General features: G+C 72.5%; 57 protein-coding genes (1 of these 57 running past the window's edge). 27 read left to right on the forward strand and 30 right to left on the reverse strand.

The genetic code is table 11. From position 1 onward, the window contains the following. Window positions 1–363 precede the first annotated feature (363 nt). Window positions 364–1284, reverse strand: coding sequence for an ADP-ribosylglycohydrolase family protein (locus MED15_RS24645; protein ID WP_112737076.1), 921 nt, complete (start codon window positions 1282–1284; stop codon window positions 364–366). Window positions 1285–1357: 73 nt separating this feature from the next. On the opposite strand from MED15_RS24645, the gene MED15_RS24650 reads away from it, so the two are divergent. Both MED15_RS24650 and MED15_RS24655 read left to right on the forward strand, forming a co-directional pair. After that, window positions 1358–2047, forward strand: coding sequence for a response regulator transcription factor (locus tag MED15_RS24650; protein WP_091401712.1), 690 nt, complete (start codon window positions 1358–1360; stop codon window positions 2045–2047). A gap of 29 nt (window positions 2048–2076) precedes the next feature. After that, entirely contained in the window at window positions 2077–3480 is a 1404-nt protein-coding gene (locus MED15_RS24655; protein WP_181539338.1) for a HAMP domain-containing sensor histidine kinase, read from the forward strand. Between the two features lie 239 nt (window positions 3481–3719). On the opposite strand, the gene MED15_RS24660 is transcribed toward MED15_RS24655, so the two are convergent. Beyond that, on the reverse strand, window positions 3720–4742 hold the full coding sequence (locus tag MED15_RS24660) for an adenosine deaminase (RefSeq protein WP_112726632.1): 1023 nt from the start codon (window positions 4740–4742) through the stop codon (window positions 3720–3722). Then, window positions 4739–5533, reverse strand: coding sequence for a trans-aconitate 2-methyltransferase (locus tag MED15_RS24665; protein ID WP_112737077.1), 795 nt, complete (start codon window positions 5531–5533; stop codon window positions 4739–4741). The genes MED15_RS24660 and MED15_RS24665 overlap by 4 nt, the downstream gene beginning before the upstream one ends. Window positions 5534–5616: 83 nt before the next feature. Between MED15_RS24665 and MED15_RS24670 the strand changes: the two genes are divergently transcribed. Together MED15_RS24670 and MED15_RS24675 are read left to right on the forward strand one after the other, a co-directional pair. Further along, window positions 5617–6600 carry an aldo/keto reductase gene (locus MED15_RS24670; protein ID WP_112737079.1) on the forward strand — a complete coding sequence of 328 codons (984 nt, stop codon included), beginning with the start codon at window positions 5617–5619 and terminating at the stop codon, window positions 6598–6600. Between the two features lie 88 nt (window positions 6601–6688). Further along, window positions 6689–6880 (forward strand): hypothetical protein, encoded by a 192-nt coding sequence (locus MED15_RS24675; RefSeq protein ID WP_091401705.1) that lies wholly within the window; start codon window positions 6689–6691, stop codon window positions 6878–6880. Window positions 6881–7001: 121 nt separating this feature from the next. Here the strand turns inward: MED15_RS24675 and MED15_RS24680 are convergent, their stop codons facing one another. From MED15_RS24680 to MED15_RS24710, 7 genes are all read right to left on the reverse strand, one after another. Next, the gene (locus MED15_RS24680; RefSeq protein ID WP_030338233.1) at window positions 7002–7205 is read right to left on the reverse strand and encodes a cold-shock protein; all 204 of its coding nucleotides are present in this window, start codon (window positions 7203–7205) and stop codon (window positions 7002–7004) included. 287 nt (window positions 7206–7492) lie between these two features. Further along, window positions 7493–7765, reverse strand: a complete 273-nt coding sequence (locus MED15_RS24685) for a DUF4235 domain-containing protein (protein WP_030338235.1) — start codon at window positions 7763–7765, stop codon at window positions 7493–7495. Continuing rightward, window positions 7762–8136, reverse strand: a complete 375-nt coding sequence (locus MED15_RS24690) for a DUF3618 domain-containing protein (protein WP_112583391.1) — start codon at window positions 8134–8136, stop codon at window positions 7762–7764. The genes MED15_RS24685 and MED15_RS24690 overlap by 4 nt, the downstream gene beginning before the upstream one ends. Next, a complete protein-coding gene (locus tag MED15_RS24695) occupies window positions 8133–8567 on the reverse strand; it encodes a phage holin family protein (RefSeq protein ID WP_030338239.1) in 435 nt (144 codons plus the stop codon). The genes MED15_RS24690 and MED15_RS24695 overlap by 4 nt, the downstream gene beginning before the upstream one ends. A 336-nt stretch (window positions 8568–8903) precedes the next feature. Further along, window positions 8904–10094, reverse strand: a complete 1191-nt coding sequence (locus MED15_RS24700; protein ID WP_112737081.1) for a mechanosensitive ion channel family protein — start codon at window positions 10092–10094, stop codon at window positions 8904–8906. Window positions 10095–10176: 82 nt separating this feature from the next. Further along, on the reverse strand, window positions 10177–10998 hold the full coding sequence (locus tag MED15_RS24705) for a DUF1206 domain-containing protein (protein ID WP_112583392.1): 822 nt from the start codon (window positions 10996–10998) through the stop codon (window positions 10177–10179). A 59-nt stretch (window positions 10999–11057) separates the two neighbouring features. Continuing rightward, window positions 11058–11423 carry a hypothetical protein gene (locus tag MED15_RS24710; RefSeq protein WP_112583393.1) on the reverse strand — a complete coding sequence of 122 codons (366 nt, stop codon included), beginning with the start codon at window positions 11421–11423 and terminating at the stop codon, window positions 11058–11060. 96 nt (window positions 11424–11519) lie between these two features. On the opposite strand from MED15_RS24710, the gene MED15_RS24715 reads away from it, so the two are divergent. Next, window positions 11520–12746 carry a cysteine desulfurase-like protein gene (locus MED15_RS24715; protein WP_112737083.1) on the forward strand — a complete coding sequence of 409 codons (1227 nt, stop codon included), beginning with the start codon at window positions 11520–11522 and terminating at the stop codon, window positions 12744–12746. Further along, window positions 12743–13030 (forward strand): GNAT family N-acetyltransferase, encoded by a 288-nt coding sequence (locus MED15_RS24720; protein ID WP_112583395.1) that lies wholly within the window; start codon window positions 12743–12745, stop codon window positions 13028–13030. Before MED15_RS24715 ends, MED15_RS24720 begins: the two co-directional genes overlap by 4 nt. 9 nt (window positions 13031–13039) lie before the next feature. Here the strand turns inward: MED15_RS24720 and MED15_RS24725 are convergent, their stop codons facing one another. Next, window positions 13040–14530 carry a glycoside hydrolase family 3 protein gene (locus MED15_RS24725; protein ID WP_112737085.1) on the reverse strand — a complete coding sequence of 497 codons (1491 nt, stop codon included), beginning with the start codon at window positions 14528–14530 and terminating at the stop codon, window positions 13040–13042. A 217-nt stretch (window positions 14531–14747) separates the two neighbouring features. Between MED15_RS24725 and MED15_RS34570 the strand changes: the two genes are divergently transcribed. The 4 genes from MED15_RS34570 (at window position 14748) to MED15_RS24740 (ending at window position 18251) form a co-directional block, all read left to right on the forward strand. Beyond that, window positions 14748–14873 carry a hypothetical protein gene (locus tag MED15_RS34570; protein WP_255750123.1) on the forward strand — a complete coding sequence of 42 codons (126 nt, stop codon included), beginning with the start codon at window positions 14748–14750 and terminating at the stop codon, window positions 14871–14873. 100 nt (window positions 14874–14973) lie between these two features. Beyond that, window positions 14974–15924, forward strand: coding sequence for a TIGR03557 family F420-dependent LLM class oxidoreductase (locus tag MED15_RS24730; RefSeq protein ID WP_112602196.1), 951 nt, complete (start codon window positions 14974–14976; stop codon window positions 15922–15924). A 103-nt stretch (window positions 15925–16027) separates the two neighbouring features. Continuing rightward, a complete protein-coding gene (locus tag MED15_RS24735; RefSeq protein ID WP_112737205.1) occupies window positions 16028–17659 on the forward strand; it encodes a RecQ family ATP-dependent DNA helicase in 1632 nt (543 codons plus the stop codon). Between the two features lie 88 nt (window positions 17660–17747). Beyond that, the gene (locus tag MED15_RS24740; RefSeq protein ID WP_091401689.1) at window positions 17748–18251 is read left to right on the forward strand and encodes a hypothetical protein; all 504 of its coding nucleotides are present in this window, start codon (window positions 17748–17750) and stop codon (window positions 18249–18251) included. On the opposite strand, the gene MED15_RS24745 is transcribed toward MED15_RS24740, so the two are convergent. Then, a complete protein-coding gene (locus MED15_RS24745; protein WP_112583398.1) occupies window positions 18241–19830 on the reverse strand; it encodes an MFS transporter in 1590 nt (529 codons plus the stop codon). The two genes, MED15_RS24740 and MED15_RS24745, sit on opposite strands and share 11 nt — an antisense overlap. Window positions 19831–19912: 82 nt before the next feature. On the opposite strand from MED15_RS24745, the gene MED15_RS24750 reads away from it, so the two are divergent. Both MED15_RS24750 and MED15_RS24755 read left to right on the forward strand, forming a co-directional pair. Continuing rightward, on the forward strand, window positions 19913–20674 hold the full coding sequence (locus tag MED15_RS24750) for a TetR/AcrR family transcriptional regulator (protein ID WP_112737087.1): 762 nt from the start codon (window positions 19913–19915) through the stop codon (window positions 20672–20674). A gap of 9 nt (window positions 20675–20683) precedes the next feature. Further along, window positions 20684–21718, forward strand: a complete 1035-nt coding sequence (locus tag MED15_RS24755) for an AraC-like ligand-binding domain-containing protein (RefSeq protein WP_112699745.1) — start codon at window positions 20684–20686, stop codon at window positions 21716–21718. Window positions 21719–21873: 155 nt separating this feature from the next. Here MED15_RS24755 and MED15_RS24760 read toward each other — a convergent pair whose 3' ends face one another. Genes MED15_RS24760 through MED15_RS24795 form a run of 8 tightly spaced genes read right to left on the reverse strand, consistent with a single transcriptional unit; the run spans window position 21874 to window position 30552 of the window. After that, window positions 21874–22857, reverse strand: coding sequence for a DNA topoisomerase IB (locus tag MED15_RS24760; RefSeq protein WP_112583401.1), 984 nt, complete (start codon window positions 22855–22857; stop codon window positions 21874–21876). Further along, a complete protein-coding gene (locus tag MED15_RS24765) occupies window positions 22841–23794 on the reverse strand; it encodes a glycosyltransferase family 9 protein (RefSeq protein WP_112737089.1) in 954 nt (317 codons plus the stop codon). The genes MED15_RS24760 and MED15_RS24765 overlap by 17 nt, the downstream gene beginning before the upstream one ends. Further along, a complete protein-coding gene (locus MED15_RS24770) occupies window positions 23791–24492 on the reverse strand; it encodes an SDR family oxidoreductase (RefSeq protein ID WP_112583403.1) in 702 nt (233 codons plus the stop codon). Before MED15_RS24770 ends, MED15_RS24765 begins: the two co-directional genes overlap by 4 nt. Beyond that, window positions 24489–25949 carry a PfkB family carbohydrate kinase gene (locus MED15_RS24775; protein ID WP_112737091.1) on the reverse strand — a complete coding sequence of 487 codons (1461 nt, stop codon included), beginning with the start codon at window positions 25947–25949 and terminating at the stop codon, window positions 24489–24491. Before MED15_RS24775 ends, MED15_RS24770 begins: the two co-directional genes overlap by 4 nt. A gap of 40 nt (window positions 25950–25989) precedes the next feature. Beyond that, entirely contained in the window at window positions 25990–26706 is a 717-nt protein-coding gene (locus tag MED15_RS24780) for a D-sedoheptulose-7-phosphate isomerase (RefSeq protein WP_112737207.1), read from the reverse strand. Beyond that, window positions 26703–27920, reverse strand: coding sequence for a glycosyltransferase (locus MED15_RS24785; RefSeq protein WP_112602193.1), 1218 nt, complete (start codon window positions 27918–27920; stop codon window positions 26703–26705). The genes MED15_RS24780 and MED15_RS24785 overlap by 4 nt, the downstream gene beginning before the upstream one ends. Further along, entirely contained in the window at window positions 27905–28879 is a 975-nt protein-coding gene (locus MED15_RS24790; RefSeq protein ID WP_112737093.1) for a glycosyltransferase, read from the reverse strand. Before MED15_RS24790 ends, MED15_RS24785 begins: the two co-directional genes overlap by 16 nt. After that, window positions 28876–30552: an HAD-IIIA family hydrolase gene (locus tag MED15_RS24795; protein WP_112737095.1), complete on the reverse strand. Its 1677-nt coding sequence runs from the start codon at window positions 30550–30552 to the stop codon at window positions 28876–28878. Before MED15_RS24795 ends, MED15_RS24790 begins: the two co-directional genes overlap by 4 nt. Window positions 30553–30726: 174 nt before the next feature. Between MED15_RS24795 and MED15_RS24800 the strand changes: the two genes are divergently transcribed. The 3 genes from MED15_RS24800 to MED15_RS24810 all read left to right on the forward strand — a co-directional run bounded on the left by MED15_RS24800 (window position 30727) and on the right by MED15_RS24810 (window position 33068). After that, on the forward strand, window positions 30727–31155 hold the full coding sequence (locus tag MED15_RS24800; RefSeq protein WP_341866358.1) for an SRPBCC family protein: 429 nt from the start codon (window positions 30727–30729) through the stop codon (window positions 31153–31155). Continuing rightward, complete coding sequence (locus MED15_RS24805; RefSeq protein WP_112583409.1) at window positions 31152–32153, forward strand: SDR family oxidoreductase; 1002 nt, start codon at window positions 31152–31154, stop codon at window positions 32151–32153. The genes MED15_RS24800 and MED15_RS24805 overlap by 4 nt, the downstream gene beginning before the upstream one ends. Window positions 32154–32300: 147 nt before the next feature. Continuing rightward, window positions 32301–33068, forward strand: coding sequence for a polyprenol monophosphomannose synthase (locus MED15_RS24810; protein ID WP_091402208.1), 768 nt, complete (start codon window positions 32301–32303; stop codon window positions 33066–33068). A 125-nt stretch (window positions 33069–33193) separates the two neighbouring features. Here the strand turns inward: MED15_RS24810 and MED15_RS24815 are convergent, their stop codons facing one another. Next, a complete protein-coding gene (locus tag MED15_RS24815) occupies window positions 33194–34801 on the reverse strand; it encodes a phytoene desaturase family protein (protein WP_112583410.1) in 1608 nt (535 codons plus the stop codon). Window positions 34802–34873: 72 nt separating this feature from the next. Between MED15_RS24815 and MED15_RS24820 the strand changes: the two genes are divergently transcribed. Continuing rightward, on the forward strand, window positions 34874–36307 hold the full coding sequence (locus MED15_RS24820; RefSeq protein WP_112583411.1) for an aldehyde dehydrogenase family protein: 1434 nt from the start codon (window positions 34874–34876) through the stop codon (window positions 36305–36307). Window positions 36308–36379: 72 nt separating this feature from the next. Here MED15_RS24820 and MED15_RS24825 read toward each other — a convergent pair whose 3' ends face one another. Next, window positions 36380–36781 carry a ChaB family protein gene (locus tag MED15_RS24825; protein ID WP_112583412.1) on the reverse strand — a complete coding sequence of 134 codons (402 nt, stop codon included), beginning with the start codon at window positions 36779–36781 and terminating at the stop codon, window positions 36380–36382. A gap of 175 nt (window positions 36782–36956) precedes the next feature. Here MED15_RS24825 and MED15_RS24830 point away from each other — a divergent pair, with 175 nt between their 5' ends. The 4 genes from MED15_RS24830 (at window position 36957) to MED15_RS24845 (ending at window position 39346) form a co-directional block, all read left to right on the forward strand. Then, window positions 36957–37943, forward strand: coding sequence for a YihY/virulence factor BrkB family protein (locus MED15_RS24830; protein ID WP_112726622.1), 987 nt, complete (start codon window positions 36957–36959; stop codon window positions 37941–37943). Between the two features lie 100 nt (window positions 37944–38043). Further along, entirely contained in the window at window positions 38044–38460 is a 417-nt protein-coding gene (locus MED15_RS24835; RefSeq protein ID WP_091401660.1) for a DUF2795 domain-containing protein, read from the forward strand. 52 nt (window positions 38461–38512) lie between these two features. Further along, on the forward strand, window positions 38513–38974 hold the full coding sequence (locus MED15_RS24840; protein WP_112583414.1) for an SRPBCC family protein: 462 nt from the start codon (window positions 38513–38515) through the stop codon (window positions 38972–38974). Between the two features lie 108 nt (window positions 38975–39082). Next, window positions 39083–39346: a hypothetical protein gene (locus tag MED15_RS24845; protein ID WP_112731412.1), complete on the forward strand. Its 264-nt coding sequence runs from the start codon at window positions 39083–39085 to the stop codon at window positions 39344–39346. Here the strand turns inward: MED15_RS24845 and MED15_RS24850 are convergent. Further along, window positions 39301–40614, reverse strand: coding sequence for an MFS transporter (locus MED15_RS24850; RefSeq protein ID WP_112583416.1), 1314 nt, complete (start codon window positions 40612–40614; stop codon window positions 39301–39303). The two genes, MED15_RS24845 and MED15_RS24850, sit on opposite strands and share 46 nt — an antisense overlap. A 158-nt stretch (window positions 40615–40772) precedes the next feature. Here MED15_RS24850 and MED15_RS24855 point away from each other — a divergent pair, with 158 nt between their 5' ends. Next, a complete protein-coding gene (locus tag MED15_RS24855; protein ID WP_091401653.1) occupies window positions 40773–40982 on the forward strand; it encodes a hypothetical protein in 210 nt (69 codons plus the stop codon). Here the strand turns inward: MED15_RS24855 and MED15_RS24860 are convergent. After that, entirely contained in the window at window positions 40979–41428 is a 450-nt protein-coding gene (locus MED15_RS24860) for a hypothetical protein (protein WP_112583417.1), read from the reverse strand. The two genes, MED15_RS24855 and MED15_RS24860, sit on opposite strands and share 4 nt — an antisense overlap. 162 nt (window positions 41429–41590) lie before the next feature. Here MED15_RS24860 and MED15_RS24865 point away from each other — a divergent pair, with 162 nt between their 5' ends. Beyond that, a complete protein-coding gene (locus tag MED15_RS24865; RefSeq protein WP_112583451.1) occupies window positions 41591–41944 on the forward strand; it encodes a DUF6401 family natural product biosynthesis protein in 354 nt (117 codons plus the stop codon). 67 nt (window positions 41945–42011) lie between these two features. Here MED15_RS24865 and MED15_RS24870 read toward each other — a convergent pair whose 3' ends face one another. Beyond that, window positions 42012–42821, reverse strand: coding sequence for a mechanosensitive ion channel family protein (locus MED15_RS24870; protein WP_091401646.1), 810 nt, complete (start codon window positions 42819–42821; stop codon window positions 42012–42014). A gap of 198 nt (window positions 42822–43019) precedes the next feature. Between MED15_RS24870 and MED15_RS24875 the strand changes: the two genes are divergently transcribed. The 3 genes from MED15_RS24875 (at window position 43020) to MED15_RS24885 (ending at window position 47264) form a co-directional block, all read left to right on the forward strand. After that, entirely contained in the window at window positions 43020–45158 is a 2139-nt protein-coding gene (locus MED15_RS24875) for an ATP-binding SpoIIE family protein phosphatase (protein ID WP_112737097.1), read from the forward strand. A gap of 25 nt (window positions 45159–45183) precedes the next feature. Continuing rightward, complete coding sequence (locus MED15_RS24880; protein WP_112583419.1) at window positions 45184–45861, forward strand: HAD family hydrolase; 678 nt, start codon at window positions 45184–45186, stop codon at window positions 45859–45861. Between the two features lie 107 nt (window positions 45862–45968). Further along, the gene (locus MED15_RS24885) at window positions 45969–47264 is read left to right on the forward strand and encodes a cation:proton antiporter (RefSeq protein WP_112737099.1); all 1296 of its coding nucleotides are present in this window, start codon (window positions 45969–45971) and stop codon (window positions 47262–47264) included. 9 nt (window positions 47265–47273) lie between these two features. Here MED15_RS24885 and MED15_RS24890 read toward each other — a convergent pair whose 3' ends face one another. Beyond that, on the reverse strand, window positions 47274–48212 hold the full coding sequence (locus tag MED15_RS24890; RefSeq protein WP_167457732.1) for an NAD(P)/FAD-dependent oxidoreductase: 939 nt from the start codon (window positions 48210–48212) through the stop codon (window positions 47274–47276). Between the two features lie 104 nt (window positions 48213–48316). Between MED15_RS24890 and MED15_RS24895 the strand changes: the two genes are divergently transcribed. After that, window positions 48317–48535 (forward strand): DUF3072 domain-containing protein, encoded by a 219-nt coding sequence (locus MED15_RS24895; protein ID WP_091402204.1) that lies wholly within the window; start codon window positions 48317–48319, stop codon window positions 48533–48535. A 108-nt stretch (window positions 48536–48643) separates the two neighbouring features. Here the strand turns inward: MED15_RS24895 and MED15_RS24900 are convergent, their stop codons facing one another. The 3 genes from MED15_RS24900 to MED15_RS24910 form a co-directional block, all read right to left on the reverse strand. Further along, window positions 48644–49144, reverse strand: a complete 501-nt coding sequence (locus MED15_RS24900) for a metallophosphoesterase family protein (RefSeq protein WP_112602185.1) — start codon at window positions 49142–49144, stop codon at window positions 48644–48646. Between the two features lie 131 nt (window positions 49145–49275). Continuing rightward, complete coding sequence (locus tag MED15_RS24905; RefSeq protein WP_208646721.1) at window positions 49276–52152, reverse strand: ricin-type beta-trefoil lectin domain protein; 2877 nt, start codon at window positions 52150–52152, stop codon at window positions 49276–49278. A 153-nt stretch (window positions 52153–52305) separates the two neighbouring features. Further along, on the reverse strand, window positions 52306–54138 hold the full coding sequence (locus tag MED15_RS24910) for a glycoside hydrolase family 15 protein (protein WP_112583424.1): 1833 nt from the start codon (window positions 54136–54138) through the stop codon (window positions 52306–52308). A gap of 111 nt (window positions 54139–54249) precedes the next feature. Here MED15_RS24910 and MED15_RS24915 point away from each other — a divergent pair, with 111 nt between their 5' ends. After that, entirely contained in the window at window positions 54250–54837 is a 588-nt protein-coding gene (locus MED15_RS24915; protein ID WP_112583425.1) for a YflT domain-containing protein, read from the forward strand. A 47-nt stretch (window positions 54838–54884) separates the two neighbouring features. Here MED15_RS24915 and MED15_RS24920 read toward each other — a convergent pair whose 3' ends face one another. Further along, on the reverse strand, window positions 54885–55166 hold the 3' portion of the coding sequence (locus tag MED15_RS24920; protein ID WP_112602183.1) for a DUF1684 domain-containing protein. It continues 306 nt past the right edge of the window; only the last 282 of its 588 coding nucleotides appear in the window; the start codon falls outside the window, past its right edge; the stop codon is at window positions 54885–54887.

A 55166-nucleotide genomic window follows, 5' to 3' on the forward strand; every position in this document is an offset into this window, starting at 1 on the left:
GGTGACCGGCGGCCCGGACGAGGCCGCGACGCTGGCCGAGATAACCGGCCGCGGCGACGACACCCCAACGCCGGACCCGACGCCAGCCAACCCGCAGCCCGCCGACCCCCAGGCCGCTGTTCCCGCAGCATCGCGGTGATCCACTCGGGTTCCCGGAAACCGTGGCATCTCCGCCGCCCCGACAGCCCGATTTAGCGGTGATCGACTCGGCTTTCAGGAAACCGCGGCATCCTCGCCTCCCGGACGACCCGATTTTCAGGAAGCCGAGTTGATCGCGAGCAGGGCAGCGCAGGCGCAAGGCCAGCGCAGGGCCAGCGCAGGCGCAGGCGCGGCAGGGCGCTTGGGCAGGGCATCCCCCGGGGGTCAGGGGAGCCAGGCGGGTAGCGGCTCGCGAGCGGCCAACCATTTTTCGGGCACCCCGCCCGGGGTGCCGACACCGGTGTGCGCCGCCACCACCGCTCCGGCGATGGCGGCCGTGGTGTCCACGTCCCCACCGGCCCGTACGCACGTCTCGATGGCCGCCGGATAGTCGTCAAGGTGGGTGGCGGCCACCCAGAGGGTGAACGCGACGGTGTCCTGGGCGGTCACCCGGGAGCCGTTGCCGAGCGCCGCCACCACCCGGGGCAACGGCCGGCCGAGCAACCCGGCGGCCCGGTGTACGCCCCGGTGCACCTCGGTGCCCGGGTCGAGCACGGCTGCGATCCCGGCGAGCAGCCGCTCCGGGGCCGGCCGGTGCCCGTCGAGGCGGGCTCGGGCGGCCAGCGCGGCGGCGACGGCGACGGCGACCGCGCCGGCGATCCCCTCCGGGTGCGCGTGCGTCACCTCGGCGGAGGCGCGGGCCTGTGCCGCGGCGCGCGCTGTCGAGTCGGCGAAGTACGCGCCCAGCGGGCCGACCCGCATCGCCGCGCCGTTGCCGCAGGAGCCCTGCCCGTCGAAGGCGGAGGCGGCGGCCAGCGGCCACGGGGTGCCGGTGCGGACCAGCCCCAGGATCAGCATCGCGCCCGCGCCGTAGCCTCGTCGCTCGGTACATCGCTCGGCGAAGGAGAGGGCCAACCGGTCCCGGTCGATGCCGCCGGAGTCGGCCAACTGGGCGAGGACCGAGCAGGCCATCTCGGTGTCGTCGGTCCATTCCCAGGGCGCTGGCGGCAGCGCGTCGGCGGCGAGATCCACGGGCGCGGGCACCGGCAGGAAGTACTGCGCGCCGAGCGCGTCGCCGGTGGAGAGACCGGCGAGGCTGTCCCGGGCGAGCGCCAGGCGGGCATCGGCGAACAGGGTGAACGACATCGTCGTACCAGCTTGCCCGGTCGCCAGGCACGCCGCAACGCGATCAACTTGCCAGGCCAAGTACGGTCTTGTCGTGGCCTCCGTGCTCCTGGTCGAAGACGATCACGTCGTACGCGGCGCGATGCTGCGGTCCCTCACCGACCGGGGGCATGCCGTGCACGCCGTGGGTACGGCGTTGGACGCCCTGCGTCGGGTCGCCGCGGAGACACCCGATCTGGTGGTGCTCGACCTCGGCCTGCCCGACCTGGACGGCTCGGACGCGCTGCGGATGCTGCGCGGCATCACCGACGTTCCGATCATCATCGCCACCGCCCGCGACGACGAGCAGTCGGTGGTCAAGCTGCTGCGCGCCGGCGCCGACGACTACATGGTCAAGCCGTTCACCGGGGCGCACCTGGACGCCCGGATCACCACGGTGCTGCGCCGGGCCGGCCGGGCCAGTCGGTCCGTGCAGCCCGCTGTGCACAGCGTCGGCGGGCTGCGGGTGGACGTGGGCGAGCGCAGCGCCCAGCTCGACGGGGAGCCGCTGGCGCTGACCCGCAAGGAATTCGACCTGTTGGCGTATCTCGCCGCACGACCTGGGCGGGTAGTGTCCCGCCGGGAACTCTTGGAGGAGGTATGGCGGCAGCCATCGGTCGGCGAGGATCAGACCATCGACGTTCACCTGTACTGGCTCCGCAGAAAGATGGGCGAGTCCGCGGCGAAGCCGCGCTACCTGCGCACCGTGCGGGGGGTCGGATTCCGGCTGGTGGCACCGGACTGAGAACGGCGCTGGCCCTGCTCACGGCCGGCATGTGCAGTCTCGTGGCGCTCGCGTTCCTGATCCCGCTCGGGCTCAGCCTGCGGGAGCAGAGCCGGGACGAGGCGATCGCCGACGCGGCGCGGCGCAGCGCGCTGGTGACCGGCGCGCTGGCGGTGAGCACCGACCCGGCGGTCGTCGAGCGTGCCGTGGTGGCCAGCGCCGAGGGCGCACCCACCCGGCCCGTGGTGCACGGGCTGGGGCTGGACGAGTCCGCTGGTCGGGCCAGCGGTAGCGATCTGGACCGGGCCCGCTCCGAGCGCCAGTCCTTGGTCGTCGACGTCGACGGGGGTGTGGCCCGGCTCGACCCGGTCGTCCTCGGTGACCGGACGGCCGTGGTCGAGGTGTTCCTTCCGGAGTCGACGCTGGGCGAGGGCGCCGGCGGTACGTGGTTACTGCTGTTCGCGGTCGGCGCGGCGATGGCCGGCGCGGCGGTGCTCGTGGTCGACCGGGTCGCTGCCCGCGCGGTGGACTCCACCCGCGGTCTGGTCAAGGCCGCGCTCTCCGTCGGCGACGGCGACCTCGGCGTACGCGTCGAGCCGACCGGTCCGCGCGAGCTGGCCGAGGCCGGCTACGCCTTCAACCGGATGGCGGACCGCTTGGACGCCGCCCGCACCGACGAGCGGGAATTGGTGGCCGACCTGTCGCATCGTCTGCGTACCCCGTTGACGGTGCTGCGGTTGGACGCGGAGGCGTTGGAGTCCGACGACACCAGCGTGGGATCGTTCAGCCCGGCGGAGTTGGACCGGCTGCGCGGGATCCGGCGGATCCGGCAGGCGATCGTCACCCTGGAGGGTGAGATCGACGTGCTGATCAAGACCACCCGTAAGACGGTCGCGCTCGAGGCCGGGCCGGCGATGTGCGACGTCAGCGAGGTGGTCCGCGACCGGATGGTGTTCTGGGCGGCGTTGGCCGGCGACCAGAACCGGCCGCACCGGGTCAACGGCGCCCAGCTGCGCATCCCGGCGCCGGTGCCCCGGGCCGAACTCGCCGCCGCGCTTGACGCGGTCATCGGCAACGTCTTCCGCTACACCCCGCAGGGCACCGCGTTCGAGGTGGCGGTGTCCCGGCGCGACGGTTACGTGGCGATCCGGATCGACGACGCCGGCCCCGGCATCGCCAACCCGGACCGGGCGCTGCGCCGGGGCGCCAGCGACCAGGGCTCAACCGGGCTCGGGCTGGACATCGCCAAGCGGGTCGCGTTGCAGGCCAACGGCTCGGTGAGCATCGACCGCGCCCGGCTGGGCGGGGCCAGCGTGGTGATGCTGCTCGCCGACCCGGAGGCGACGCCCCGGCAGGTCAGCCGCTTCGGTCTGGTCGGTCGGATGGCCCGCGACGCCCGGGACACGAAGGCCACCGGACGTCGCTGGCCCCGCCAGCGCCCCACCGACGACTGACCCGGCCGAACCCCGGGCTGTGCGCCGGCGCAAGTCTTCCTTAGATCGCGGTTAACGACCGCGTTGGATCGGCCTCGGGCTGACAGGATCAGAGCACGAACCCACCAGTTCCACCGGCCGAGCGCACCACGCACCCACGGCCGGTGGAGCCGCGCGCGCGGCGGGAGTCACAGGTCCCCCCACACCCACGCTCCCGCCGCGCGCCCTGCTCAACCAACCGGCCCAGCCGGAAGACCAGCTCAGCCGGCGGTGGCGAGGTACGCGTCGATCTCGGCGAGGATCCGCTGCTGGCCAGCGGCGTCCAGGAAGGACGCGGTCACCGCGTTGCGGGCCAGCCCGGCCAGGCCCTCGGCTCCGACGCCGAGCAGGCGGGCGGCCACCGCGTACTCGTCGTTGAGGGTGGTGCCGAACATCGGCGGGTCGTCGGAGTTGATGGTGACCAGCAGCCCGGCCTCGACCAGCAGGGGCAGCGGATGCTCGTCGAGGGTGGCCACCGCCCGGGTACGGACGTTGGACGTCGGGCAGATCTCCATCCCGATCTGCCGCTCGGCCAGGTACGCGAGCAGCTGCGGGTCCTGTGCGGCGGAGATGCCGTGCCCGATCCGCTCGGCGCCCAACTCGTTCAGCGCGTCCCAGACGGTCTGCGGCCCGGTGGTCTCCCCGGCGTGCGGGACCGAGCGCAGCCCGGCGGCGCGGGCCTGGTCGAAGTACTGCCGGAACTGCGGTCGGGGTACCCCGATCTCCGGGCCGCCCAGACCGAAACTGACCAGCCCGTCCGGGCGCTCGTCCAGCGCGATGCGCAGCGTCTCCTCGGCCGCGGGCAGGCCGGCCTCGCCCGGGATGTCGAAGCACCAGCGCAGCTCGATGCCAAAGTCGGCCAGGGCACGCTTGCGGGCGTCCTCGATGGCCTCGCAGAACGCCGGCGCGGGAATGCCCCGTCGGACGTGCGAGTACGGGGTGATGGTCAGCTCCGCGTACCGGACCTGTTGGCGGGCCAGCTCGCGGGCCACCTCATGGGTGAGGATCCAGACGTCCTCCGGGTCACGGATGAGATCCACGACGCTCAGGTAGACCTCGATGAAGTGCGCGAAGTCGCGGAACTCGAAGTAGCTGGCGAGGGCGTCCGGGTCGGCCGGCACGGGCGTGCGCCCCTCGTGGCGCGCGGCCAACTCGGCGACGATCCGGGGCAGGGCGGAGCCGACGTGGTGCACGTGCAGCTCCACCTTGGGCAGGCCGGCGATGAAGGTGGACAGGTCGGTCACGGGTTCTCCTGGGCATGGTCGCCGGTGCGGGCGACGACGAAGACGCGGCGGAACGGGAAGTACACCTGACCCTGCCGCACCGGGTACGCCGCGGTGAGCCGTACTCCCAGCTCGGCCCGGAAGGCGGACCAGCCGGCGGCGTCCAGTGCGGCCCGGACCGGGCGCAGCGCGGTGCCCTCCATCCAGGCCAGCACCGGGTGCTCGGCGGCGGGTCGAGCCGGCAGCAGGTGCACGTAGGTAGTCTCCCAGGCGTCCACCGCGCAGCCGGCGGCGGTCAGCAGCGCCGCGTAGTCGGCCGGGTCGTCGACCGGGTCCGCGCGCAGCAGCGGGGCAACCTCGGCCCGCCAGGTCGGTCGGTCGGCGACCTCCCGCAGGGCGCGGTGCGAGTCGGCGGCGAAGTTGCCGGGGACCTGCATGGCGAGCCAGGCGCCGGCGGGCAGCTCGGCGGCCCAGCGGCGCAGCAGCTCCTGGTGGCCGGGGACCCACTGCAACGCCGCGTTGCTGACCACCACGTCCTCATCGCCGGCCGGAACCCAGTCGCGCAGGTCGGCGACAGCGAAGTCGACAGGCGCGCCGAGGGCCTCGGCCCGCTCGATCATCTCGGGTGAGGAGTCGAGGCCGCGCAGCCGGCTGGTCGGCCAGCGCTCGGCGAGGACGGCGGTGAGCTGGCCGGGGCCGCAGCCGAGGTCGACCACCGCCCGGGGTCGCTCGGCCGGGATCCGGGCGAGGAGGTCGTAAAACGGCCGGGATCGCTCGTCGCCGAAGCGCAGGTAGGTCGTCGGGTCCCACATGGTCGCCTCCCAAACCGTACGTCCGTACTGCTAACGGTACGGCTCGCGTGGCAGGGTGGCAACCCGATCACTAGGCTCGGGGCATGGAACAGCGCAGCTTCAACCGGCTCGGCCGGACCGTTGGCGCGGTCGGCCTGGGCGCGTGGCAACTCGGCGCCGACTGGGGCACCGTCAGCGAGGACGACGCGATGGCGGTGCTCGCCGCCGCCGTGGACGCCGGGGTCACCTTCCTCGACACCGCCGACGTGTACGGCGACGGCCGCAGCGAGCAGCTGATCGGCCGCTTCCTGCGCACCCGACCCGACGCCGGGCTGACCGTCGCGACCAAGATGGGCCGCCGCGTCGAGCAGCGGCCGGAGGCGTACACCCTGGCCAACTTCCGGCAGTGGACCGACCGCTCCCGGGCCAACCTGGGCATGGACACCCTGGACCTGGTCCAGTTGCACTGCCCGCCCACCGAGGTCTTCTCCTCCGACGAGGTCTTCGACGGCCTGGACACCCTCGTCGCCGAGAAGGCCATCGCCGGGTACGGAGTCAGCGTCGAGACCTGCGACCAGGCCCTCACCGCGATCGCCCGACCGGGGGTGGCGAGCGTCCAGATCATCCTCAACGCGGTCCGCCACAAGCCCCTGGAGCGGGTGCTGCCGGCCGCGGCCGCAGCGGGTGTGGGCATCATCGCCCGCGTGCCGCTCGCCAGTGGCCTGCTCTCCGGCCGCTACGACGAGCACACCGAGTTTCCCGCCGACGACCACCGCAACTACAACCGGCACGGCGCGGCCTTCGACGTCGGGGAGACGTTCTCCGGAGTCGACTTCGACCGAGGTCTGGCCGCCGTACGCCGGCTGGCCCCGCTCGTCGACGCGGACCGCACGATGGCGCAGTTCGCCCTGCGTTGGGTGTTGGACCAGGCGGGCGTCACAGTGGTCATCCCCGGTGCCCGCGACGCCGACCAGGCCCGACGCAACGCCGCCTCGGCGGCCCTGTCCCCGCTCACCGACGAGCAGTTGACAGCCGTCCGCAAGACCTACGACGAGTTGATCCGCCCGCAGGTGCACGACCGGTGGTGACCCGCGCGCCCGGGGTGCTCGCGTCGCGCCACCCGGCCGGCGATGCTGGACGGCGGCGCGCCGCCCCGGGCGGCGGAGAGGGGACGCGATGAGGGGTTGGCTTCCACTCACCCTCGGCCTGCTGGCCGTGGTGATCGGTGCGGTGTGGACGGTCCAGGGCCTCGGCTACGTCAGCGGCAGCGTGATGACCGACGAGAAGATCTGGGCGGTGATCGGCCCGCTCGTGACGGCGGCCGGGCTGGTGGTGATCTGGCTCGGCCTGCGCTCGCGTCGACGCTGACTGCTCGCCCCACCGGCGAGCCTGAACAGGCGAAAGCCCCGCATCCCAACCGGGATGCGGGGCTTTCGCGTGACCCTTGAGCCGGATCGTCCCACTGGCCGGCGGGGGCCGGCCGTCCTACTCAGATGGGACGGACCTGCTCAGCCTGCGGGCCCTTCTGACCCTGAGCAATCTCGAACTCCACCCGCTGGTTCTCCTCCAGCGAGCGGTAGCCGCTGGTCTGGATGGCCGAGAAGTGGACGAACACGTCAGCACCCCCACCATCGACGGTGATGAAGCCGAAGCCCTTGTCAGCGTTGAACCACTTCACGGTTCCCTGAGCCATGTGTTTCTCCCTCTAAAAACTGGCGGCCGTGCACGCCGTCCGGCCGATTGGCCGTTTTTGAGCAGCGGCGCCTGAGGCGGCCCCACGAAGGAGACTTCTCTCAACCCACGCCATCTCGCAACAGCGGGGACCAGCAAATCACGGAGGTAAAAAGTCTGTCACGACCTCTCCGACGAATTTCTCCGACATGTGACCTGACGGATGCCTCAGGTGCGCTGGGCGGCGTGCGATGCCATGCGAAAGCCCCCTTCCCATCGATGCGGGAAGGGGGCTGAAGTCGCTGCCTGTCAATCCGGCCAGCTGCCGGTCATCCGGCGTACGCCGACCGCGCCGCCCCGGTCCACAGCGGCCCGGACGACCGCGAAGATGGCGCCCTGCAACGCCGCGGCGGCCAGGATCTCGCCCCAGCCGCGATCCTCGTCGGTCGCGTTGGGCGCCTCACCGTCGCCCGCGGTGACCTTCCAGACCTGCCGGAAGATCGCCCCGGCCACCGCGCCCGCGGCGATACCCATCAGGACGCCGACCGGCCGGTACGCGACCCTGCCGATGCTCTTACTCACCTACGCCTCCCCCGCACGATCATCAGCACCACCACGGTGGCCACCGCGCCGGCCGCGATGGCCGCCCACGGCACCGGGTTGCGGCGCACCAACTCGCCCTTGTCGTACGCCTGTGCGCGTACCTTCTCGCCCTTTTCGTACGCCTGCGCCCGCGCCATTCCGGCGCCACGCGCGGCCTGACCGCGGACCCGAGCGACGGTCTGCGCCGCCTGCTCCCGCATCCGCGCCTTGGCCTGCTCAGCGGACTCTTTCAGACGCGCCTTGACGTCGGCCTTGGCGGCCAACGCCTCCATCGTCTCGCCCAACTCGACCCGGGTGCGACGGATCTCCTCGCGGAGGGCCTCCGTGTCGCCGGTCCCGTTACCGGTCATTGCCGCCCCCTGTCCTTCACCGCGGCGGTGACGGTGTCCATGTCTGCCCGGAGGCTGCGGACCGTGGCCGCCGGCACCGGCGGGACAGCACGGCTGACCTGCTTCTTGCCCACCAGGGCGAGGATGCCGGCCACCAGGAAGCAGGCCACCGCCACGATCAGCGCCGCGGCCCAGGCGGGCAACACCAGGTCGAGCAGCAGGATCGCCGTGGCGACCAGCGCACCCAGACCGAAGAACGCGAGCGCGCCGCCGCCGCCGAACAGGCCGATCCCGATGCCCGCGTGCTTACCCTTCTGGGTCAACTCCGCTCGGGCCAGCGTCAGTTCGTCCCGCACGAGGCGGGAGATCTGCTCCGTGGCCCGCTGCACCAACTCGGCGGTGGAGGGCTCGCTCCCGTTCTGGGATGTGCGGGCTTTCGCCACGTCAGCCATGCTGTCCTCCTTTCCTCATCACCGCGCTGTATGCCCGAAGTCGCCGCTCGTCAATCCTAAAGCGCGCCAAGCAGCTCACCGTCCCCGTTGTCCGGACGCCGCGCCGCCAATACGCGGCCAGCCGCCGCGATCACGCCAGAGACGTCCGGCAGCACATCCCCCACCCAAGCCCGACCAAACCTCCCGCAACCGACCCCCGCTCCCCGACCCCTCCCCTCCTCGCCCCTGCAACGGTGATCATGAGGTTGGCGGGGACAAACCAGGCGCACCCACCCGTCAACTCCATGATCGTCGGGGTCTGCCGGCGCGGCGGGCAAGGGTGACGCGGGACGAGGGCTACTGGGGGCGGGTTTCTTCGGGGCCCACGAAGGCTTCGCTGCGGGCGTCGCCGTCGTCGCTGCCGCCGAAGACACGGGCGTCGTCGGGTGCCTCGGTGTCGGACTGGCGGCGGGCCGGTCGCCTCGGCTGCACCCACTGCCAGGACAGGTTGCTGTTGGAGTCGCCCAGCTCGGTACGTAGCCGGGGCATCGCGGTCGGGCGGTTGTCCCGGATCCAGGCGACCAGGTGCTCCCGGACGAGGCAGCGCAGGTCCCACAGGCTGCCCGCGTCGGCGGCGCTGACCAGCGCGCGCAACCGCACCGTCCCGCCGGTGGCGTCGGTGACCTGGAGGACGCAGACCCGCCCGTCCCACAGCTCGGTGCCCTCGACGAGGCGGCGCAGCTCCTCGCGCATGGTCTGCACGGGTACCGCCCAGTCGACGTCGAATTCGGCGGTGCCGAGCACCGCCGCCTCCGTCCGGGTCCAGTTCTGGAACGGCTTGCTGGTGAAGTACGAGGTGGGCAGGATCAACCGGCGGTCGTCCCAGATCTGCACCACGACGTAGCTGAGGGTCAGCTCCTCGATGCGACCCCACTCCCCCTCGACGACGACGACGTCGTCGAGCCGGACGGCGTCGCTGAAGGCGAGCTGGAGGCCGGCGAAGACGTTGCCGAGCAGGCTCTGCGCGGCGAGCGCGGCCACCACACCGGCCACACCGGCCGAGGTCAGCACACCGGCGCCGATGCCCCGCACGCTGGGGAACGTCATCAGCATCACGCCCACGGTCAGGATGACGATCACCGCGATGGTCAGTCGGCGCAGCATCACCACCTGGGTCCGTACCCGCCGGGCGTGCCGGTTGTCCGGTACGTCGACCCGGAACCGGGCCAGCGCGGTGTCCTCCACGACGACAAGCAGGCAGGCGACCAGCCAGGCCACTGTGGCGATGACGCCGAGGATGAGCAGGTGCAGCAGCAGCCGCCGCCAGCTGTCGCCGACCGCGTACCCGGTGGTGAAGCGGACGGCGAACTGCACGGCCAGGACCGTTCCGGCGACCTGGAACGGGCGGTGCGCGTGGTCGGTCAACTCGGTCAACAGCAGTGACCGGCGGCCGAACCGCCGGGTCAACCGGTGGACGATCTCGACCAGGAACAGGGCGACCGCCGCCGCGACGAGCGCGGCGACGGCCGTTTCGAGATAGTTCTGCACGATTTCGTAGCTTCCCTTCGACCAAGCGTCGGGCACTTCGGGCAAAAGCCCAAGAGTGCCCGTCCACCCGGGAATCGACCAGTCAGACCTTGCGGTACCGGGACTGGAGGAAGCAGTAGACGCCGAAGGCGGCGATGCCGAGGGCGACCAGGGTCAGCAGGAACGTGCCATACGACTGCTCCTGCAGCAGGTGCAGCGCGGCGTCCAGACCACGGGCCTTCTCCGGGTCGTAGTTCACCGCCGCCACGATGACCAGCAGACCGGCGATGCCGTACGCGACACCCTTGGCGATGTATCCGGCCATGCCCAGCCGGCGGGCGAGCTGGCGGGTCTTCGGGCTCATCTCGCCGGTCTTGAGGTGCTTCTCGAACTTCTTCCGGGCTCCGTAGATGATCAGGCCGATGCCGATCGCGGCGACGACCAGCCCGGCCAGGCCGACCAGCCAGCGGCCACCGCTGGAGGTCATCAGCTTGCCGGTCAACGCCTCCTGCTGGTCGGCGCTGTTCGACCCGGCGTCCTTGAAGACCTTGAAGGCGGTCCAGGCGAAGTAGAGGTAGACGATGGTCCGGCCGGCCGAGGCGAGCCGTTCCATGAGCCGCTCCTTGTCGCGCTCGGCGCGGTGCCCGACCGCCGCCTCCAGCGCCTGCCAGATCGCCATCGCGAGCAGGCCGACCGCGACGGCGATGACCAGGAACTTGCCGAGGGGCTGTGCGGAGAGGGTACGCAGCGCGCCGGACTGGTCGCCGTCGTCGGACGACGTGCCGAACGCGATCTGCAACGCCAACCAGGCGAAGAGGAGGTGGACGATGCCGTAGCCGATGAAGCCGGCCCGGGCGAGGAGTTCCAGCCACCGGCTGTCCGCCGTACGGGAGGCGGTGGCTTCGGCGCTACGGGTGAGTGACATGGCGTCACAATCTCCGATTCGGAAGATTCCCAAACGTCGGCCACCGCCGCCCGCCCAGGTCAGCTGCCCGGGTTGCGTGAAACGCGAATCTTGACCTGCTGGTCGGTCACGCTGTCCAGGGTGACAGCGAAGCCCCCCGCCTCGGCGGCCTGCTGGCCGGTGGTGAGGGTGAGCTGCTCACCGGCGACCTCGACGGTCACCTGGTCACCCTCGGCGCCGACCAGTTTGGCCTCGACGCCCAGGATGGTGGCGCTGGCGTCGACACCCCGCTCGAAGGTGACGGTGCAGGCGTCCAGCCCGCAGTCGGTGGAGGCGCCCTGGGAGCTGCACCCGGCGAGCACGGCGAGGCCGAGTGCCAGACCGGCGAAGAGACCGGCGGCGCGGCGGACGGGGGAAATGGGCATGGTGGCGGGTCGGTTCGTCACCTCGCCAAGAGTACGAGACATCCGCGAGGTCGCCGCCGAACGGTGATCACCTGGCGGCCGGGCAGGGTACGTGGAGCACCGGCTAGGGTCCGGGACATGCCGTTCGACATTGCCCGCACCCGGGCCGCGTACCCCGCCCTGACCGAGGGCTTCGTCCACTTCGACGGTGCCGGCGGCACCCAGACCGCGGCCGGTGTGATCGACGCGGTCACCGATGCCATGCGGTCGGCGGTCGGCAACCGCAGCGCCGCCAACGTGGCGGGCCGCCGGTCGTTGGAGCTGGTGGCCCAGGCCCGCTCGGCGGTGGCCGACCTGCTCGGCGCCGACCCGGCCGGTGTGGTGCTCGGCCCGAGCGCGACCGCGCTGACGTACACCCTGGCTCGCACGCTCGGCGCGGCCTGGCGCCCGGGTGACGAGGTCGTGGTCTCCCGGCTCGATCACGACGCGAACGTGCGGCCGTGGGTGCAGGCCGCCGAGGCGGCCGGCGCGACGGTGCGCTGGGCCGAGGTCGACCGGCACACCGGTGAGCTGCCCGCAGCCCAGTACGCGGACCTGGTGGGTGAGCGGACCCGGTTGGTAGCGGTCACCGCCGGCAGCAACGCCATCGGCACCATGCCGGACGTGCCGGCGATCGCCAAGATCGCGCACGCGGTCGGCGCGTTGGTCTACGTCGACGGCGTGCACTCGGTTCCGCACGGGCCGACCGACCTGGCCTCGCTCGGCGCCGACGTGCTGGTCACCAGCGCGTACAAGTGGTCCGGCCCGCACCTGGCGGCGATGGTGGCGGACCCGGCCCGGTGGGCGGCGTTGCGCCCGGCGAAGCTGGTGCCGTCCTCCGACGCGGTGCCGGACCGGTTCGAGTACGGCACGCCGAGCTTCCCGCTGCTGGCCGGCGTGGCCGCGGCGGTGGATCACCTGGCGGGGCTGGACCCGGACGCGGTCGGGGACCGGCGGGCCCGGCTGCGGGCCGGGCTGGCCGCCGCCCAGGCGCACGAGGAGGCGCTACTGGACCAGCTGCTCGCCGGGCTGGCACAGCGGCCGGCGATCACCGTCTACGGTTCGCCGGCGCGGCGCTGCCCGACCGTCTCGTTCCGGGTCGCCGGGATGTCCCCGGCGGCCGTCCAGGAGGCGTTGGGCGCTGCCGGTTTCTGCCTCTCCGTCGGCGACTACTACGCCTACGAGTACTTCCAGCTCATGGGTCTGCGCGACAGCGGCGGCGCGGTGCGGGCCAGCATCTACCACTACAACACCGCCGACGAGGTGGACCGGTTGCTCGGCGAACTCGACGCGCTGGCCGACCCGGCGGGGAGAATGGCCGGATGAGCACCCTGGTCGAGGACAACCCGGCGAAGCACCGCTTCGAGATCCTGGTCGACGACGCGCTGGCGGGCTTCACCGCGTACCTGCCGCGCGGCGAGGTCCTGGTCTTCACCCACACCGAGGTGGACCGGGGCTTTCAGGGCAAGGGGGTGGGCGGCGCGCTGGTCCGCGGCACCCTGGACGAGCTCCGGGCACGCGGCACGACAGTGGTGCCGCAGTGCCCCTTCATGTCCGCGTTCATCGACAAGCACCCCGAGTACGCCGACCTGGTCGCCGACCTCCCGTAGGGCGGGCCGTCAGCGGGCGCCGGTGAGCACCTCGGCGGCAGCCTGTCCACTGGCCCGGGTGGCGCCGTGGGTGGCCAGGTGCACCGCCCCGTTGACCAGCTCGGGCACGCCCAGCTCGACCACGACGGCGTCCGGCCGGGCGGCCAACGCGCGGTGCACGGCGGCGCGCATCCAGTCGTGCCGATGCTGGTCGCGGACAACCAGGACCAGGGGCCGGCTGCCGGCACCGGCGCCCGGGTCCGCCGGCACATCGGGTTCGGCGTAGCGGACCGTGCTGGTGCCGGGCAGCAGCTCGGTCAGGGGTCCGCCGATGCCCCACGGGGTCTCGGCGCCGATGGCGATGTTGCGCAGCGGCTCGAACTCGACGACGTGTGCCGCGCGGGTCAGGGGCAGCGCGACCGTCGTGCCCGGGGCGGCGGTGACCCGGACGGCCCGACGGGCGGCGACCAGACCGACGTCGGTGGCGGCGCGCGCTCCGGCCGAGCCGGCGCTGCGGGCGGCCACCGTCCAGGCGGCGAGTTGACCGACGCGCTTGGCGGCCTCGGCGAGGCGTTCCTCGGGCAGCTCACCGGAGACGACGGCGGCCACGATGGCGTCGCGCAGCTCGCGGGCGGCCTGTTCGTCGGCCCGTTCGCCGCCGATGCAGATGGCGTCGGCCCCGGCAGCGAGTGCGCGGACCGTCGCCCCGGCGAAGCCGTACCGGCCGGCGACCGCGCGCATCTCCACCGCGTCGGTGACCACCACGCCGGAGAAGCCCAGCTCGTCGCGGAGCAACCCGCCCAGGATGCGCTGACTCAGCGTCGCCGGCAGGTGCGGGTCGAGGGCGGGCACCAGCAGGTGACCGGTCATCACCGCCTGCACGCCGGCGGCCACGGCGGCGCGGAACGGGGCCAGTTCGCAGGCGTCCAGCCGGTCCCGGTCGGCGGTGATCCGGGGCAGGTCGTGGTGTGAGTCGACACGGGTGTCGCCGTGCCCGGGGAAGTGTTTGGCGCAGGCCGCGACGCCGCCGGCCTGGAGCCCGCGAACCCAGGCGGCGGTGTGCCGCGCGACCAGCACCGGGTCGGCACCGAAGGAACGGACGCCGATCACCGGGTTCGCCGGATTGGAGTTGACGTCGGCGTCCGGGGCGTAGTTCAGGGTGATTCCCGCCGTGGCCAGCTCGGCGCCGAGGTCCCGGGCGACGGCTTCGGTCAGCTCCGGGTCGTCGACAGCGCCGAGGGCGAAGTTGCCGGGCCGGGAGCTGCCGTGCACCGACTCCAGTCGGGTGACGTCGCCGGCCTCCTCGTCGATCGCCACGATGACGTCCGGCCGTTCCGCACGCAGCGTCGCGGTGAGCGCGGCCACCTGCTCGGTGTCGACGACGTTGCGGGCGAAGAGCACCACCGAGCCGAGACCCTCGCCGAGCCAGCGGCACACCCATGGTGGTGGGGTGGTGCCGACGAAGCCGGGTTGCAGGACGGCGGCGGCGAGCGCCGAGAGGTGCCCGTTGGCGGTGGTCACTCCGCCCCCTCGCAGTGATCGATGTCGATCACCGGCGACGGTGCGCCCCCGTCGACCCGCTGGTTGCGCTCGCTCATGCGGCCCCCGTACCCCATCTCTCGCGCGCCCTCGGCGCACCGCCACCGGCAGGCGGTCCTGCCATGGTCACACTGAGCGATTCAATAGTCAATAAACCTTACAGTTGCCTGGCGGCCCGCTCTCCGGGGAGAGTGCGGGGATGGATCCCGTCCTGCTGGCCGACGCGACGAGCCCGGCCGACATCCCCGGCGTACGCCTGCTCGGCCTGGTGGTCGGCGCCCTGCTGCTCCTCGCCGCGATCCGGGCGATGTTCGGTCGACGCTGAGCGACCCGCGCCGATCCGGGCCCGACGGGCCGGGTGTGGTCGACCGCGACCGGGGTACGGCTCTCCCCATCAGCAGGTTCGCGTGCCGAAGGGGTAAGCCATGAAGATCGGTTATTTCCTGTCCAGTGAGGAGTTCACGCCAGCCGAGCTGCTGGAGCAGGCGCGCGGCGCCGAACGGGCCGGCTTCGAGGCGCTGTGGATCTCCGACCACTACCACCCCTGGGTGGACGCACAGGGCCAGAGCCCGTTCGTCTGGTCGATGATCGGCGCGCTCAGCCAGGTCTGTTCGCTGCCGGTGACCACGGCGGTGACCTGCCCGACAGTGCGGATCCACCCAGCCGTGATCGCGCAGGCGGCGGCGACCAGCGCGGTGCTGCACGGTGGGCGGTTCGTGCTCGGCGTCGGCACCGGCGAGGCGCTCAACGAGCACATCTTCGGCGACGCCTGGCCGCAGGCCGACGTCCGGCTGGAGATGCTGGAGGAGGCCGTCGAGGTGCTGCGCGCGCTGTGGGGTGGCGGCTTCGTCAACCACCACGGCAAGCACTACACAGTGGAGCAGGCCCGGATCTACACGCTGCCCGACGCTCCCCCGCCGATCTACGTCTCCGGCTTCGGGCCGAAGTCCATCGACCTGGCCGCGCGGATCGGTGACGGCTACGTGAGCACCATGCCCGACGGCGAGATGGTCCGGCGCTTCCGCGAGAACGGCGGCGGCGACAAGCCGTGCCAGGCCGGCTTCAAGGCGGCGTACGCCGACAGCGAGGACGAGGGCATGCGCATCGCGTACGAGCGCTGGCCCAACGCGGGGGTGCCCGGTGAGCTGTCCCAGGTGCTCCCCTCACCGCGCCACTTCGAGCAGGCCGCCGAGCTGGTCAAGCCGGAGATGGTCAGGGACGCGTTCGTCTGCGGCAACAGCGTCGACGCGCACCTGGAGATGATCGACAAGTACGCCAAGGCCGGCTTCGACGAGGTGTACGTGGCCAACACCGGCCCGCACTACCAGGGTCTGTTCGACCTCTACCAGCGCGAGGTCCTGCCCCGGCTGCGCTGAGTAGCGGATCGGCGAGCCGGCCGTCGCGGGCATGGCGGGTGCCCTGCCTGTGATCGTCCGAACGCGTTTCGGCGGTCACGGGCTCGGGTACCTCCGGCCCTCGATGAAACTGTCCACGCACTCGATGACGTTGCGCCACGCGGCCCGCAGCCTTTTCGGCTGGAAGGCGCTACGGCCCAACCAACTGGCCGCCATGCGCGCCGTGATGAAGCGGCGAGACGCCCTGGTGGTGTTGCCCACCGGAGCCGGCAAGTCGGCGATCTACCAGATCCCGGCCAGCCTGATCCCCGGCCCCACCGTGGTGATCTCCCCACTGCTGGCCCTTCAGCAGGACCAGATCGCCTCCCTCAACGAGCGGCAACGCCCGGAGCTGCGGGCGGTGCGGATCAGCTCGAACGAGTCGCCCACCCAGCAGGCCGAGGCGATCACCGAGATCCGCGAGGGCCGGGCGGAGTTCCTCTTCATCACCCCGGAACAGCTCAGCAACCCGGACCGGATGGCCGAGGTCGCCGAGCTGAAGCCAGCCCTGGTGGCGATCGACGAGGCGCACTGCATCTCGGCGTGGGGGCACGACTTCCGCCCCGACTACCTGGCGCTCGGGCACCTCATCGACGGCGTCGGTCGGCCGCCGGTGGTCGCGCTGACCGCCACCGCCTCCCCTCCGGTACGCGACGACATCATCGCCCGGCTGCGGCTGCGGGACCCGGAGGTGGTGGTCTCCGGGCTGGACCGGCCGAACCTGTTCGTCGAGGTAGCGCACTGCCCCACCGAGGACTACCGGTGGCGGCGACTGATCGCGCTGCTGAGCGACGACGAGCGACCCGGGATCATCTACGTGCCCACCCGTCGCGCCGCCGAGGAGCTGGCCACCCGGTTGACCGACGCCGGCTACCCGGCGCAGTTCTACCACGGTGGGATGGCGGCCGGCGCACGCCACGACCTGCACGAGGCGTTCCTCGCCGACCAGGTGCCGATCATGGTGGCGACCTCGGCGTTCGGCATGGGCATCGACAAGCCGAACATCGCCTGGGTGGTGCACATGGCGCTGCCCGACTCGCCGGACAGCTACTTCCAGGAGATCGGCCGGGCCGGCCGCGACGGGCAACCGGCCCGGGTGCTGCTGCTCTGGCAGGCCGAGGACGTCGGCCTGCAACGGTTCTTCAGCGGCGGCCTGCCCGACGTCGACGAGCTGCGCGACCTAGCCGCGATGCTGCGCAAGAAGCCGGCCACCAAGACCGAGCTGCGCGAGACCACCGGCCTCGGGCCGCGCAAGCTGGGCCAGTACCTCTCCCTGTTGGAGCAGGTCGGTGCGGCCGAGCCGCGCGCCCGGCAGCGCGTCGGCGCGCCCCGTTACTCCCCCACCCCGACCGACGCCGCCGCGGCGGCGCTGGCCGAGGCGGAGCGCCAGCAGACGGTGACCCGGTCCCGCACCGACATGATGCGGGCCTTCGCCGAGACCACCGCCTGCCGTGGGCAGACGTTGCTGGCCTACTTCGGCGAGCAGATGACGCAGGTCTGCGGCCACTGCGACAACTGCCACAACGGCACCAGCGTGGCCGACCAGGGCGCGGTCGGGCCGTTCCCGGTGCACAGCCAGGTGCGGCACCCGGAGTGGGGGTCCGGCATGGTGCTCTCCTACGAGGAGGACAAGATGACCGTTCTCTTCGAGGAGGTCGGGTACAAGACGTTGTCGGTGCGCGTGGTGTCCGAACAGGGCCTGCTGACCCTGGACTAGCCTGACCCGGGTGCCGCTTTCGGGCCCGGTGGATCGAGCAAGCAGAGCACCGATTGACCAAGCAGAGCAGGGCGGAAGGGGCATTGCCGTGATCGAGCAGCCGGCGTACACCGGTTTCGGTTTCTCCGACGGGGAGTGGGGGTTGCTTGTCGGCCTGCCGCAGTCGGTGCTGACCGCGGCGAGCGCCGCCGAGTCCGACGGCACCCGCCGGACCATGGCGGAGAACGCGGCCGGGTTGGAGACCATCGCCGCCGGCCGGGAGTCGGCCAGCCCGCTGGTCGCCGCCGTGGCCGGGGAGATCGTCACCCGGGTCGGTGACCCGGACACCGGCGAGGAGTTGCCGGTCATCGCGCCCTCCGACCCCGGGGCGTACATCGACGACGTGCTGCTGCGGGCCGGCGAGGCCGGCGCGTTGCTGGCGGCGCGGGTCGACGAGGGTGAGGCTGGCGCGTACAAGCACTGGCTCGTGAAGATCGCCGAGCAGGTGGTGGGCGCCGCGTCCAGCGGTGGGCTGCTGGGCATCGGTGGCGAGTCGGTCAGCGACTCCGAGCGGCGTTTCCGCGACCGGCTCGCGCACGTGCTCATCGACTGATCGACGACAACGAGGTATCGGCCGGACCGGTCGGCTCGACGGCCAGCGCCGTAGGGTCGGCCGGTCGGACGCCGCGCAGCGCGAGAAGCGCGGTGACCCCGCCGAGCAGCATCACCACCATGGCGGCGTACGCGGCCAGGTGCAGCCCGTCGGTGAACGCGACGCCGGCGGCGTGCCGCACCGCGTCAGCCAGCTCCGCCGGCAGCCCTTGGGCGACAGCGAGCGCACCACCCAGGGTCTCCCGGGCCACGGCGGTGGTGTCGGCGGGCAGCCCGGCCGGCAGGCCGTCGACGATCTCGCGGCGGTAGACCGCCGCGCCCACGCTGCCCAGGATCGCCATTCCCAGCGCACCGCCCAGCTCGCTACTGGACTCGGTCAGCGCCGACGCGACACCCGCCTGCTCGGGCGGCGCCGCGCCGAGGACCAGCTCGGTGACGAGGGACATCACCATCACCAGGCCGCCCGCGTAGACACTGGCGCCGACGAGCAGCAGCCACAGCGGCGTCTCCGGGGTGACCTGGGTCAACACCACGAAGCCGACCACTGCGATGCCGAACCCCGCACCGATCAGGTACGCCCGTTCGACGCGCTGGGCCAGGGCGGCCGCGGCCGGCGCGACTCCGCCCACGGCGAGGGACGGCACGAGGCTCCACAGCGCCGCCCGTAGCGGGCTCAGGCCGAGCACCAGTTGAAGGTGCTGGGTGGTGAAGATGGCGAAGCCGACGATGGCGAACATCGCCAGCAGGTTGACCGCGAGCGACCCGGCGAAGCCGCGACGGCGGAACAACGCGAGGTCGACCATCGGGTACGCCCTGGTCCGCTGCCGGTGCAGGAAGAGCGCCCCCACCAGCAGACCGGCGACGATGGCGAGGACCCGCACCGGGCTGAGGCCGTCGCGGGCCATCTCCTTGATTCCGTAGATCACCGGCAGCAGCGCGCCGAGCGACAGTGCCGCGCTGATCAGGTCGAACCGCCCGGTCGCCGGGTTGCGGAACTCGGGCACCAGGAGCGGCACGAGCAGGAGCAGCATCAGCATGGCCGGGATGTTGATCAGGAAGATCGAGCCCCACCAGAAGTGCTCCAGCAGGATCCCGCTGAGCACCGGGCCGATGGCGATGCCACCGGTGAGGGTGGCGGTCCAGATGCCGATGGCGGTCCCGCGCTGCTTGGCGTCGTGGAACATGTTGCGCACCAGGGCGAGCGTCGAGGGCATCAGGGTGGCCCCACCGACGCCGAGTACCGCACGCGCGGCGATCAGCGTCGCGGTGCTGTCGGCGTACGCGGCCAGCAGCGACGCCGCGCCGAACGCGGTGGCGCCGATCAACAGGAGCCGGCGTCGGCCGATCCGGTCACCCAGAGCGCCCATGGTGATGAGCAGCCCGGCCAGCACGAAGCCGTAGATGTCGAAGATCCAGAGCTGTTCAGTGGCGGTGGGACGCAACTCCGCGCTGATGAACGGGACGGCGAAGTAGAGCACCGACACGTCCATCGAGACCAGGAGCAGCGGCAGCATCAGCACCGTGAGCCCGATCCACTCCCGTCGGCCCGCTCGCGGTGCCGGTGTGGTGGTGATCGTCATGGTCAGTTCCTTTTCTGCGTAGAGCGTACGCTGTTATGCGTAGACCATACGCAGAACTAGGATGGCGGGGCAAGGAGGAAATGTGGCGGCGAAGACAGACGACAGCGGGCCCGTACTCCCGGCGGCCATCGAGAGCGCGTGGGGGCTGCGGGAGCGGCCACCCAAGGGCCCCCGGCCGGGAATGAGCGTGCCCGCCATCGTGGACGCCGCCGTACGCGTGGCCGACGCCGACGGCCTCGCGGCCGTCTCGATGAGCCGGGTGGCCAAGGAGTTGGGCGCCGCGACAATGGCCCTCTACCGGTACGTCGGCTCGAAGGACGAGCTGCTGATGCTCATGGTCGACACCGGTTACGGCCCCTCGCCCGGCCCACCCGCCCCGGAGGACGACTGGCGCGCCGGCCTCACCCGGTGGGCCTGGGCCGAGCACAAGGTGCTGCGGCAACGGTCCTGGCTGCTGCACGTGCCGATCAGCGGCCCACCGATCACCCCGCAGCAGCTCGGTTGGATGGAGGACGGGCTGCGCTGCCTGGACGGCACCACGCTCGGCGAGGGCGAGAAGATGTCGGTGCTCCTGCTGATCACCGGGTACGTCCGCAACGAGGCCACCCTCACCTCACAGATCGCCGAGGGCAGCCGGGCCGCCGGCGTCGAGCCCAGCGAGATGATGCCGGCGTACGGTCGGCTGGTGGCCCGGCTCATCGACCCGGCCCGCTTCCCCGCGCTGCACCGGGTGCTGAGCGCCGGTGTGCTCTACCAGGACGACGACCCCGACGACGAGTTCGCCTTCGGCCTGGACCGGATCCTTGACGGCGTCGAGGCGCTGATCCAACGCCGGGCGGGCTGAGGGAGCCCCATGCTGCCGAGAGACATCATCGACACCACCGTCCTGCCACCCGGCGAACGGTTCGGCATGTGGCTGGACCTGGTCGCACGCACCTCGGTGCCGCTGCGCATCCAGTCCGCGCACAGCGACGACTTCGCCGCCCGCGCCAATTTCATCGCGCTCGGCCCGATCCAACTGGCGCAGTACGAATACCCGTCCCTGGACGCCACCCGGACCCCGAAGCTGGTCCGTCAGTCCGACCCGGAGCTGTACATCCTCGCCCTCACCACCGGCGGCATCGGCACGTCCAGCCAGGACGGTCGCCGCAGCGAGATCCTGGCCGGCGAGTTCACCTTCTACGACGGGTCCCGCCCGCACGACGTCTGCCACCACGCCACCGAGCCGGACCGGGACCAGGCCACCTCGATCGTCACGATGATCCCGCACGCCGCCCTGCCCCTACCGCCGCAGCGGATGGCCGCGCTCTACGGCGGCCGGATGTCCGGCAGCGAGGGGATCGGGGCGCTGCTGGCGCAGTTCCTGCTCCAGGTGACCGGGCACCCCGAGCAGTACCATGCCGCCGACGCCAGCCGGCTCGGCGCGGTGGGGCTCGACCTGGCCACCACAATGCTCGGCCGGCACCTCGTCGCCGAGGACGCCGTGCCCACCGAGGTCCGCCGCCGGGCGCTGCTCACCCAGGTGCAGTCGTACATCCACCGCCACCTCGGCGAGGCGACACTCGGCCCGCAGGTCGTGGCCGACGCCCACCACATCTCGGTGCGGTCCCTGCACCGGTTGTTCGAGGCCGAGGACGTCACTGTGGCGTCGTACATCCGGGATCTGCGGCTGGCCCGGTGCCGGCGCGACCTGGCCGACCCGGCGCTGCGCACGCAGCCCGTGCAGACCGTGGCGGCGCGGTGGGGTTTTTCCGACAAGGCCCACTTCAGCCGGGTATTCCGGGCCGCGTACGGCACCACCCCGCAGGAACACCGCGACAGTGGTTCGGATTTGGCGCGGATCGTCAACCGCCAGGCGTCCACGGTCAACTCGCTGCCGGCAGACTGACACCAACGCGGCCGGCCGCCACCTGGTGGGCCGCCAACGGGGGCCGTGGCGAGGCGCCCGCCGCGCGAGCGGCGGGCGGCCGCCCGGTGGCACCCCACTGACGCCCGAGGCTCCGGCTCCGTCGCGCTTCCCCCCAGAACCGCCGACGGGGCCGGTCAGGCCCCCTCCAGCAGCTTCAGGACGACCTGCTCCGCCTCCTCGCGAGGCGCCTGCGGGTCCACCGACGCCACCACCCCGTCGTGGTAGAGGTCGACCACCCGGGGGTCCACGTACGACGCGCGAGCCACCGTCGGCGTGTTGCCCAGCAGCTCCGCCACCTCACGCATCACGGCGACCACCGCCTTCCGCCGGGCGGTCATCGAGCGGGCCGGGCCGACGGTGGCCAACTCGGTGGCCGCGAGCACTGTGGCGTGCCAGGTACGGAAGTCCTTCGCGGTCATCTCCCCACCGCTGGCGTCGCGCAGGTAGCCGTTGACCTCGTCGCTGCGCACGTCGCGCCACTCCCGGCCGTCCCAGTAGCCGAACAGCCGCTCCGCCCGTCGCCGACGACGGCGCAGATCCACCAGCACCTGGCACAGCTCCGGGTCCTCGATCCGGCGTACCTGCTCGATGCCTCCCTTCGCGGGAAACACGAACACCACGCAGCCGCGCCGGGACCGGGCATGCTCGGGGCGCAGGGTCGCCACCCCGTACGTCGGGTCGTCGCCGTTCGCGTACTGGTCGCTGCCGACCCGGAACATCCCCATGTCCAGCAGTCGGGTCACCGTCGCCAGCACCCGGTCCCGGCCCAGCCCACGGCCGTCAAGGTCGCGCCCCACGCGCTCGCGCAGCGCCGGCAGCCGCCGGGCCACCTCCAGCATGTGGTCGAACTTCGCCTCGTCCTGCTTCTCCCGCCACCGCGGGTGGTAGATGTACTGCTTTCGCCCGGCCGCGTCGATCCCGATCGCCTGGATGTGCCCGTTCGGGTGCGGGGCGATCCACACGTCCTGCCAGGCCGGCGGAATGACCAACTCCCGCAGCCGGGCCAGGACATCCGGATCCCGCACCGGAGCCCCGGACTGGTCGACGAAGAGCCAACCCCGTCCGCGCCGACGCCGTCCGTACCCCGGTCGACCCGGGTCGCTACGCCGCAACCGCACCGGAGACCCGCACCACCCTCTCCACCTCGGCCACGGCGGCCAGCACCTCGTCAAGGCGCAGAGCCGCCATCGTCGGGTGGCTTCCTACCCCGTCCCACCTGGGCCAATCCGCCTCGCCGGCCCAGAGCACCCGGTGCCGCGGCCGATCCGGTGGAGGCCCCCAGTGCGCCGGTGGCACCGGCCCGAAGAGGACGACCGACGGGGTGCCGTACCCGGTGGCCAGGTGGGCGACCCCGGTGTCCCCGCTGACCACCAGCCGGGCGTCGGCCACCAGCGCGGCGAGCGCGCCGAGGTCGGTCCTGCCGGCCAGCACGGCGTCCGAGCTCAGGCCCGCCGCCTCCGCCACCCGGGCCGCCAACGCCCGTTCGTCGGCCGAGCCGGTGAGCAGCACCCGGTGCCCCTGGTCGGTCAGCGCCCGGGCCAGCGCGGCGAACCGCTCGGCGGGCCACCGCTTGGCCGGGATCTTGCTGCCCGGGTGCAGCACTGTGACACCGCTGGGCAGCCCCGCCGCCCCGGGCCGACGCAGGCTGAGGTCGGCGCGGTCGGCCGGGATGTCGTACCAGGACAGCAGCCGGCACCACCGGTCCACCTCGTGCTCGTCGACGGCCCAGCGCGGGCCGTCGGCGCGGCCGGCGTCCGGGCTGGCGAAGGCGAGCAGCCGACCGGGCCGGGTTGCCGCGAGCAGCCGGTGCGACTGCGGGCCGCGCCCGTGCAGGTTGACCGCGACCCGCGGGGCCGACCCCACCCGGAGAGGGCGATCCAGCCCGGCGGTGTCCACCAGCCGGTCGACGCCACCGACCAGGTCGACCAGCGGGGACAGCCAGCCGGGCGCGGCGAGCGCCAGCTCCCGCGACGGGTACGCGGCCCGCAGCGCCCGCAGCGCGGGCACCGCGGTCACCAGATCGCCGACGCCGAGGGCGCGCAGCACGAGGATCACGGGTACGAGGTCTCCTGCTCGGCGCAGACCACCATCTCGCGCACCGCGCAACCGGGCGGCTGGTTGAGCGCGAACATGATCGCGGCGGCGGTGTCGGCGGGCTCGTTGAGGTTCGCGTCCGGCCCCGGCTTGTACTGCGGGTCACGTTCGTCGAAGAACGCGGTACGCATCCCACCCGGAATGAGCAGGGTGACGCCGACCTGACCGGCAAGCTCGGCGGCGAGGGCTCGGGTGAACCCCACCACGCCGAACTTCGCCGCGCAGTACGCGGTGGCGTCACTGACCGCCTTGACGCCCAGGGTTGAGGCGACGGTGACGATGCGGCCCCGGGAGGTCAGCAGGAACGGCAGCGCGGCCCGGATCACCGCCGCGGTGGCCAGCAGGTCGACGGCGACGATCCGGTCCCAGGTCTCCCCCGGCAGGTCGCCGAGTCGACCCGGCACGTCCGTGCCGGCGGCGGTCACCACCGCGTCCAGACCACCGGCCTGCTCGGCGAGGTGCTGGGTGGCCACCTCGGCGGCTCGCGTGTCGGCCAGGTCACACTCGGTCCAGGACACCCCGTCGGCCGGCGGTTGCCGGTCCAGCACGAGCGGTCGGCCACCGGAGGCGGCCACCGCGGCGACCACCGCCGCGCCGAGGCCGCTGGCGCCGCCGGTGACCAGGACGGTGGGCCCGGCGCCGGGCCGCGTGGCGGTCATCGGGTCCGCTCCGCGAGCGTGCGGACGATCAGGTCGGTGGTGGAACGACCGTCCAGGTAGGGCACCACCACGGTGTTCCCACCCCAGCGGCGCAGGACCTCCGCCTCCGGCAGGGTGACGCTCGCGTCCCCACCGCCGGTGGCGTAGTCGCCGCCCTTGACCCACACGTCGGGGCGTACCCAGGACAGCGCCGTCTCCGGGGTCGGCTCGTCGAAGATGAGGACCGCGTCGACGCAGCTCAGGGCGGCCAGCAGTCGGCTGCGGTCAGCTTCGGACTGCACCGGCCGATCCGGCCCCTTCAACCCGGCCACGCTGGCGTCGGAGTTCAGGCAGACGATGAGGCACTCGCCGAGCTGCCGCGCCGCCTCCAGGGTGGCCACGTGCCCGGCGTGCAGCAGGTCGAAGCAACCGCCGGTCGCCACCACAGTGCCACCCGCGGCGCGTACCTCACCCAGGAGCGTGGCGACAGCTGCGACTCCCACCCGGTCGGCCACCGCACCACCTCGTGGTGCCGGCTGGAGGGCTCGCGGCCCCGGCGCACTCCTGGCCCGCACCGTAGGCGCCGATGGAGGCAGCACCGTGGCCACTCCCCCACCGGCCACGTACGCGGACGCCTCGGCGACCGCCACCTGCACCGCCTCGGAGACCAGCGCGCCCTGGGCCAGTGCGAGGCTGGCCGCCGCCGCGAACCGGTCGCCGGCACCGCAGGTGTCCCCCTCGGCGCTACCCGGCGTCGGCACCACCAGCGGCGTGGACCCGGCGTGGCAGAGCAGCGCACCGTCGCCGCCCAGCGTCACAGCGACCGCGCCGGCGCGCCAGCGCCGTCGTAGCCCCTGGGCGCCGCGGGACGCGGTGGCAAGTCGGGAGGCGCCGGGCAGCGCGGGGACCAGCTCGCGCACCTCGGACTCGTTCGGGGTGGCCAGGTGTACGCCGGGCACGGCTGCCGGGCCGCGCGGATGCGGGTCCCACACCACCGGTGCGCGGGTGGCGGCCAACGCGTCGCGCAGCGCGGGCTGCCGGGCCACCCCCCGGCCGTAGTCGCTGACCAGCACCGCCGACGCCGCGGCGATCACCCGGAGCACCTCGTCGGAGGGCTGACCCGGCTCCCCGGACGCCCCGCCCCGGTCGTGGCGCAGCAGCACCCGCCCCCGGGCCCGCAGCCGGATCTTCTCCGGCGTCGCACCGGAGAGGGCCAGTGGGTACACCTGCACGCCGGCGGCGGCGAGCAGCGCGCTCAGCCGGGCCCCGCCGGCGTCGTCGGCGAGCGCGGTCACCAGCACCACCTCGGCGCCCTGCGCGGCGGCGAACACCGCCGCCAACCCGGCGCCCCCCGGTCGGTCGGTGGCCACGGTCTCGTCGAGCACCGGCACCGGGGAATCCGGGCAGAGCCGGTTCACCACACCTTCCACATCCCGGTCGAGCAGGGTGTCCCCGAGCACCACCACCGGTCCCCTCACGCTTGCCTCCTCATCGTCACGCGTCGACCTGCTGTCCGACTCACGCGTCGACCTGCCGTCCGGGCCCGCCGTCGAGCACCACCTCGACCCCGGTGCGTACCGGCGCGGAAGGCAGCCGACCGGCCGGTGCGGGCTCCCCGGGCCCGGGGTGGACGACCGCCGGATCGGCGACTGCCGCCAGCGCGGCGGGCAACTCCTGTTCGAGGTACTCGCAGAGCAGATGACTGGTCACCAGGTGCAGCTCCTGGACGACCTGGGTGTCCGGGGACGCGACGGCCAGCACGTCGTCGCAGGCGTCGGCGAGCGGATTGGGCGCGGTGCCGGTGAGCGCCCAGGTGGTCACCCCGACGTCGCGGGCGGCCTGCGCGGCGGCGACCAGGTTGGGGCTGGTTCCGCTGGTGCTCAGCAACAGCAGGATGTCGCCAGGGCGGCCGTGGGCGCGCACCTGGCGGGCGTACACGTCGGTGTAGCCGTAGTCGTTGGCGATGGCGGTGAGCGCGCTCGTCTCGGCGTGCAGCGCGATCGCGGACAGCGGCTGGCGGTCGTCGTGCAGCTTGCCCACCAGCTCGGCGGTGAGGTGCTGGGCCTCCGCGGCGCTGCCGCCGTTGCCGGCCACCAGCAGGCGCCCCCCGGCGGCCAGCCGGTGGGCCAGGTCCGCGCCCCAGCGCGCCAGCTGTCGCTCACACCGTCGGTACGGCACCAGCGCCGCGGCGAGATTCGTCAGGTGGGTGTCGAGCAGGCTGTCCGTCGGCATCAGGCCACCACCCGGGTCGGCCGGCGCACGGCGGCCACCTCGCTGTAGACCTCGACCAGCCGCTCGGCGGTGGCCGCCCACGAGTACCGCTCCCGGGCCCGCTCACGCGCCGCCGTCGCGTACGCGAAACGCCTGATCCGGTCGTCGAGCAGCCCCTGGATCGCGGTGGCCAGGGCGTGCGGGTCCCGGGCCGGCACGAGGTCACCGGTCGTCCCGTCGACCACTGTGTCCCGGATGCCGCCCACTGCCGTGCCGACGACCGGCACCCCACAGGCCATCGCCTCCAGCGGGGTCAACCCGAACGGCTCGTACCAGGGCGCCGCGACCAGCAGGTCCGCCGAGCGGTACCAGCGGCCCATCTCCTCCCGGGGCACCGCGCCGACCAGGTGCACCCGATCGGCAACCCCGCACGACTCCGCGAGGGCCCGCAGCCGCCGGGCGTACGGGTCGGTCTCCAACAGCCCCTCGGGCGGGCCGCCGACGACCACGCACTCGGCGTCCGGAACCAACGCCATCGCGCGGATCACGGTCTGGAAGCCCTTGCGCTCGACCAGCCGACCCACGGTGAGGATGCGGGCCCGCCCCGGTTCCCGGTCGGCGGCCGGTCCGAGCGGGGCGAAGGTGGCGAGGTTGACCCCGGAGGGCACCACTGTCATCCGGGACCGGGGCACACCCATCCGGACCAGTTCGCCCACCTCGTCGCGGCACTGCGCGACGATCCGGTCCACCGAGCGGCCCAGCTCCCGCTCGTAGGAGACCCGTCGGGCCGGGCTGGTGTCCTGCACACCCTGGTAGCGGCGCTTCACAGTGCCCAGCGCGTGGTACGTCTGCACCACCGGCACCCCGGTCTGCCGGCCGGCGGTCAGCCCGGCCAGGCCGCTCATCCAGAAGTGCGCGTGGATCACCTCGGGCACCCAGTCGCCGCCGCGCCACCGCTCGATCAGCCAGTTGCTGAACTCCCGCATGTGCGGCAGCAGCGCGTCCTTGGCCACCGGCTCGGCCGGGCCGGCCGGCACGTGCACCACGTCGTACCCGTCCGGGCTGCGGACGGTCACCGGCAGGTCGGGCGCGTCGCGGCGGGTGTAGACCCGCACCTCGTGCCCGGCGGCGGCGAGCGCGGCGGACAGCTCCGCGACGTGGGTGTTCTGGCCGCCGGCATCCTCCCCTCCGAGGACGGCGAGCGGGCTGGCGTGCTCCGAGATCATCGCGATCCGCATACTTCCTCCTCCAGCAGCCGGTCCCAGTCAGCGAGGAAACGGTCGAGGCCGTACCTGTCGCGCGCGGCGGTTCGCGCCGCCGCTCCGGCCTGCCGCGCGGTAGCCGGTTCGGCGATGAACCGGCGGGCGGCGTCGAGCAGGGTGTCGGTCCGGGTGGCGAGCGCCCCCGCCTCCGGGGGCACCGCCATCACCGCCTCGGTGGTGGCGAGCGCGACGACCGGCATGCCGATCGCCATCGCCTCGATGAGGCTGAGCCCGAGGGAGGTCCACCGGCACAGATGCAGGTACGCCCGCCGGCGAGCCAGTTCGGTGTGCATCCGCTCCTGGGGCACGTCATCGTGGCTGGTCAGCCGGTCGGCGGGCAGCCCGAGGTGGTCGGCCAGGCCGGCGACGCCCATGCCGAAGACGTCCAGCGGCGCGATCTCGGCGAACTGGGGCAGCAGGTCGGTGCCGGTGACCCGACCTCGCCGTACCGGCTCGTTGATCACCACGGCGAGTCGGTCCAGCTCCCCGGTGTAGGACGCGGAGGGAGCGACGATGCCGTGGTCGACCACTGTGGAGCGGGTGGCGCCGGTGTCCCAGAAGATCTGGTTGAACCCGGTGACGTGGGCGATGAGCAGGTCGTCGCGGTCGGCCATCGGGTGGCGGGTGTTCGGCACGTCGCCCTTGGGGGTGTTGTGCTCGACGTAGATCGCAGGAAGGTCGCGACCGGGGCGGCGACGAAGCCACTGCTCGGCCCGGTCGATCTCCTCGGGGCGTTGCAGGATGACCAGGTCGACGTCTGCAATCGGCAGCTCCTCCGGGCTGACCTCGACCGCATTGTCCGGCCACGGGTAGGTGCGGGCCCGGCCGAGGCCGTACGGGCCGCGGTCGGGTGTGGTGGGAATCAGGTAGCGATGGCTGCCGTGCACGAACGACGTGGTCCAGGAGCCGTGCACGTGCCAGAGCAGGATGTTCATCGGCCGCCACCACCGCTGACGGCGAGAGTTCGAAGCGCGTCGACCACGTCGCCCGGGTCGACACCGCTGAGGCAGGGGTGCCCGGGGACCGGACAACTGGCCGCCCGGGTGTCCCGGCAGGGAGCGGCGGCGTCGCCGAGCCGGACGGTCGGCACCCGGTAGGGCCCCCACTGACCGAACGGAACGGTCGGCGCGAAGAGACTCACCACCGGCACACCGGCGGCGGCCGCCAGGTGCGCGGGCCCGGTGTTGCCGACCACCACCGCGCTGGCGTCCGCGACGATAGCGGCCAACCCGGCCAGGTCGGTGCGGCCGCCCAGGTCGGTGCCGCCGGCCGCGGCAACCCGGGCGGTGACCGCGCGCTCGTCCGGGCCGCCGGTCACCAGCACCCGGTGCCCGGCGTCGGCCAGCGCCCCGACGATCCGGGTGGCCACCTCGGGCGGGCAGGCCCGGCTCGACGCGGCGGACCCGGGGTGCAGCACCACGTACCCCGGATCGCCGAGGTCGGCCGGGCGCGGCGGCACGGCGTCTCGGCGCAGCCGCAGGACCGGTTCGTCGCCGTGGGGCAGCCGGTGGCCGGCGGCGGCGGCCAGGGAAAGGGCACGTTCGGGTTCGGGGACGCCCACCGGCACCCGGTGCCGGATGTCCAGCAGCGAGCCCGGATAGTCGTCGCTGATCGCCGCGATCCGGTGGACCCCCGCCATCCGCAACAGCAGCGCCAGCGGCAGGGCGGACTGGTGGAACGAGGTGAACACCACCGCCTGGTCCGCGCCGACCGCACCCAGCCGCGCGGACAGGCTCCGCATGGCCTCCGGGTCGACCGGCCCCGGCGCGGGGTCGATCCACGGCAGCGGATGCTCGATGATCTCGTCGACGCCGGGCAACAGGTCGGCGGCGGCCCGACCACGCGGCCCGCACAGCAGCACCACCCGCTCCGCTCCAGCCGCGACGGCGCGGATCGCCGGGCCGGTGACCAGCACGTCACCCGCCGAATCCGAGCGGACCACGAGCGCCGTCCGTACCGGTTCGGTGGTCGGGGTCGAGGGCTGCACAGCCTGTTGGCGGCGCAGGATCTCCGCCACCGCCGCCGGCAGATCGGTGGCCACCCACCCGGCGGCGACGACCTCCTCCGGCCGGGTCACCGGGGTGGGCACCAGCAACCCCGCGGCCCCGGCGGCCATGGCGGCGCCGACGTCCCGGCCGATGTCGCCCACGAGTACGCAGCGGGACGGCGTCGTGCCCAACTCTCGGGCGGCGGCGTACACCAGGCCCGGCGCCGGCTTGCGGCAGTCACAGCCGTCGGCGTCGTCGTGCGGGCAGACCAGCCACGCGTCGAACCGGCCCAGCAACTCCTCGACGCGGGCGTGCACGGCCCGCATCTGCTCACCGGTGAAGTAACCCCGGGCCAGGCCCGACTGGTTCGTGACGACCGCCAGCCGCAGCCCGGCCGCGCGCAGCCGGTCCAGCGCCGCCCGAGCGCCCGGCACCGGCCGCACCTTCTCCGGGTCGCCGTTGTACGGCACGTCCTCGATCAGGGTGCCGTCGCGGTCCAGCAGCACCGCGTCGTAGAGCACCGCTCGGGGGCTTGCGACAGACCCGGAACCGGCGCGGTCAGCAGCGGCGTACACCTGGGCTGACCTGCGCTGATACGGATCCTCCTGGTCCTGTCGCACAGCCGGCGGGTTCCCTGCGCCCCGAGGAGTAAACGTCGTCGTGGAGGCGGTGGGCCAGCGCCGCCAGCGATGCCCCGGGTCGGCCTTACCCGCCGTCTGAGAGAAGCTAACCAGGTCAGCCGTTAGCCCGTGCCGTGCTCCGGGTATGGGATACCGGTGGCGATTGTGGAGAAAGTGATTGACGCTTCCCCGCAGCAGGTGTTCGACGTGCTCGCGGACGGATGGACGTACAGCGACTGGGTGGTCGGCACGACACACGTACGCGACGTGGACGACGCCTGGCCCCGGGTGGGCAGCCAACTGCACCACAAGGCCGGGCCGTGGCCGTTCTCCTTGCAGGACGCCTCGACGGTGCTGGTCTGCGAACCGCCGCACCGGCTCGTGCTGAAGGCCGGTCTCTGGCCGGCCGGCGAGGCGATCGTGGCCTTCACGCTGGAGCCGGTCGGCGAGAACGCCACCCGCATCCGGATCGGGGAGGATTTCGCCGCCGGCCCGCTGCGCTGGGTCCGCAACAAGGTCAACGATCTGGTGCTGCACCTGCGTAACCGGGAGACCCTGGACCGCCTCGCCGACATCGCCACCCGGCAGAAGGGGTCACCGTGACGCAGACCGTGGTGGTGACCGGGGCGAGCGCCGGCGTCGGTCGGGCCGTCGCCCACGCGTACGCGGCGCGCGGCGCCCGGCTGGCGCTGCTGGCCCGGGGCGAGGCAGGTCTGGTCGCCGCCGAGCGGGAGTGCCGACTGCGCGGCGCGACCGACGTGCGGGTGTACCGGGTCGACGTGGCCGACGCGGGCGCGGTGCAGCAGGCCGCCGACGACGTGGTGCACCGGTGGGGCGGCATCGACGTGTGGATCAACAACGCGATGGCGTCGGTGTTCGCGCCGGCCTGGGAGATCCCAGCTCGCGAGTTCCGTCGGGTCACCGAGGTCACCTACCTGGGCACGGTGCACGGCACCCTCGCCGCGCTGCGGCACATGCGGGCGCACGGGCGGGGCACGATCGTGCAGGTGGGCTCGGCGTTGGCTTATCGGGGGATCCCGCTGCAGTCGGCGTACTGCGCCAGCAAGCACGCCGTCCAGGGGTTCAACGACTCGCTGCGCGCCGAGCTGCTGCACGACTGCCCGGGGGTGAAGTTGTCAATGGTGCAGCTGCCCGCGGTCAACACGCCGCAGTTCTCCTGGGTCCGCACCCGGCTGCCCCGGCATCCGCAACCGGTACCGCCGATCTTCACTCCGGAGCTGGCCGCCCGGGCCATCGTCTGGGCCGCCGACCGTGGCACCAGGGAGCTGAACGTGGGTGGCCCGACCTGGCAGGCCCGGGTGGGCGACGCCCTGTTCCCCGGCCTGCTGGACCGCAAGCTGGCCCGCGACGGCTACGACAGCCAGCAGACCGGCGAGAAGATCGATCCGGCGACCTGGCGGGACAATCTGGATCACCCCGGCGATGCGGACACGGACCGGGGCACGGCGGGCGTGTTCCGCGAACAGGCGCGGGACCGTTCCGCGGCACTGTGGGTGGGCACGCACAAACCAGCGCTCTCCGGTGTCGCGATCGCCGTCGCAGCGCTCGCCCTCAGCGCGGTCGCTCGCCGTCGTCGTTGACCAGCGAGCCTCTGACCAGGGCTTCGACGCCTGCGCACGGTGGGTGGCGAGGGTCCGCAACTCCCGGAAGGGGTGCCTCCCTCAGACCGAATGCGGGAACTAGATACCCTTTCCATGACCCTTGTCCGCAAACCGAGGATGACCGACATGATCAAGCCGGTGCAGTTGCCGACGCCGTGGCGGGACGCACGCCTGACCGTCGTGGTGCCCACGTACAACGAGGCGGGCAACCTCCCGGCGCTGGTCGAGCGGCTGCTCGCGCTGCCGCTGCCGGGGCTGCGCATCCTCGTCGCCGATGACAACTCCCCCGACGGCACCGGGGAGGTGGCCGACAAGCTGGCCATCGAGCACCCCGACCGGATCGAGGTGGTGCACCGCGCCGGCAAGGAGGGCCTCGGCCGGGCGTACGTGGACGGGATGACCCGGGCGATCGAGGGCGGCGCCGAGTACGTGGCGCAGATGGACGCCGACCTCTCGCACCCGCCCGAGGCGCTGCCGGGGATGCTCGGCGCGCTGCTCTCCACCCAGGCCAGTGTGGTGATCGGTTCCCGGTACGTCCCCGGCGGCGAGCTGGACGAGAACTGGCCGCTCTACCGCCGGGCGCTCAGTGGCTGGGCCAACCTCTACGTGCACACCCTGCTACGGGTACGTATCCGGGACCTGACCGCCGGCTTCAAGATCTGGCAGGCCGAAGCCCTGCGCGACATCGACCTGGAGCGGGTGCAGTCCAACGGCTACAGCTTCCAGGTGGAGATGCACTACCTCGCCACCAAGCTGGGGCACACCATCCTGGAGGTGCCGATCCGCTTCGAGGAGCGGCGCGACGGCGTCTCCAAGATGACCACCGCGACCAAGGTGGAGAGCGCGCTCATGCCCTTCCGCCTCCGCAGCAAACACCGCAACATCACCCGCTAACCCTCCCCCCTCTCCTCTCCCCCACCCCGCCCGGGTGATCAAGAGGTTTGCGTCAGATCCGCCGACGCTGACGACGCAAACCTCTTGATCACCGGGAGCCAAGGGGGTGGGGGTGGGGGTGGGAATTAGTCGGGGTAGATGGCGCGGTGGGCTGTGGAGATGGCTGCGGCGTAGGCGCGGCCGGTGAGCGCGCGGTCGCGGGCCAGCGCGGCGCGGGCCGCGTTCGCGCCCGGTGCGCCGTGCACACCGCCGCCGGGGTGCGCCGACGCGCTGGCCAGGAAGAGCCGGTCCACCGGGGTGTCCGCCCGGCCCAGGCCGGGGATCGGTCGCAGGAAGAGCTGCTGGTACGCGGCGGCGGTCCCGCCGCCGAGCGCGCCACCGACCAGGCTCGGATTGCCCTTCTCCAGGTCGGCCGGCCCGGCCACGTGTCGGCCCACGATGAGGCTCCGGAAACCGGGGGCCGCCGCCTCCAGCACGTCCTCCATCCGCTGCACGTGCCCGGCGATCTCCTCGGCCCGCCAGTTCCGCCGGAACGGCAGATGGGTGTACGACCAGAGCGACTCGGTGCCCGGAGGGGAGTGGCTCGGGTCCGCCACCGACATCTGCCCGACCAGCAGGAACGGGTCGCGGGGCAGCTCGCCACGGGCCAACTCGCTGGCGTAGTGGGTGAGCCCGTTCAGGTCCGCGCCGAGGTGCACGGTGCCGGCGCCGGCCACCTGCCGGTTCGTCCAGGGCACCGGCGCGGAGAGCGCCCAGTCCACCTTCAGCGTGGAACCGTCCCACCGGAAGTGCGCCAGGTCCTCCACCAGCCGGGACGGCAGTGCCGCCGCGCCGACCAGGTCGAGGTAGAGCGCCGGCGCCGGCACGTCGGCGAGCACGGCCCTCCGGGCCCGCCACAGCCCGCCGCCGACGGTCCGGACCCCCATCGCCCGGCCCCGGGCGGTGAGCACCCGATCGGCCCGGGCACCGTAGATGATCGTCCCGCCGAGCCCCTGTAGCCGATCCACCAGCGCGTTGGTGATCTGCTGCGCGCCTCCGTCGGGCACCGGCCAGCCGACCTGCTGGCCGAGCATGGCCAGCAGCCAGCCGTACACCCCGGAGCCGGCCTCCTCCGGGGAGAGGTCGGTGTGCAGGGCACAGCCGGCCAGCAGGGCCGGCCCGCCGGGACCGTCGAAGAGTTCGTCGCCAAGTTTGCGGACCGGCACGACCAGGCGCCGCGCGAGTCGCAGCGCGCCGGCGACGCGCAACCGACGCAGGAGGCCCAGCCCGCCGCGTACCGGTGGGAACGGCGAGGTGATCGCCTCCAGCATTGGGTCGGCCACGTCGAGCCAGTCGGTGTACGCGTTGAGCCAGCGCTTACCGTCCCCGGGGGCGAACTGCTCCAGCGACGCTGCCGTGACGTCCGGGTCCCGGTTGATCACCGCGGCTCGACCGTCCGGCAGCAGGTGCGCCAGCACGTCCGGCGAGTGCCGCCAGGACAGCCCGTGTCGACCCAGGTCCAGGCCGCCCAGCACGGGCGAGGCGTACCCGAGGGGGTAGAAAGAGCTGTAGAGGTCGCTGAGGTAGCCGGGTGCGGTGACCTCGGCGGAGCGGACCGCGCCGCCGGGCACCGCTGTCGCCTCCAGCACCACCACGTCCCAGCCGGCGTCGGCCAGCAGGTTGGCCGCCACCAGGCCGTTGTGCCCGGCGCCGACGATGACGGCGTCCGCGCTCTGCGCGGTGGTGGTTGTCATCGGATCCGCCTACCCGGCGCGCAACCGGGCGAAACGCGTTTGCCTCGTCGAGGCCGGGGCATCCAACGCCGCATGTACACGGTTGCGCAGCTGGTGGGCGGAGTGTGGGGTGCGGGCGGCGACGGCGGCGAACTGGTGGTGCGTGATCCGGCGGACGACGCGCCGGTGAGCACGGTGCCGGTGGCCACTGCCGACGAGGTGGGCAAGGCGACCCAGGCGGCCCGCAACGCGGCGGCCCAGTGGGCGGCGACCGCTCCTGCGGAACGCGCGGCGGCGCTGCACCGGGCCGCGGACGCGGTGGAGGCGGTCATCGAGGAGTTGGCGGCGGCGGTCACCGCGGAGATGGGCAAGCCGTTGGCGGACGCCCGCGGCGGCGTCGAGGCGGGGATCGGCACCCTGCGACAGTATGCGGAACTGGCACCGCTGCGTGGCGGGCGCACGCTGAACGGCGAGACCGACGCGCTGGACTTCCTGACCCCGCAGCCACGCGGGGTGGTCGCGGCGATCACCCCCTGGAACGACCCGGTGGCGGTCTCCTGTGGACTGCTCGGCGCGGCCCTGGTGACCGGGAACGTGGTGCTCTACAAGCCGAGCGAACGGACACCGGCGACGGGTTGGCTGCTGGCCCGAGCACTGGACCAGGCCCTGCCGGCCGGGGTGTTGTCGCTGCTCACCGGCGGCCCGGAGGTGGGTGCGGCACTGGCGGCGCAGGACGTCGACGTGGTGGCCCACGTGGGTTCCACAGCGACCGGGCGGGCGATCGCCGCCGCAGCGGCCCGCACCGGCGCGAAGGTGCTCCTGGAGAACGGCGGCAGTGACCCGTTGATCGTGGATGCGGGCGTCGACCCGGAGTGGGCGGCGGAGCAGGCCGCGCTCGGCGCGTTCGCCAACGCCGGGCAGATCTGCGTGGCGGTGGAGCGGCTCTACGTGCACCGGGAGGTGGCCGACGACTTCGTGGCCGCGCTGGTACGCCGCGCCGGAGCCCTACGGGTCGGACCGGGCCGGGACCCGGGCACCGAGCTGGGCCCGCTGGTCGACCGGCGGCACCGGGACCACGTGCACGGGCAGGTGGCGGCCGCGGTGGCGGACGGCGCACGGGTGCGGGTGGGCGGCGAGGTGCCGGACGGGCCGGGGGCGTTCTACCCGGCCACCGTCGTCACCGACTGCCGCCACGACATGCCGCTGGTCCGGGAGGAGACCTTCGGGCCGGTCGCCCCTGTGGTGGTGGTCGACTCGTTCGACGAGGCGCTGCGCTGCGCTGCGGACTCCCCGTACGGGCTGGCCGCAACGGTGTTGACCCCGTCGATGAGTCACGCGCAGCGGGCGTGGCGGGAGCTGCCCGTGGGCACGGTCAAGGTCAACGCGGTGTTCGGGGGTGCGCCGGGGGGTGCCGCGCATCCGCGCCGAGCCAGCGGGCAGGGCTTCGGGTACGGCCCGGAGCTGCTGGACGAGTTCACCGCCACGAAGGCGGTGCACATCGAGGCGCCCGGCGGCGGGCACTGGTGAACGGTACGGGCGGACGCAGGGGTGGCGCGTCCGCCCGTACCGCGTCGGTTGTGCTCCGGTGTGCGGCCGCGGTCAGTCGCCGCGGGCCTTGCGGGTGGCGCGGTCGTTGGCCTTCTCGATGGCCGTGACCAGCTCCGGTTTGGTCATGCCGGACCGCCCGGGCACGTCGAGTTTGCGGGCCACCGACATCAGGTGGTCCTTGGTGGCGTTGGCGTCCACGCCACCGGCTGTGGGGGCCCGCCGTTCCGGCCCGCCACCGGCGGCCTGCTGGTCGCTGGGGCCCTTGCGGCCCTTCGGCTCCCAGTGGTCGCCCACCTTCTCGAACTCATGCTTCACGGCGGCGAAGGCGGTGCGGTGCGACCGCTCCCCCTCGCCGTAGGTCTCGACCGCCGAGTCGTGCGTCTTCTCCCATGTGCGCTGCGCCTTCTCCGGGGAGCGTCGCAGCGTGCTGGGCAGGTCTTCGCGCCCGGGCATCTCGTCCTCCTCCGTGTCGACACTGTCACTGTGACCGTTCCCCGGTGACCGGGCGGCAAACCGTAGCGACGCCGCCCGGTACCGCGTGGGTTTGTCGATTTCACCATCCGGGTACCGCCGGGCCAGGCCAGACCGGACGACCGGTCATCCGGCGGCCGGGGCGCAGGGAGCGGGCATGACGACCACGGAGCCCGATACGACGCTCGACGGCACACCGGACACGCGGGTGCCCCGACGGATGCGGCAGTTGAGCTGGCGGACCTGGCGCGGGGTGCTGGTTCGCAGCGTGCAGAACTTCGTCAACGACAACTGCTCCGACTGGGCCGCCGCGCTGACGTACTACGGGGTGCTGGCGCTCTTTCCGTCCGCCATCGTGGTGGTGGCGCTGGTCGGTCTGGTCTCCGACGGGGAGCGGACCCTGGACACGGTGGTCGACCTGGCCAACCAGGTGGGCGCCGGGTCGGTGCTGACAAACGACGAGGGTGGCGTGGTCGGGGTGATCCGGACCGTGGTGCTCGACCAGAGCAACCCCAAGCTGCTGCTGAGCTTCGGCCTGCTCGGCGCGCTCTGGTCCGCGTCGGGTTTCATCGGTGCCTTCACCCGAGCCTCGAACGCCGTCTACGGGGTGACCGAGGGCCGCCCGGTCTGGAAGCTTCGACCGCTACAGATCGGCCTGGCGGCGATCACGCTGGTGCTGCTCGCGGTGGTCGCCCTCGGCCTGATCGTCAGTGGGCCGGTCACCGATGCGGTCGGCGACCTGATCAACGCCGGCGGCCTGGCCCGCACGACGTGGAGCGTGGCGAAGTGGCCGGTCCTCGCCATGATCATGATGGTGCTGCTGTCCCTGCTGTTCTGGATCGCGCCGAACGTGCGTCAGCCCCGGTTCCGCTGGCTCACCCCGGGCGGCGCGGTGGCCCTGATCTCCTGGGCGGCGGCCTCCTTCGGCTTCGGCCTCTACGTGGCCAACTTCGGCTCGTACAACACCACCTACGGCAGCCTCGGAGCGGCCATCGCGTTCCTGGTCTGGCTCTACCTGTCCAACTCGGCGCTGATGCTGGGTGTGCAGATCAACTCCGAGGTGCAGCGCGGACGGCAGTTGCAGGCCGGCGACCCGGACCCGGACGAGCCGGTGCTGCCGCCCCGCAAGCCCGCCGACGAGTGAGGTCCCGTTCGGTCGTGTTGTCCGGTTCGCCGACGGGCCGGGGGCCGGTTCGCGGCCCGGTGCCGGTTTACCGCGCCGGGTGCCGGGTAGCGCAGAAGGCATGGAGCGTGGCAACAGCAAGCACGGACCGAGGATCGACGAACAGATGAGTCAGGAGGTCAGCGGCCTCGTACAGGGGCCGGGGACCGGTGGCTCTCGGGTCGACGAGTTCCGGGTGCCCGAACCGGCCGGTGAGGACCAGCCGGAGGTGAGCACCGTCCCGGCGGGTGAGACGCGCACCGGCGCCCCGAAGGGCATGAGCTCCACGGACGTCGAGCAGCGCAGCCGGCTCGGCCGGTTCATCTCGATGAGCGCGCTGCCGGGCGACCGTCTGGTGCTCATTGCCAGCGCTCGTGAGAACGAGGCGCCGGACGACATCGTGGCGGCGCTGGAACGGCTGCCCGAGGGCACCGTCTACCAGACGGTCTCCGAGGTGTGGGCCGCGCTGGGCAACAAGAACGAGACAACTCGCTGGTGATCAGGATCGCCCCCGATCCGGCAATCCACCGGCGACTGAAGGAGGTTCCCCGATGAGTGGCGTTACCGAACATGTGGACGTTTCCGTACCCGTACGCACCGCGTACGACCAGTGGACGCAGTTCGAGGAGTTCCCCGAGTTCATGGAGGGTGTGCAGGAGGTCCGGCAGCTCTCCGACACGATGACCCACTGGACTGTGGACATCGCCGGGGTGAAGCGCGAGTTCGACGCCGAGATCACCGAGCAGCTGCCCGACGAGCGCGTCGCCTGGCGCTCCACCGGCGGCACCCAGCAGGCCGGTGTGGTGACCTTCCACCGGCTCGACGAGGACAAGACCCGCGTCACCCTGCAGCTTGAGTTCGAGCCGCACGGGGTGGTCGAGCAGGCCGGTGACAAGCTCGGCATCGTCGACCGGCGGGCCAAGAGCGACCTGGAGCGGTTCAAGACCTTCATCGAGCGACGCGGTCAGGAGACCGGTGCCTGGCGCGGGTCGGTGGACCGTCCGCAGCCGTGACCTGAGCAGTGACACCGATGGCCGCCAGAATCCTGGCGGCCATCGCCGTGTCTCAGCCTTGTCGCACGCCACCGTTTGCGATCATCGCGCCCGGGTACCGCTCAAGACATGACCGACGACAGCATCAGGGTGTGGCGGGACGAGGAGCGGATTCCGTTGGAAGAGCTGGAGCAGGCCGTGGCCGGCTCCAGCCTCGACGGGCAGGCCGACGACGTGACCGGCAACGACGCGGGGGAAGAGGCGACGTTCGGCCACGGGCCGGCAGCGGACGACCGGAAGGGGCAGGCCCAGGGCAACGGCCGGGAGGACACCGACCCGGAGCGCCGCTACCGCCCGTCCACCACCGGGCGGACCGGTCCGGACGCGGGCTGACCCTCCCGGCCGGGCTGAGTGGGCGCCGGCTGTCCGGTGGGCCGGCCGGTCGAGCGACGGTCGCCCCACTCGTACAGCGCGATCAGCGCCAGCGCGAGCACCAGCAGGGCCGAGCCCAGCACCTGCACCGAGGTGTTGCCGATCAGCACGCCCAGCCCGGCCGGGACGAGCGCCGCACCGACGCCCGCGGCGCCGATCTGCAGCCCGATGGCCCGGTCCGCGTGCGCCGCGCCGACCCGTTCGGCGGTGGTGAGGGTGAGCAGCGGAAACACCGGCGCGGCGGCGAAACCGACAACGACCAGGCCGAGCACCGCCAGCAGGGCCGGCCCGGGAACGGCGATCAGCGCCGCGCCGACGGCCATTCCGGCAAGGCTGACGCGCAGCACCAGCCCCGCCCCCAGGCGCTCGGCCACCAGACCCTGCACGACCCGGCCGATGAAGAGGCTGCCCCAGTACGCGGAGACGCAGCCGCCGGCCAACGCCGCGCTGAGCCCGCGCCCCTCGGTCAGCAGCAGGAACGCCCACAGCCCGGCGGACACCTCGATCGCCACGTACAGCACGAAGGCGAGCGTTCCCGACCAGACCGCCGGCAGCCGCAGCGTGGCCCGAACCGGGACGCGGACGGCCGACGTCGGCCCGGCCTGGATGGCGGCACCGGCCTCGGTGGGCACCGGGGCGTCGGCCTCGGTGCTGGCCGGGGCGCCGCGGTGCCAGGCCCGCACGGTGAGCGCGAACGCGGCGGCGAGGACGAGTTGGGCGGCAGCCACGATGCCGTACCCCCAGCGCCAGGCGAGCCCGGCGCTCAGCACCGCGGTCATGATCAGTGGACCGATGGCCACGCCGAGGCCGAAGAAGGCGTGCAACCAGTTCATGTGGCGGGGTCCGAAGGCCCCGGCGGCGTACGCGTTGAGCCCGGAGTCGACCGCACCGGAGCCGAGCCCGAGCAGCAGCGCACAGCCCACCAGCACCGCCAGCACGGGGCTCACCGAGTAGCCGGTCAGCGCCAGGCTGGCCAGCAGGGTGCTGCCGGCGAGCAGGGCGCCCACGCCGACCCGGGCCAGCGTGAAGCCGGCCAGCACGCTGGAGGTGAGATAGCCGACGGTGCCGGCGGTGAGCACCCACCCGACCGCCTCGGTCGGCACGTCGAAGTCACCCCGGATCGAGGGCCAGCTGACGCCGAGCAGGCCGTCGGGCAGGCCGAGACTGACGAACGCGAGGTAGGACAGCAGGAGCAGTGCGGCGCGAGGACGCGCGGGCGGGGTGGACACGAGACACCATCCTGCCGCAGGGGCACCCTAGCGCCGTCGGCACCCGATCGCCCTCGGCGCAAAGAAGTCGTGTCCGTACGGTCGAGAAAACGGACAGCTCATCCAGAATCGGCCGATCGGAGGACGGCAAGCCGGCCGGTTCGCGTAAGAATTTCGGGATGCATCAAGGCTCCGGAATCCTCTCCACGCGTCAGCGCCGGCTCGCCTGGCTCGGCTTCCTGCTCGCCGCGCTCCAGGCGCCCGTGTCCGCCTGGCTCGTCGCCGACGAGTCGTGGCTGTTCAGCCTCTGCGTCGCGCTGATGGTGGCCACCGTGATCATCGCTGACGACGCGGCACGGCGTCGCCCGGCCAACGCGACAAGCGACTAGCCTCCGCCGCCCGGCCGGGCCTCGTGGCCCGGCCGGCCCCGGCTACGGCGGCGTTCCTTCATCTCCGCCTCGTAGAGGTGGCGCCGCCCACCCACCAACTCGTCGCGGGCCTGCTGGTCCAACTCCCGGAACAGCGCGTGGTAACCGTCGTCGAAGTCCTCGACGATCTGAAACGTCCACCGTCCGGCGATGACGTTGCGGCCACGCAGCTCCGTGGCGATCCGGTCGGCGAGATGCGGATGCCCGGCGGCGCGAAACTGCTCCACCGCGTCGTCGAGCATCAGGTCGGCATGGCCGATCAACTGGTGCACCGAGTAGAGGTGCCCCCGGGCCCGCTCCACACACTCCAGGGCCTCGCTGAGCTTGCCGAGCGCGGCGACAGTAGCGTCGCTGACGCCGTCCGGCCGCCGGTGCCGCTCGTCGGGTCCGTCCGCCTGCTGTCCCATCCGTGCCTCCGTGCCGGGTGCCGTCGTCCGTGGGTGTTCTCCAGCTGCCCCGTCTGTGCCGGATCAATCCCCCAGGTCAGCGGCGTCCGCCCCAGTGGGACAGCCGACATCCGCCGAGTGGCCGAGGTCGACACTGTCACCGGTCGGTTAGCCTCGGTCACCATGCGTGTGCCGTTCAACCGGGTCGCCTCCCGTACCGCCGTCGACTCGGCGCGGTCCACCCTGGCCGCCCTCACCGTCTCCGTGGGAACCGTCGGGCTCGCCGCCGCCGCCGCGCGACCGGGGCTGCTGGCCCTCGTCGACCAGCATGCGGCGGCCGTCCGGGACAGCCTCGACGGGGACCGCACGCCGCTGACCTCCGCGGCGCTCGCCGGCTACGCGGAGGGGGTGCGTGCCGCCGCCCTGGAGCACGGGTGGACGCCGCCCAGCGGGCCGGTGGACTGGAGCCACCCGGAGTGGCTGCTCACCCGGCTGGTCGCGGTCTGCGCGCTGGCTCGCGCACTCGACCGGCACTGACACGCGAGGGAGGGCGCCCCGCGTCGTCCGCGGAACACCCTCCGACCCGTCGTGCCGTTCCGCCCCGCTACGAGCGGTACTGCTGGGCTTCGTCCACCCGAGGCATGGCCTGGGTGCGGTCACCCCCGCGGTCGGCCATCTGCCGCTCCACGTCGCTACGCCCGGCCGACGTGGCCTGACGTTGCTGCTGCACCGCCCGAGCCTCCTGGGCCGCCCGGTCCAGCCAGCCGTCCCAGCGCTTCTGCATCGGCTTCACGAGACCACCGCCGACGCCGACGATCAGGATGCCGGCCACCGTGGCGAGCACCGCGATCAGCACCGGGGTGGTCACAGTGGTGGCGATACCCACCTGGTTCAGGGCGGCGATCACACCGAGCGCGATGATGAAGATCGCCGTCAGGTCGGCCAGGACCTTGCCGTACGAGAGCCCTCCCAACGCCCCGGTGACCAGATCCCGGACAGCGTTGGCGATCGCGGCCGCCACCACCACGATGACGATCGCGATGAACGCGCGCGGCAGCCAGGACACCACGCCGCTGATCAGGTCACTGATCGCGTTGGGCCCCCAGACTCCGAAGGCGAACTGCAGCGTGAACAGCAGTACGGCGTAGTACGCCAGTCTGGCCAGAATGTCGCTGGCGTCGTACTTCGTTCTCTCCAGGGCCCGTTTGATGCCACCGCGTTCGACCGCCTGGTCGAAACGCACCCGTTCCAGCACCGTATCCACGATCTTGAGGACGGCTCTGGCGATGAGCCAGCCGACCACGAGGATGACGATGAAGGCCACTGCCTTCGGGATGAAGAGCAGCACCGACCTCCAGGTGTCGGCGATGGCATCGCCGATGTCGGCCTGCCGGACCGCGAGGGTTTTCAGCATGATGTCCCTCCTGTCGCATGGACTGCGCCGGGCGCATACCCGGCAACCGGTCCGGCACTCCGCGCAGCGTGCGGCGTTTTTCCCGACAGACCTCCGGACAGGGGCCGTGAACTGCCCGAACAGCCACCGCGACGGACGCGGCCACGGCCCGCCGCCATGGTCGGATGCCTTTCCCGGTCGGCCGACTAGGCTGCGAACATGCCAGGAACGGTCGGGCGGGTCCCCACGCCAGCAACTCCGGGCCCGGACGCACCCACCGGGTCCGGCCCGGCCGTCGGCGTGCTCGCCCACGACTGGGCCAACACCCCGCTGGGTCCGGCCGACGACTGGGACGTCGCCCTCCAGGCCGTGGTGGAGCTGGTCCTCGCCTCGCCGATGCCGATGGCCCTGGCGTACGGCGACGACCTCGTCCTGCTCTACAACGCCGGCTACGCCGAGCTGCTGGGCACCAAGCACCCGAGCGCCCTCGGTCGTCCGGCCTCCGAGGTGTTCGAGGAGATCTGGGCGCTGCCCGGCGTCGGTGCGGTGATCGAGCGCTGCTACCGGCAGGGCGAGGCCTTCCTGGAGAAGGAGTCCACCCTGCCGCTGGTCCGGGGGCACTCCGCGACGGTGGAACAGGCGGTCTTCACCCGGGGCTACTCACCGGTGCGCGACAGCGCAGGTCACATCGTCGGCGTGTTGACGGTCGCGGCCGAGACCACCCACGTCACCGAGCAGTTGCAGAGCCTCAGCGAGGTGGCCGCGGCGCTCGCCGGCACCCTCACCCTCGACGACGTGGCCCGGGTGGCGCTGCGGTACGCGATCACCACGTTCGACCCCGACCAGGCCTCGTTCGCTGTCGACGAGGGCGGCGGTGGCTGGCGCATGGTGCGTCGGGTCCGTGGCGAGTTGTTGGACGAGGCCGACGAGCGGCTTCCCCCGCTCTGGCGGCGCGCACCGGCGGACTGGTCGGCCCCGGTGGTGCAGGCGGCCCGCTCCGGCGCCCCGACGTTCACCCGCGACGGGCAGCCGCTGCGGGACACCGCCGTGGACCGCCACGACCAGAAGATCCGGGCGATGGCGGCCCTGCCGCTGGGCACCTCGGTGGTCCGCGGCGGGCTGGCGGTCGGCTACCAGGTCCCGCACGCCTGGTCTCCCGCCGAGCGGGCGCTGCTGGCCGCCTCGGCGGAGCTGATCGGCCAGGCCGCGGAGCGGGCCCGCCGGTTCGAGACCCAGCACGGCACGGCCCAACTGTTGCAGCGCAGCATGTTGCCGGAGCACCTGCCGGATCTGCCCCGGTTGCGGATCGCGGCCCGCTACGACCCGGGCGTGGACGGCAACGCGGCCGGCGGTGACTTCTACGATGCGTTCCTGCTGCCCAACGGCTCGCTCGGCGTGGTGCTGGGCGACGTCGCCGGTCACGACGTGCAGGCCGCCGCGCGGATGGGGCAGGTCCGGGCCGCGCTGCGCGCCCTGGCCCTGGCCGACCCGACGCCCGCTGCGGTCCTGGGCGGCCTGGACCGGCTGGTGACCAGCCTCGGCGTGGAGGCCGGCACCCACGAGCTGTTCGTCACCGTGGCGTTCGGGGTGATCGACGCGGAGCGGCGGGAGCTGACCCTGTCCAGCGCGGGGCACCCCGCGCCGCTGATCCGCCGCGGCGACCCGGATGGTCGGTTCCACGCCGAGTACGTCGACGTCCCGGCCGGGCCGCCGCTGGGGTTGGGCGGCCGGCCGGGCACCACTACCGTCCCGTTCCGCCCCGGCGACACCCTGCTGCTGTTCAGCGACGGGGTGGTGGAGCGTCGCCGGCAGAGCCTGAGCGCCGGGCTGGCCACCCTGAGCGACGCCATCGCCAAGGCCGGCAGCGGCGACCCACGGGCGCTCTGCGCGGTGGCCACCGCGGCGGTCCCGGGCGGCACGGAGGACGACGTGGCCGTGCTGGCGGTCGAGCACGCGCTCAAACCGAGTCGTTCGGCGAGCATGGAGGTGCCCGCCGAGCCGACCGCGCCCAGCCGGGTCCGGCACTGGCTGACCGGCCAGCTCACCGAGTGGCAGGTGCCCGAGTCGGTGATCGGGGCGGCGGTGCTCTGCACCAGCGAGCTGACCACCAACGCGTTGCTGCACGCCGGCACGGCCGCCCGGGTGGAGATTGACCTCAGCGCCGAGCGGCTGCTCGTCTCGGTCGCGGATTCCGGCACCCGGGGCACCGTGACCCGGGCCCGTACCGACACGTTGAGCAGTCGCGGGCGCGGCCTGGGCCTGATCGAGGAACTCAGCGACGCCTGGGGCACCGACCCGTCGGTCCGGGGCTCCACGGTCTGGTTCGAGATCCTCACGCCGCCGGCCGCGCATCCCTGAACCGCCCGAGGGTAGGAGGACGCCCATGGCTACCGACCGGCCCGCCGGGGTCCTCTTCGATGTCGACGGCACCCTTGTCGACACCACCTATCTGCACACCGTGAGCTGGTGGGAGGCGTTACGCCAGACCGATCAGCCGGTGCCGATGGCGGTGGTGCACCGTTCGATCGGGATGGGATCGGACAAACTCCTGGATCATCTCCTCGGCCCGGAGCGGGACCGCGACGCCGACTCGAAGCTGCGCGACGCGCATGACACCCTCTACGCCGAGTACTGGGAACGGCTCACGCCACTACCCCGGGCGGCCGACCTGTTGCGTGCCTGCGCCGAGCGGGGGTTGCGGGTCGTGCTGGCCACCTCCGCCTCGGAACCCGAGGTGGGCGCGCTTCGTCGGGCGCTGGCCGCCGATGACGTGATCGACACGATCACCTCCTCCGCGGACGCCCAGCAGAGCAAGCCGGCACCGGACATCCTGGTCGCCGCGTTGGAGCAGTCCGGGTTGGCCGCCGAGCGGGTGGTCTTCGTCGGCGACTCGGTGTGGGACGTCGCCGCGGCCGGGAAGCTGAACATTCCGTGTGTGGGCCTGACCTGCGGTGGCACCAGCCGCGGCGAGCTCGCCGGCGCGGGTGCCGTGTCGGTGTACGACGACCCGGCCGCGCTGTTGCACGAGTTGGCGGACTCGCCGCTCAGCCGACCCCGGTGAGGATCACTCGGGTCCACCGGCGCGGACGCGCATAGCCGGAGCCCTTGCGGGGCAAGGACTGTCACCACCTGCCCGCGCCTCGCGGGTGCGGGCAGAAGGGTGGTGCCGTGGAGCCGGTAGATGTGGCGTTCGCGCTGGTGGGCCTGGGCGCCCTGCTGGCGGGCATCCTTCCGCGGGTGCTGGAGCGGCGCCCGCTGTCCATGCCGATCGCCTTCCTCGCCCTCGGCATGCTGGTGTTCCTGCTGCCGGTCGGGCTGCCGTCACCGGACCCCCTGGCCCACCCGGAGCTGACCACCCACCTCACCGAGATCGGGGTGATCGTCGCGCTGATGGGCGCCGGGCTGAAGATTGACCGGCCGTTGAGTTGGCGGCGGTGGTCGTCCACCTGGCGACTGTTGGCGATCGCGATGCCCCTGTGCATCGCGGCGGTGGCAGTGCTCGGCTGGTGGTGGGCGGGGCTGGTGCCGGCCGCCGCGCTGTTGTTGAGCGCCGCGCTGGCGCCCACCGACCCGGTGCTCGCCGCCGACGTGCAGGTCGGCGAGCCGACCGACGTGGAGGATTCCGAGGACGAGGTCCGCTTCGCGCTGACCTCGGAGGCCGGCCTGAACGACGGGCTGGCGTTCCCGTTCGTCTACGCGGCCATCGCCATCGCCTCGACCAGCCTCGCCCCGAGCGACTGGTTGGCCGAGTGGTTCACAGTGGACGTGCTCTGGAAGATCAGCATCGGCGTCGGCGGTGGGCTGCTCATCGGCTGGCTGCTCGGCAAGCTGTTCTTCCGCGCGCCCAGTGACCTGCGGTTGGCCCGGCACGCCGAGGGCTTCCTGGCGCTGGCCGCCACGTTCCTGGCGTACGGGCTGGTGGAGGTGGTCGGCGGGTACGGCTTCCTGGCGGTGTTCGTGGCCGCCCGGGCCATTCGGGCCGCTGAGCGGACCCACGAGTTCCACTCGGTGCTGCACGACTTCGCCGAGCAGGTCGAACGGCTGCTCACCCTGGTGCTGTTGCTGCTGCTCGGCGGCGCGATCGTGGGTGGTCTGCTGGGCCCACTGACCTGGCCGGCGGCCGCCGTCGGGCTGGCGCTGGTGTTCCTGGTGCGGCCGCTGATCGGCTGGTTGTCGTTGCGTGGCGCACCGGGACGCCCGGCCGAGCACTGGGTCATCTCGTTGTTCGGCATTCGCGGCGTCGGCTCGTTCTACTACCTCGCCTACGCCACCACCAAGGCCGACTTCCCGCAGGCCGAGCTGCTCTGGGCGACCGTCGGGCTGGTGGTGCTCGTCTCCGTCGTGGTGCACGGCGTCGCGGCGACCCCGGTCATGCAGTTGCTGGACCGGGAGGGAGAGCGGACCTCCGACCCGGCCGAGCGGGACGCCGACGCTCGGCCGGTCGCGGCAGCCGGACACGCCTGAGCGGGTGACTCAGGCCAGGCGGGCGGCCAGTGCACGGCCCAGGTCCCGGCCGGAGCGCCAGGCGCTCTGCACCCGGGGCTTGCCGAACGCGTCGCCGGCCAGGCCGATTCCGTCGGCGTCGAGGTGGTGGGTGGCGCCGCCGGCGTCGCTGGTCGGCTTCGCGTACGTCCAACGGTGCACGTGCACGTCGACGGCCTGCTCGGGCAGCCCGAGCAGGTCCCGGACGGCCTGTTCGATCGCCGGGCCGGCCCCGGTGGGTTGGGCCAGGTGCCCGGCCGCGAACTCAGGCACTGTGTGCGCGACCAGCACCGGCGCGCCGTCACCGCGCCGGTCACCGTCGTCGCAGACGAGGTTGAGGACCGGATGCTCGTTGACGAACGCGCCCCGGAAGTCCGGCCAGCGCCGGGTCGGGAAGCGCAGCACCGCGGCCAGCGACGGCGACCAGCGTTGCGCCTGTACGACCCGGGTGGCGTCGGTCAGGGCCGGGTCGAGCAGCAGGGCGGCCTGCGGACCCGGCATGGCCAGGGCGACCGCCGCACACGACTGCCCGTCGACGACCGGGCCGGGTTCCACCGTGAGCACCAGTCGGTCGACGGTCACCGGCACCGAGCCGGCCAGGTGCTCGACCAACGAGCGCAGCCCACGGGGGGCGGCGAAGCGCATCGGCCCGGGCACCTCGTGGTTGCCACTCCGGTCGTACGCCTGGAAGGTGTCGGTCCATTCGCGGACCAGCCCGGCGGCGCGCCACTGCTCGACCAGTGCGGCGAAGTCCGGGTCGGTGGCGGTGAAGTAGGCGGCGCCGATGTCCGCGGGCCGGCCCTGGAAGCGTTTGCTGGCCATCCGGCCACCGCAGACGTGCCCCCGCTCCCGGATCTGCACCGGCACCCCGGCCCGGGTCAACTCGACCGCACAGGCCACCCCGGCGATGCCCGCCCCGACCACCACCACGCTCGACCGGTCCTCCGTCATCAGATGATCGTAGGTGGCGGCGTTCGGGCATGAACCACTGATGATCGGGGTACTGGCACACCTGTTCGAAAGAAAGGGTGATGATGATGACGGACCGCCGCACCGAGCAGGCCGACCAGAACGCCGCGATCAAGGACCCGGACGAGTGGGTCACCGGGGATGAGCCGCCGACCGCCGCCCAGGAGTCCTACCTGAGCACGCTTGCCCGGGAAGCCCACGCCGACCTCCCGGACGACCTGACCAAGGCCGAGGCGTCCAAGCGCATCGACGAGCTTCAGGCCGAAACGGGCCGAGGCCAGTAACCCCGACCCCCTCCACGCGATCTTGCACTTCCTGTCACGACAAAAGGGCACGCGAGGCGCGAATCGTCGACAGCAAGTGCAAGATCGCGGGTGAGGGGCGGGGTGGGGTCAGGGGCGGGGCAGGCGGTGCAGCTGGACCTCGGTGAGGGTGCCGGCGTGCACCTCGGCCGTGAGGTAGGTGGCGTGGGGTTGGGAGCGGCGGTCGGTGGGTGAGCCGGGGTTGAGCAGGCGCAGCCCACCGGGTGCCTCGGTGTCCCAGGGGATGTGCGAATGCCCGAACACCAGCAGGTCGACATCGGGAAAGCGGGCCGCGCACCGCTTCTCCCGGCCGGTCCGGGGCCCGGTCTCGTGCACCACCGCGACCCGCAGTCCGTCGAGCTCGACCCGGGCCACCTCCGGCAGCCGGGCGCGCAGCGCCGGGCCGTCGTTGTTGCCGTACACCCCGATCAGTCGGCGCGATCGCGCGGTCATGGCGTCGAGCAGGGCCTCGTCCACCCAGTCGCCGGCGTGCACCACCAGGTCGGCCGCCTCGATGGCCGCCCAGAGTGGCCCGGGTAGGTCCCGGGCCCGCTTCGGTACGTGGGTGTCCGCCGTGAGCACCAGCCGCATACCCGGCATTGTCCCCCGAGTCCCGGCCGCCCACCCGGGGGACGTGGGTGGACGGCCGGGCTCCGCCTCCGCCGCCCGGCCCCGTGCGTCATCGACGCTCGGGTACGGGTGCCGAGCCGGTCAGGGGGCGGTCACGGCAGGGTCCAGCGTTGCGCCCCGGTGCCGTTGCAGGTCCAGATCCGCAGTTGCCGACCGTCGGTGAGGTCCGAGTTGGGGATGTCCAGGCACCGTCCGGACTGGGGGTTGCGCAGGCTGCCGTCCGGCTGGGCGGCCCACTGCTGGGCCCCGCTGCCGTTGCAGTCGTAGAGCTGCACGAGAGTGCCGTCGGTGGTGCCGCTCGCCTTCACGTCCAGGCACTTGGCGAGCCCCCGCACCGTACCGTCGCCGGGCAGGGTCCAGCGCTGGGCGGCGGTGCCGTTGCAGGTCCAGGTCTGCACCTTGGTGCCGTTGGCGGTCTGGCTGGAGGCGATGTCCGCGCACTTGCCGAGGGCCTTGACCTCACCGGTGCGCGCCCCGCCGGTGCCGACGCCGGGGCCGGTGAAGGTGTAGCTGTCCACGTCCAGCAACGCCCCGCTGCCGCCGGTGACGACCAGGTACAGGTCGTGGGTGCCGTCGTCTGGCTTGGTCACAGTGGCGCTCAGCTCGGTGTAGTTGTCCCAGCCGCCGGTGTTCGGCACCGCGATCCGGGCGACCTCGGTGCCGGTCGGTGAGTCGTACCGGAAGGAAATGGTGCCGCCGGGGCCGCCGGAGGAGACCCGGGCCCGGACGCCGGTGATCCCCTTGAGGCTCACCGCGTGGTGCCGGACGCTCTCGCCGTTCTGGACGTCACCCAGCCGCTTGCCACCCTCGGCCGCCGCCTGGTCGATCACCTTGGGGCCGTTGAGTTGGACGAAGTGCTCGGCCTGCCACTGTTTCGGGTAGAGGCTGATCTCCTGCTCACCGGTGAGTGCGGCGGAGCCGGTCGCGCCGCGATCGGTGTAGCTGCCCCGCAGGACGAAGAACAGCACCGAGTCGGGGCCGGCGTGCACCGGGCCGGTGTTGAAGGTCGCGCCGCAGCCGGTCCCCTCCCCCTCCTCGTGGGCGTGCTCCTGATGGCCCAGCGCGGCCCGGACGACCACCGCCGAGCAGGCCGGCGTGCCGTCCTGCGGGTCACTGGCCGTGGCGCCCACCGCCAGGTCCTGTCCCCAGTCGAAGAGCCCGCCGGCGGGCAGGCCGGTCAACGTGACCGTCGGCCGGTTGTTGCCGACCACCACCGACACCACAGTGGTGGCGCTGCGGCCGGTGCCGTCGTTGACGGTGAGCCGGGCGCTGTAGCTGCCGTTGGCGGAGTACGTGAAGGACGGGTTCGCGGCGGTCGAGTCGGTGCTGCCGTTGTTGGTGAAGTCCCACGCGTACGTCAGCGGGTCGCCGTCCGGGTCAGAGCTGCCGGCGCTGGAGAAGGTCACCGAGAGGGGGGCCAGTCCGTTGTCCCGGTTGACGGTGGCCTTGGCTACCGGCGACCGGCCACCCTGGACGTAGTTGATTTTGTAGAGACCGGCGTCGACCGCGCCGGAGAAGTAGCCGCTGCCGTACTCCAGCAGGTAGAGCGAGCCGTCCGGGCCGAACTGCCAGTCGATCGGGTGGACGAGTTTCATGCCGGCGAGCACCGGCTCGATGACGGTCGGCGCCCCGGTGGACGGGTTGCCGTTGTCGAACTGGACCTCCTTGATCCAGTTGCGGCAGTACTCGGAGATCAGCCACTTGTTGTCGTAGTAGGCCGGCCACTTCACGTCCGAGACGAGGTTCGGGTCGTAGTGGTAGACCTCGACGTGGTTGGGCGACCCGCACCCGCCCGGGTTGTCCAGCGCCGGCCAGTCCTCACTGCCGCCGTGCTGCTCCCAGACCAGCGCCGGTTTCGTCGGCGGGAGCTGCTGGACCCCTGTGTTGCGGGGTGAGTTGTTGACCGGGCCGGTCGAGCCGCCGCAGGGGAACCAGGCACGCGGTGTGGCGGTGGCGAAGTCCCAGTCGTTGTAGGCGACGTTGGGGCCGCCGCAGTATGGCCAGCCGTAGTTGCCGGGCCCGTTGGCCCGGTTGAACTCGTCGTAGGCCGCCGGGCCACGGTTGGCGAGGTCGGTGCCGGCGTCCGGGCCGACCTCGCCCCAGTAGAGGGTGTTGTTGGCAGTGCGGTCCACCCAGATCCGGTACGGGTTGCGCACGCCCATCACGTAGATCTCCGGCCGCGTTCGCGCGGTGCCGGCGGCGAAGAGGTTGCCGGTGGGGACGGTGTAGCTGCCGTCGTTCTCCGGGTGGATTCGGTTGATCTTGCCGCGCAGGTCGTTGGTGTTGCCCGAGGTGCGCTGGGCGTCGTACTGGGCGTTACGGTTCGTCCGCTCGTCGATCGGGGCCATCCCGGCTGAGTCGCCGCCGGAGTTGGTGTTGTCGCCGACGGCGAAGTACAGGTTGCCGGCGGTGTCCCAGCTCATCGAGCCGGCCGAGTGGCAGCAGAGATCGCGTTCGGTGGGCCACTCGATCAGCACGTCCTCGCTGCCCGGGTCGAGCAGCAGAGTGGACGGGTTGAAGGTGAACCGACTGATCCGGTTGACCAGTGGGGTGACCTTGGGCGAGTAGAAGAGGTAGACCCAGCGGTTGCTCGCGAAGCTCGGGTGCACTGTGATGCCGATCAGGCCGTCCTCGAAGCGGGCGTCCAGTGGCAGGGTCAGCGCGACCGTGGTGGACCTGGTCGCCGGGTTGTAGAGGCGGACCTGACCACCGGCGCTGCTGGTGCCCCGGTTGATGTAGAAGACCTTGCCGTCTGGTGCGACGGCCAGTTCGATCGGTTCGCCCATGGAGAGGCCGCCGTCGAGGGCGACCTTCTCGAAACCGATGGTGGCGGGCGGGGCGAGGGCGGCGGCCTGGGCCGGGGACGCGGCGGCCGGTGGAACGCTTGCCTGTGGAACGAGGCAGAGGGTGACCAGGACGGTGAGCAGTGTGGTGGCGCTGACGAGCCGTCGACGCAGAGTGCGGGACACGAGACCTCCAGCTGTCCGGGGGATCTCGGTGCCGCTCCCGCCGACTGGAGGAGCACCGCGGTGTTTCCCGGACATTAACGTCTTTCACTGGAAGGCGATAGAACTTCGCGTCATCGGATCGAAAGTCGTCAAGATTTACACGAAAGTACGGGCTCAGCGACGCGTCGGAGTGAAGTGCGCCGGGGGCATCCCGCAATCGCGCAACGTCGGGTCCTGCTCGACGTCGGTGAGCACACCGGCGGCATTGATGAGGCCGATGTGTGAGAACGCCTGCGGGAAGTTGCCCAACTGCTCCCCGGTCTGCTGGTCGATCTGCTCGGCGAACAGGCCAAGGTCGTTGACCCGACCAGCCAGATCGCGAAACAACTCGTGCGCCCGCTCCCGCTCGCCGCCCAACGCCAGGCAACTCACCAACCAGAACGAACAGATGACGAAGCCCGCCGGGTCGCCGTCCCAGCGCCGCAGCAGGCCGTCGTGCGACAGCCGCCGCTCCACCGCGCGGACCGTCGAGCGCATCCGCGGGTCATCGGCACGCAGAAAACCCACCAGCGGCATCACCAGCACCGACGCGTCCAGCTCGTCGGAATCAAAAATCCCGGTGTACGACTGGAGCCGGTCGCTCCACCCCCGCTCGAGGATCGCCGCGCGCACCTCGTCCCGGGCCGCCGTCCAGCGGGCCAGGTCCTGCGGCCCGCCGAGCTGGTCGCCGAAGCGGACCGCCCGGTCCAGCGCTACCCAGCACTCCACCTTCGAGGACACGTGGTGGTGTTGCACCCCACGCTCCTCCCACATCCCCGCGTCCGGCTGTTTCCAGTCCTGCTCGGCCTGATCGGCGAGCACCCGGAGCAGGTGGTAGACGTCCGGGTCGAACGGTTCCAGCTGGTCGCGCATCAGCCAGGCGGCGTCCATGGCCGCGCCGTAGATGTCGTTCTGCCGCTGCCGCCACGCGTCGTTGCCGGTCACCACCGGCGGGCTGTCGCGGTAACCGCCGAGCTGGTCCAGCCGATGCTCGGTGAGGTCCCGCTCCCCCAGCACCCCGTACATGATGGGCACCGGCTGGTCGCCGATTCGGCCCATCGCCCGGCCCAACCAGGCGAACTGCCGCCGCACCTCGTCGAAGCACGCCGACCGCCACAGCGCCCGCAGCGTGTGGCTGAAGTCGCGCACCCAGACGTAGCGGTAGTCGTAGTTGCGGTCCCCGCCGAGCTTCTCCGGCAGCGAGGTGGTCACCGAGGCCACCACCGCGCCGCTGGGTCGGTACGTCATGCCCTGCACCACCAGGCCGCTGCGCCGCACCTCCTCGGCGTAGAAGCCCTTGTACTCGTGTTCGTCGGCCCAGGACCGCCAGCCTGCGACGGTGTCGGCGATCGTCTGGTCGGCGTCCGGTACCTCCGGCAGTGGGGCGTCGTAGGTCGGGGCGTACCCGAGACTGAAGTTGTGGGTCGTGCCGGCGCGGACGGTGAACGTCGCTGCGGCATCGCCGTCGTCGCCGCACGCCAACCGCACGCTGCTGCGGAAGGTGAGCCGCACGGCCCCGGCGATGGCCTCAAGCATGTCCTCACGCTCGACCAGGTACGCGGTGGTGCGCCCGTACTCGAAGCGCGGACGGTAGTGCACCCGCATCGGCACCGCACCGGAGAGTCCCTGCACGCTACGGACCAGCACCTGCGGTGGGTGCATCCCTATGTCGTGACCTCGCGAGCCGGGCTCGAAGGCGAGCGCATCGGTGAGCGCGACCTCCCCCTGCGCGGTACGGAAGACGGTCCGCAGGACCAGGGTGTCCTCCAGGTAGCTCCGTTCGACAGTGAAATCGACCTCCGGTCGGATCGACCAGTGCCCCGCGCCCTCGTCGAGCAGCCGCCCGAACACCGACGGGGCGTCGAACCGGCCAGGGCACCACCAGTTCACCGAGCCCGAGGCGTCCACCAGCGCCGCGGTGCGGCCGTCGGCGAGGAACCCGTAGTCGCTGATCTGTCCGCTCTCCACCTGACTGCCTACCCGGGCAGTCCGCGCCCATTCCCCTCCTGTCCGGCGGTGGAGACCGCGTTACCGGTCGGCCTGGACGGGAACGCGGCGAGCTGACGAGGGAGGATGCTCATGACGTCAGCTTCGGAGCCGACCGCCGCCTGGCGGTCCGGCACACAGGGTGGCGACCTGCTTCCATCCGGGCCGGCCGGCCGTCTGTCGTCCCCGGGCGGGGACGGCCACGGGCCGGAGGCCGGCCCGCCGACCGTGACGATCGGCTCGTACCAGGACTATCCGACCGCGCAGCGGGTCGTCGACTACCTGGCCGACAACCGCTTTCCGGTGGAGCACAGCGCCATCGTCGGCACCAACCTCACCCTGGTGGAGACGGTGCTCGGGCGAATGACCACCGGTCGAGCCGGTCTGCTCGGCGCCGGTACCGGCGCCTGGTTCGGGCTCTTCATCGGCCTGTTGTTCGGCATCTTCACCGTCGGCAACTGGCTGGCGGTGATCCTGGTCGGGCTGGTCATCGGTGCGATCTGGGGTGCCGTGTTCGGTGCGGTCGCGCACGCCATGACGGGCGGCCAGCGCGACTTCACCTCGGCCAGCTCACTGCGCGCCGGCCAGTACGCGGTGACAGTCGACGCGCAGCTCGCCGACCAGGCGCGGCAGCTGCTCGGTCGGATGCAGATGTCGGGACGGGCGGCCACCAACGGCTGAGCGACGACCGGCCGCCCGCCCCGGCAGCACTCGGGGCGGGCGGCCGTTCAGTCGTGGTACGTCAGCTCGCCGGCGCGCAGCGGCACGTCGACCCGGTTCTCCGGTGGTGCCAGCGGGCAGGCCCAGCGGTCGTCGTAGGCGCAGCTCGGGTTGTAGAGGTAGTTCGCGTCCAGCCGGACCCGGTCGCCGGGCAGCAGCTCGACGCCCCGGCCGAAGGTGCCCTTCACCGTGTCGGTGAGGTACCGGCCTCCGCCGTAGCTCTCCCGACCGCAGGTGCCGTCGCGCAGCGGAACGAACAGCCCGCCCCCGTACGCCTCGATCCACCACAG

The sequence above is a fragment of the Micromonospora noduli genome (assembly GCF_003264475.1).
GTDB classification, from domain to species: Bacteria; Actinomycetota; Actinomycetes; order Mycobacteriales; family Micromonosporaceae; genus Micromonospora; species Micromonospora noduli.

Bases quoted from the DNA above. Each gene is read 5' to 3' on its own strand.
- MED15_RS24645 (WP_112737076.1), bottom strand. From the start codon at position 1,284: ATGTCGTTCACCCTGTTCGCCGATGCCCGCCTGGCGCTCGCCCGGGAC.
- MED15_RS24655 (WP_181539338.1), top strand. From the start codon at position 2,077: ATGTGCAGTCTCGTGGCGCTCGCGTTCCTGATCCCGCTCGGGCTCAGC.
- MED15_RS24665 (WP_112737077.1), bottom strand. From the start codon at position 5,533: ATGTGGGACCCGACGACCTACCTGCGCTTCGGCGACGAGCGATCCCGG.
- MED15_RS24670 (WP_112737079.1), top strand. From the start codon at position 5,617: ATGGAACAGCGCAGCTTCAACCGGCTCGGCCGGACCGTTGGCGCGGTC.
- MED15_RS24675 (WP_091401705.1), top strand. From the start codon at position 6,689: ATGAGGGGTTGGCTTCCACTCACCCTCGGCCTGCTGGCCGTGGTGATC.
- MED15_RS24680 (WP_030338233.1), bottom strand. From the start codon at position 7,205: ATGGCTCAGGGAACCGTGAAGTGGTTCAACGCTGACAAGGGCTTCGGC.
- MED15_RS24690 (WP_112583391.1), bottom strand. From the start codon at position 8,136: ATGACCGGTAACGGGACCGGCGACACGGAGGCCCTCCGCGAGGAGATC.
- MED15_RS24695 (WP_030338239.1), bottom strand. From the start codon at position 8,567: ATGGCTGACGTGGCGAAAGCCCGCACATCCCAGAACGGGAGCGAGCCC.
- MED15_RS24705 (WP_112583392.1), bottom strand. From the start codon at position 10,998: ATGTCACTCACCCGTAGCGCCGAAGCCACCGCCTCCCGTACGGCGGAC.
- MED15_RS24715 (WP_112737083.1), top strand. From the start codon at position 11,520: ATGCCGTTCGACATTGCCCGCACCCGGGCCGCGTACCCCGCCCTGACC.
- MED15_RS24720 (WP_112583395.1), top strand. From the start codon at position 12,743: ATGAGCACCCTGGTCGAGGACAACCCGGCGAAGCACCGCTTCGAGATC.
- MED15_RS34570 (WP_255750123.1), top strand. From the start codon at position 14,748: ATGGATCCCGTCCTGCTGGCCGACGCGACGAGCCCGGCCGACATCCCC.
- MED15_RS24730 (WP_112602196.1), top strand. From the start codon at position 14,974: ATGAAGATCGGTTATTTCCTGTCCAGTGAGGAGTTCACGCCAGCCGAG.
- MED15_RS24735 (WP_112737205.1), top strand. From the start codon at position 16,028: ATGAAACTGTCCACGCACTCGATGACGTTGCGCCACGCGGCCCGCAGC.
- MED15_RS24745 (WP_112583398.1), bottom strand. From the start codon at position 19,830: ATGACGATCACCACCACACCGGCACCGCGAGCGGGCCGACGGGAGTGG.
- MED15_RS24755 (WP_112699745.1), top strand. From the start codon at position 20,684: ATGCTGCCGAGAGACATCATCGACACCACCGTCCTGCCACCCGGCGAA.
- MED15_RS24770 (WP_112583403.1), bottom strand. From the start codon at position 24,492: ATGACCGCCACGCGGCCCGGCGCCGGGCCCACCGTCCTGGTCACCGGC.
- MED15_RS24785 (WP_112602193.1), bottom strand. From the start codon at position 27,920: ATGCGGATCGCGATGATCTCGGAGCACGCCAGCCCGCTCGCCGTCCTC.
- MED15_RS24790 (WP_112737093.1), bottom strand. From the start codon at position 28,879: ATGAACATCCTGCTCTGGCACGTGCACGGCTCCTGGACCACGTCGTTC.
- MED15_RS24810 (WP_091402208.1), top strand. From the start codon at position 32,301: ATGATCAAGCCGGTGCAGTTGCCGACGCCGTGGCGGGACGCACGCCTG.
- MED15_RS24815 (WP_112583410.1), bottom strand. From the start codon at position 34,801: ATGACAACCACCACCGCGCAGAGCGCGGACGCCGTCATCGTCGGCGCC.
- MED15_RS24820 (WP_112583411.1), top strand. From the start codon at position 34,874: ATGTACACGGTTGCGCAGCTGGTGGGCGGAGTGTGGGGTGCGGGCGGC.
- MED15_RS24825 (WP_112583412.1), bottom strand. From the start codon at position 36,781: ATGCCCGGGCGCGAAGACCTGCCCAGCACGCTGCGACGCTCCCCGGAG.
- MED15_RS24830 (WP_112726622.1), top strand. From the start codon at position 36,957: ATGACGACCACGGAGCCCGATACGACGCTCGACGGCACACCGGACACG.
- MED15_RS24835 (WP_091401660.1), top strand. From the start codon at position 38,044: ATGGAGCGTGGCAACAGCAAGCACGGACCGAGGATCGACGAACAGATG.
- MED15_RS24840 (WP_112583414.1), top strand. From the start codon at position 38,513: ATGAGTGGCGTTACCGAACATGTGGACGTTTCCGTACCCGTACGCACC.
- MED15_RS24845 (WP_112731412.1), top strand. From the start codon at position 39,083: ATGACCGACGACAGCATCAGGGTGTGGCGGGACGAGGAGCGGATTCCG.
- MED15_RS24855 (WP_091401653.1), top strand. From the start codon at position 40,773: ATGCATCAAGGCTCCGGAATCCTCTCCACGCGTCAGCGCCGGCTCGCC.
- MED15_RS24860 (WP_112583417.1), bottom strand. From the start codon at position 41,428: ATGGGACAGCAGGCGGACGGACCCGACGAGCGGCACCGGCGGCCGGAC.
- MED15_RS24865 (WP_112583451.1), top strand. From the start codon at position 41,591: ATGCGTGTGCCGTTCAACCGGGTCGCCTCCCGTACCGCCGTCGACTCG.
- MED15_RS24870 (WP_091401646.1), bottom strand. From the start codon at position 42,821: ATGCTGAAAACCCTCGCGGTCCGGCAGGCCGACATCGGCGATGCCATC.
- MED15_RS24875 (WP_112737097.1), top strand. From the start codon at position 43,020: ATGCCAGGAACGGTCGGGCGGGTCCCCACGCCAGCAACTCCGGGCCCG.
- MED15_RS24880 (WP_112583419.1), top strand. From the start codon at position 45,184: ATGGCTACCGACCGGCCCGCCGGGGTCCTCTTCGATGTCGACGGCACC.
- MED15_RS24895 (WP_091402204.1), top strand. From the start codon at position 48,317: ATGATGACGGACCGCCGCACCGAGCAGGCCGACCAGAACGCCGCGATC.
- MED15_RS24900 (WP_112602185.1), bottom strand. From the start codon at position 49,144: ATGCGGCTGGTGCTCACGGCGGACACCCACGTACCGAAGCGGGCCCGG.
- MED15_RS24915 (WP_112583425.1), top strand. From the start codon at position 54,250: ATGACGTCAGCTTCGGAGCCGACCGCCGCCTGGCGGTCCGGCACACAG.